Consider the following 41,616-nt stretch of genomic DNA (forward strand, 5'->3'; position numbering starts at 1 on the left):
CCGGGTCCGCCGTCGGCTCCGACGCCGGGGAGCCCGGTGAGCGCACCGCCCCGGCGGGCCGCCCGCTCGTCATGATCATGGGGCGGCTGGAGGACGCACGGCTCAAGGGCCTCGAACTCGCCGCGAAGGCGATCGGGCACGCCTGGGCGCTGGATCCGCGCGCCGCGGACTGGGAACTGCTGGTCCGCGGGGCGCCGGCGGGCGGCGAGCACCGGCTGCGCGAGCACGTCCTCGACCTGATCGGCCACCGGTCCGCGAACGTGACGGTGCGCGCCTACTCCCCGGAGACGTCCGTGATCCGGGACGACCTGCGCCGCGCCAGCCTGCTGCTCATGCCGTCCCTGGTGGAGGGGTACGGGCTGGTCGGGCACGAGGCGATCGCCATGGGGACCCCGGCGCTGGTCAGCGCCCGCAGCGGGCTCGGCGAGCTGATCACGGAGGTCGCCCCGGAGATGGCGCCGGACCTCGTCGTCCCCGTCCGGCACGACGACGCGCTCGACGTCCCGGTCTGGGGCCACCGCATCGCGGCGATCATGACGGACCGGACGGGGGCGTACGCCAGGGCGGAGGCGGCGCGCAGCGTCCTCGCCCGGCGGCGGACCTGGGCGATGGCGGCGGCGGAACTGCTCGGCCTCGTGCGCGCGGGCGGCCGCTCCGGCGGGTGAAGGCACGGCCGACAGGCCACCACGGCGGCCCGTCCGGGCACCGGCGCGGCTGGAGAACGCTGGACGGGGCTGGACGCGGCCGGGACGCTACCCGGCGTCCGCCGCCAGCTTCGCCCGGACCGCCCGCGCCGCGGGATGGCGCATCGCCTCGAACAGCGCGAGCGATTCGGCCCGCCGCGCCCGTGCCCGCGCCGGATCGCCGGCCTCCCGATGCGCGTCGGCGAGGTCGTCCAGGACGTGCGCGGCCCAGAACCGGTCGCCGAGGCGCCGGTCCAGCTCCAGCGACTGCTCGAACCGGACGATCGCCCGCTCCGGCGTGCCGAGCCGCCGTTCGATGCGCCCGATGGTGCGCAGCGCGTCGGCCTCCCCCTCCGCGTAGCCGGCGCGGCGGTAGAGGCCGAGCGCCCGGCGGCCGAGGGGGAGCGCGTCACCGTACCGGCCGAGGCGTTCCCGCTGCCGGGTCACCGAGGTCAGCGCGTCCGCGCGGGCCAGCAGGCTCCCGACCTCGGCCGATCCGCTCAGCGCCTCCTCGGCGTGCGCGAGGGCCTCGGCGTGCGTGCCCGCCGCGTCGTGCAGCCGGGTGAGGGACAGGTGCGCCTGGAACGTCCCCCGGGCGTCGCCGATGGCGCGGCACTCGGCGAGCGATGTCTCCAGCAGCTCCCGCGCCTCCGCCCGCTCGCCGATCCTCGCCAGGCCGTCGGCGAGCAGCCGCATCGAGACGGCCTGCACCAGCCGGTCCCCGGTGCGCCGGGCGGCGGCGAGCCCGGCGCGGTGGACCGCGACGCGCTCGGCGCGTCGGCCCGTCCGGCGCAGGAACACCGTCGCCGCCCAGGCGAGCCGCCACACGTGCCCGTCCAGGCCCTCGGCGGCGGCCTGCCGCATCGTCGCCTGCAGCACGGGAAGCTCGGCGGTGAACCAGGCCAGCGCGCCGGCGGGGCCGTCGATCGGCGGGACGGGCGACGCGGACCCGGCGTCCGGCAGCTCGCCGGCCCGGCACGGTTCCAGCCGCGCGGCGGCCCGGACCGCCGCGGCCAGGTAGAAGTCGGCGGCCCGCCGGACCGCGGCGCGCCTGCCCGCCTCGTCCTCGCGGGCGGCCAGCCGCCGGGCGAACGCGCGCAGCAGGTCGTGCGCCGAGTACCGGCCGCCGGCCTGCTCTTCGAGCATGTGCGCGGCGGTCAGCGCGTCCAGCTCGGCGCGCGGCGGGCGGTCCGCGCCGAGCAGCGCCGCGCAGGCGTGCGCGTCGATGTCGGGCCCGGCGTGCGCGCCGAGCAGCCGGAACAGCCGGGCGGCCGGGGCGGGCAGCAGCGCGTAGGACGACTCGAACACCTTGCCGAGGTCCAGGTCGGCGGCGCCGGCGCCGAGCGCGTCGAGCCGGTCCGGGAGGTCGCGGAGCCGGGCCGCCAGCTCCGCCAGGGAGGACTCCGGGCGGCGGGCCGCGCGGGCCGCGACGATGCTCAGCGCGAGCGGCAGCCGCGCGCACAGCGCCGCCAGCTCCCCGGCCGCCGCCCGCTGCCCCGCGACGCGGTCCTCGCCGAGCCACCGCTCCAGCAGGAGCCGCGCCTCGCCCGGCGGCAGGACGTCCAGCGTCACGCGGTGCGCGCCCTCCCGGACGACCAGGCTGTCCAGCCGGTCCCTGCTGGTCACCACCGCGATGCAGGACGGGGTGCCGGGCAGCAGGGGGCGGACGCCCTCGGCCGACGCGGCGTTGTCGAGGACGACCAGCATGCGCCGGTCGGCCAGCATGCTCCGGTACAGCGCGGCCTTGGCGTCCAGCCCGTCCGGGATCGACTCCGGCGCCGCGCCGAGGGCCTGCAGGAACCCGTGCAGGACCTCGCCGGGATCCACCGGCCCGCGCGGGTCGAAGCCCCGCAGGTTCACGTGCAGCTGGCCGTCCGGGCAGCGCCGCCGGATCCGGTGCGCCCAGTGCAGCGCCAGCGTCGTCTTGCCGATCCCGGCGGTGCCGTCGATCGCGACGATGAGCGGTGCGCCGCCGCCCGCCGCGTCCAGCAGCCCGGCGAGCCGCCCGAGCTCGGCGGCCCGCCCGGCGAACCGTCCGGTGGCGGGCGGCAGCTGGCACGGTGCCGGCACGCCGCCCGCGCGCCGAGGCGCCCGCTGCTGCGCCACCTCGATCGCGTCCCGCAGCGTGCTCAGCTCGCGCATCTCCGCCGGGTCGGCGCCCAGCTCGGCCAGCAGCCGGTCGAACACGTCCGCGCGGGGCAGCGTCGTCCCGTTCAGGTAGGCGTACAGGCTGCTCTTGGAGACGCTGATGCGCCTGGCCAGCTCCTCCCGGCCGAGCGCGCGGCCGAGCCGCCGCTCCCGCCGGCAGACCAGCAATGCCAGCCGCTCGGCCAGCCTCGCCTTCGGCGGTCCGGGGGCGTCCCCGGACCACGCGGACGACTCGTGGGCCACCGTCTCCTCCGCGCGTCCCGGTGCCTGCCCGTCAGTCGCGGGCATTCTCCCGCGACTCGTCCTTCGTCCACCACGAATAGACCTGGATCGCCAGGTAGCCGAGCGCGATGACCGGGACGACGAAGATGATGACCGGGAACTCGAAGGTGCCGGACGTCTGGTTGGCGACGAAGAAGCCGTAGGCGACGAACGCGACCCCGGTGCCGCTGATGCTCAGCCGCTCGCGCAATTTCGTGTCGGGCATGACGACCCCTGCGATCGCCATGATGACGCCGGAGATCACGGAGAAGACCTCCCAGACGGACCAGTTCATCGAGCACCTCTCAGTGGTGGGACGGGTCGGCGGGCCGCTCGGCCCTTCCGACAGGCCGTCCAGCGGGCCGAGATGGGGGCGGAAACGGAAACGCCGTCCTTGATCAGTCGGGCGCCCCGGCATGCGGAGATCGGTGCGCCGATCCATTGATTCGCCGACGCGGCTCCCGGACGAGAAATGCCGTCCATATCGAGGGCTCCCCCCTGGCCGTCTGGACGGCCCAACTTTCGAGAAGCCCTCCGCGTCGGTCAACGCGGCGGATTCCGGCGACGGAACCGTGATGATCTGAACCGCCTCGAGGAAACGATCTCCAATTCTTCGTAACCCCAGGTCAGCCGGTACATGAATTGGATTCGCCCCGCTCCCGCGCTGGGCCGGTCATCCGTTGCGCGGCGATTTCAGGCGCGGAAAGTACCGGCGAGTATGGCGCACGTGCGCCATCACTCCCGCAGGAACAGGCTCAGCCCCGCCGGGTCCAGGACGGTGATGGAACCGTGCCGCGTGGAGACGATCCCGCTCGCCCGCAGCTTCGTGAGCGCCCGGACCACCGACGCGCGGGACACCCCGAGCAGCTCCGCGATCTCGTGCTGGAACCTGGGCGGCGCCGCCCCCGCCGGCCGCTCGCCCGGTCCCGGCCCGCCCAGCAGCCGCGCGACCCGGGACAGCACGCTCTGCTCCGCGGCGCTGCGCTCGTCGTCCGCGCTGCGCAGCCGCTCGGCCGTGACGCGCAGCAGGGCCCGCTGCAGCCCGGCGTGCCGCCGCGCCACCGCGTCGAACGCGCTTTGCGGCAGCACCAGGACCCGCCCGCCGCGGACGGCGGCGACGGTCGCCGAATGCGGCCTGTTCAGCACCAGGGACATCTCCCCGATGATGTCGCCGGGCCCCCGGCAGGCGAGCCATCTCGGCCCGCCCGCGGTCCGGCGCGTGACCTTGACGTGGGTGTCAAAAAGGACCATGACCGTTTCCGATCGGCGTCCCTCGGTGCACAACTCGGCGGCATCCGGGAAAACACGGACCCGGCCCGCCCGGCACAACTCCCGCCGCTCCTCGCCGTCAATCAATGACCAGAAGGCGTCCAAAGAATCCCTCCCCCGTCCGGGGGAACTCTTCCCGATGGGACGCCTCCTCCGCTCCCTTTTCCCCGTCCGCATGCGGCCGTTCCCTGACCGTTTCCGGCAGGCCGCCGCACGCACCGGTCCCAGTGCCCGCGGCGGCCGGCGCGCCTAGAACATCGCGCCGTTGGCGCGTACGGTCTGGCCCGATACCCAGCCGGCGTTGTCGCTGATCAGCCAGCCGACGACCGGGGCGATGTCCGCGGGGTCGCCCAGCCGGCCCCGCGGGCTGTGGTGCCTGGCGGCCTCGATGGACTCGGGGGTCTCGGCCGCCCGGTAGAACGAGTCGTCGATAGGACCGGGGGCCACGGCGTTGACCGTGATGCCGCGGTCTCCGAGTTCCTTGGCGGCGGCGAGCACCATCCGCTCCACGGCGGCCTTGGACCCGGAGTACAGCCCGTACGGTCCGGTCATGACCGAGGTGAGCGTGGTGGACAGCACCACGTACCGGCCTCCGTCGGACAGGTGCCGGGCGGCGGCGCGCAGCGTGTTGAAGGCCGACCGGACGTTGAAGTCGATCAGATGGTCGAATTCGTCATCGGTGAACTCGGCCAGCGGCTTCTTGATGACCGCTCCCGGGGTGTGCACGACGATGTCCAACCTGCCATGGCGGGCCATCACTCCCTCGAACAGCTCGTCGACTTCCGCGGATATCCGTGCGTCGGAACGGACCGCCTCCGCCGTCACCTCGTACTTTTGCAGCACCGCCGGCGTCTCCTGGGCCGCCGCCTCCTGATCGGCATAACTGATCACCGTGGTCGCGCCTCGCGAGGCGATGTTCTCGGCGAACGCCGCCCCCTGATTGCGGCTCCCACCGACCACCAACGCCACGGCGCCTTCGAGATCCCGTGCGTTGGGCATTACCTGCCTCCTGTCGTGTTCGTGCTAGTGCCAGTCGAAGGCGAGGCGCCTTCGACCTCTTGCGTGCCGATGGACCCCGTCCGGCCGCCGCTACGAGCTGGGGGAGAAACCGGACGGGGCAACGCACGTCGTCAATGGCGGTTTCGATGCGGTACTGCTAGAGCCCCGCCCGGATCAGCCCGCGCCGGGTGAGGACTCGGCTGTGGGCCACGCCTCAAGAAATGAGGTCGAGACCGGTCAGCTTGGTCGAGACCGCCCACAAAGACGCGGCCTCATCGCTGTCAGGCGGCCCCTCCGTGATGCGGCAGTCGGCGCAGTAGGCGCCGCCATGGTCGTCGAGTTGATGAGACGTGGCCGCCCACACCACCGTCGCGGCCCCCTGCTCGGGGGACTTGAACAGTTCCGGTTTGGGGGTGCCGTCGTCATCGAGCCAGCCCGCGGCGGTCATCTCGGCGACGGTGAGATGCCGCTGCAGGGACGTCATGATCCATCCGGGGTTGACCGAGAAGGCGTGGACGCCGGACCGAGCGCCCAGCCCGTCGAGATGGCGGGCGAAGAGAATGTTCGCGAGCTTGGACTGTCCGTACGCCGCCCACTTGTCGTACCCCTGGGCGAATTGCATGTCGTCCCAGCGAATCTTCCAGTCCGAGTTGTAGCCGGAACTGACCGCCACGACGCGGGCGTTGCCGGCGGCCGTGAGGGTCGGCCACAGCAACTGCGTCAGCGCGAAGTGCCCGAGGTGGTTGGTGGCGAACTGCGCTTCCCAGCCGGGGCCGACGCGCGTTTCCGGGCAGGCCATGATGGCCGCACCGGCGATCAGAACATCGATCGCAGCATGGCGGCGCTGGAACCTTTCAGAAAAGGCTCGGACGGAATCCAGATCGGCCAAGTCGAGTTCCTCGACCTCCACGCCTTCGATCCCGGCGAGTGCCCCGCGCGCGACGTCGGGCCTCCGAGCCGGGACGACGACGCGGGCCCCGGCCGCGGCGAGCGCACGACTCGCCGCGAGACCCAGACCGGAATAGCCACCGGTGACCATCACCGTCCTGCCGGTGAGATCGATACCCGCGAGAACCTCGTCGGCGGTACTGGCCGCCCCGAATGCGTCGCGTCCTGCCTGACCTGTGCTGTCTGTCATGCCGCGGACGCTAGATGCTAGACGAAGGTCTAGGTCAAACGTCTACGATCGGTGGAATGAAGGCCGCGGGTGTGAGCATCGGCGAAGTGGTGAGGCGCACAGGGTTGAGCGTCCATACCCTGCGCATGTACGAACGTGAGGGGCTCCTGATCGGAGAGGTGCGGCGGGACGATCAGGGCCGCCGGGTGTACACCGCCTGGGACATCGAGTGGCTCGGCAACTGCGTGAAGTTCCGTGCCTCCGGCATGCCGCTGGCCACGATCCGCCAACTGGCCCAGCTCGTCCGCGAGGGCACCGGCAACGAAGCGCAGCGACTGGAACTGCTGCGCGAGCACCGTCGCCGCGTCACCGAGCAGATTGCGCAACTGCACGACTGCCTCGCCCTAGTCGACAGCAAAGTGGCCGCGTACGAACAACACCTCGCCGCCGGCGGCGCCGGCGACCCCTGGCAGCCCCCAGCGCAGGCACCCGCCACCACACCCCGCCCCGACGCGGACGACCGACAAACAATCAAGCGATAGATGCCCCGCACCGCAGAGGCCGCCCCCTCCGTGACGAGGCTCCAAGCCATGCCGTGGCACCCCGCCCACCGGTCGCCGTGGTTCCCGGCGTGCTCTGGCGGCAGACCGCCTTCGCGCTCTGGGCGGTCGGCTTCGCCGCCTCGATCCCGCTGGCCCTGCTCTTCTTCCTGCTCGTGCTGGCCCGCGAGGGGTGGCGGAGGTCCCTGCTGGTCAGCGTCGGTGGCTGGCTGTTCTTGTACGGGCTCTTCGTCCAAATACTGGGGGTTCCGCTGTGACTCTGGGACAGAACATGCTCTACGAGTTCGCGGAGGACCTGCCGCCCGGCGAGGTCCGCGCGGTCGAACCGGGCACGGCGCCCGTGCCGGACGGCTGCCTCCTCGACGTCCTCGGCATCGAGCCCACCCACATCGGCCGGGGCGCGTGCCGGGCGCGGATGCGGATCGGGGCCCGGCACCTCAACCAGCGGGGGCTCGTGCAGGGCGGCGCGATCGTCGCGCTCGCCGACGCGGCGGCCGGATGGGCGTCCTACGCGGCGCTGCGCGAAGGCCGCTTCACCACGCTCGAACTGAACTGCGACTTCATGGGCCGGGCCGCGGAGGGCGGCGTCCTCCGCGGCGCTCCGCGGAGGACGCCGCCCCCGTCCATCTCGGGCGGCGGACCCTTGTCCTGGACGTGACCGTCCGGGATCCCGACCGGGCGGCGGACCGCGCCCCGGTGGCCCGTTTCTCCTGCACCCAGCTCGTCCTGAGCGCGGCATGAACACGTCCCCGACCCTGTGGAGGCGGCTTGATGGTTCCCCTTGAGCAACGGACCGTGGCGCACGTGCTGCGCGGAGGCCCACGCGGACCGGATCGCGGTCCGTGACGAAGGCGGCGAGGTCTCCTACGGCGAGCTCCTCGGACGGTCCACCCGCGCCGCGGCGGCGCTGCGCGGCCTGGGGGTCGGGCCCGGCGACACCGTGCTGCTGATGCTCGACAACAGCATCGACCACGTCGTCGCCTGGTTCGGGGCCTCGTCGAACGGTTCGAGCACCTGCACGCCGACCCCCACTTCGAGGAGCCGGTGCGGGACGTCCTCGGCGAGCGGACGTTCGACCTCGTCGTCGCGACCTACGGCCGGCTGCGGCTCCTCGTGGACGTCCTCGCCGGGCGGACCGGCCGGATGGTGACGATCGGGGGGACGGTCTACGAGCGGCAGCGCTGGTCGCGCCCCGCCGACGAGACCGCGTCCGCCGCCGCGATGGGGGCGGAGATCGAGCTGGTGAACTATCCGCGCGCGGCGGGACGGCCGGTGTACTTCTGGGGCGGCGGCCGCAACCTGGAGTCGATGGGCTCGGGCGGCCCGCCGCCGACCCATCACAAGCTGCTCGACGGCTCCCGTATCCGCGCCGAGCTGGGGTACCGCGACATCGTGGGCTTCGAGGACACGATCGCCAGGACCGTGGAGTGGTACATGAAGCACCCGCTCGAACGCGGCGGCCCGGACGAGCGCCGGATAGGCGACCCGTTCGACTATGCCGCGGAAGATCGGTTCGCGGCCGCGCTGGCGGAATTCGTGGCCGGCTGCGGACGGCTGGATTTCGCCGGGGTAACCCTCACCCACTCCTACGATCACCCCAAATCTGCATGACATGTGCAGTCAACGCGGCGTGTGATGGGAGTTGAACGATTGCGCGGAGGGCGGCGGGAAGCTCCGCCCGCCCCTGGTATACTGTTGCGTACTACGTGCTCTGACCTGCGCATGGCCGGTCGTGTGAGACCTCTGTACTGGGACGGATATGGCTGGGAACGACGCATCGGCGGCGAAGGTGAAATATTCGTCCCCGGAGGTCCGGGTGCCTCCCTACGAGATGTTGAAGAACGCGATTCTCAGCGGCGAGCTCAAGGCCGGCCAGCCGCTCGTCGAAGCGTCCCTGGCGGCCTGGTGCCAGGTCAGCCGGACGCCGATCCGGGAGGCGCTGCGCCGGCTCGAACAGGACGGCCTGATCGAGCGGAGCGACCGCGGACTGGTGATCCGCGAGCGCAGCCCCCAGGAGATCCTGGACATCTACGAGACCCGGATCGCGCTGGAGGCCACCGCGGGCCGCATGGCGGCCGAGCGCCGCACCGACCATGACATCCGGCTGCTGCGCGGGCTGTGGGAGCGCGGCAACCGGATCCCGCCCGAGGACATCACGGCGATCGTCGAGGCGAACCGCCAGTTCCACCGGGCGGTCTGGCTGGCGAGCCACAACGACTCGCTGCTCGATCTCCTTGAGCGCCTCAACCTGCACCTGCTCCGCTACCCGGAGACGACCCTCGCGGCCCCCGGCCGGTGGAAGGTGGCGCGGGATCAGCACGGGGAGCTCGTGGACGCGATCGAGAAGCGCGACCCCGAGGGCGCCTACCAGGTGGCGATGCAGCACTTCGCCGACGCCCGAGACATCAGGCTCTCCCTGTTCGCCGAAGAGGTCTCCGAACTCTGACGGGCCGGTCGGCGGCCGTCTCGGGACGCCGCCGGTGGGCCTGCCCCGGCACGTCCGCGGCGCCATCCAGACTCGACCTCACCGCACTCCTGCTTGTGAACATGTGAAAAGCGCTGGTGAGACGGCTCATCCTAGTCAGAAGGGTTGACGTACACCGTTGTATGCAACAGAGTGTCCTCCCATACGATCAGCTTCGCGGGAAGGGCTGGAACCAGCATGCTCGATGTGGAGGCACCGCCGAGCCCGGAGCGGCCGACGACGGCGACCCGGCGGCCGCGGTGGCGGATCAGCAGGAACCTCCTCGTCATGGTCGCGCTCATCGCGGTCATCGGATACTTCACGATCGGCCCGGTCGCCTACCTGATCAACGGCACCTTCAGCGGGGACTCCGGGTTCACGCTCGAATACATCCGTTCGACCTACACGGCGCCGGGAGTCGGCGACACGATCCTGACGACGGTCCTCTACGCGGTCGGATCCGCGGTCTTCGCGGTGGTGCTCGGCGCGAGCCTCGCCTTCGTCGTCGCGCGCACCGACACCCCGGCCAAGAGCCTGGTGATAGCCGCCTCCCTGGTGCCGCTGATCATCCCCGGCGTCCTGCACACGATCGCCTGGCTGCTCCTCGCGAGCCCGCAGATCGGTGCCCTGAACAGCCTGCCCGGCGTGCACGTCAACATCTTCAGCATGTGGGGCATGATGTTCGTGCAGGGCCTGCACACGGCCCCGCTGGTGTTCCTGCTGACGCTGACCGCGTTCCGCGGCATGGACCCGAGCCTGGAGGAGGCGTCCCTCGCCGCCGGGTCCAGCATTCCGCGGATGCTGCGGAAGGTCACCCTGCCGCTCGCCCTGCCCGCCCTGCTCGGTTCCCTGATCATCGCGGTCGTCACCGGGCTGGAGTCGTTCGAGGTGCCGGTGCTGCTCGGCGCGTACGAGGGCAACCGGGTGGTCACGAGCGAGATCTGGGACGCGCTGAACGCCTACCCGATCCGCTACGGCGAGGCCGGGGCCTACGCGCTGGGCCTGCTGGTGCTGACCGTCACCGGTGTGTACCTCTACTCCCGGGTGCTGCGCAACGGCAAGCGCTACGCGACCGTCACCGGCAAGGGATTCCGGCCCCGGACGATCAACCTCGGCCCCTACCGGTGGGTGGCCGCGGCGTTCGTCGCCCTGTACTTCCTCGTCGCGATCATCATGCCGATCTTCATCCTCGTCTACGCCTCGACGCAGAAGATCTACACGGCGCCGTCGGTGGAGACCCTGACGCATCCGGGCGCGGACAACTACCGGTCGATCTTCGCCAATCCCGACACGGTCACCTCGCTGAAGAACTCCGCGGTGCTCGCGGTGGGATCGGCGACGGTCGTCATCGCGATCATGGGCTTCACCGCCTGGTTCATGGCCCGGAGCAAACTCAAGGGCCGCTGGCTCCTCGACGCGGTCTCCACCGCGCCGATCGCCATTCCCAGTGTGGTCATCGGTGTCGCGCTGCTCTTCGTCTACCTCCGGGCGCCGGTCCCCATCTACGGGACGCTGTGGATCCTGTTCATCGCCTACGTCACGCGTTACCTGCCCTACGGGATGCGGTACGCGTCGAGTGCCATGTCGCAGATCAGCGTGGAACTGGACGAGGCCTCTGAGGTGTCGGGGGCATCGGTGCCCCGCACCCTGCGCAAGATCGTGTTTCCGCTGCTGGCGCCGGGTCTGCTGGCCGGCTGGATCTACATCTTCATCGTCTCGATCAGGGAGCTCGCCAGTTCGCTGCTGCTCTATTCGCCGGGGAACCAGGTCCTTTCCATTCTGATCTGGGAGCAATACCAGAACGGCTCCATCGGCGGGCTCGCGGCGGTCGGGACACTGCTGATCGCGGCCCTGGTCATCTTCGTCACCATTCTGCTCACGCTGTCGCGCAAGAGCGGCGCGTCCGACATCGGCGGGCGTATCTGACGGCGCCGGACAGGCCGGTGAGCACACGAATCAAAAAGGGGGTCATATTGACCGGGAAACGCGTGCCTGAATACGGGTCGGATGTCATGGCCGACGCCGTGAACGCCATGGGATACCGATACGTCGCCCTCAATCCGGGTGCGTCGTTCCGCGGGCTGCACGACTCGCTCGTCAATTACAGCGGCAACCGTCCCGAGCTGATCCAGTGCCTGCACGAGAACGTCGCGGTGGGCATCGCGCACGGCTACGCCAAGGCCTCCGGCGAGCCCATGGCGGTGATCCTGCACAACGTCGTGGGGCTGCTGCACGGGGCGATGGCCATCTACTACGCCTACATCGACCGGGTGCCGATGATGATCCTCGGCGGTGCGGGCCCGATGGCGCTGGACAAGCGGCGGGCGAACATCGACTGGATCCACAGCGCGAACGTCCAGGGCAACGCGGTCCGCGACTACACCAAGTGGGACGACCAGCCGGCGTCGATCAAGTCGATCGCGCCGACGGTGGCGCGCGGGCACCGCGTCGCGATGATCGAGCCGCAGGGCCCGGTCTACATCGCGATGGACGGCGCCCTGCAGGAGCAGCGGCTGACGGAGCCCGTCGAGTACCCGAACTTCGAGCGGTTCGCGGTGCCGTCGTCGATCGGCGCGGACGAGAAGGCGCTGGCCGCGCTCGCGCGGATGCTGATGGACGCCCGGCGGCCGGTCATCATCCCCGGCTACGCGGGGCGCAGCCCCGAGGCGTTCGGGCTGCTCGTCGAGCTGGCGGAGCTGGCCGGCGCGGGAGTCGTGGACTCCCACCACCGGCTCAACTTCCCGAACCGGCACCCGCTGAACGCCGAGGGCACCGCCGCGCTCGGCGAGGCCGACCTGGTCCTGTTCCTCGACGTGAAGGACATGGAGCGGCCGACGAAGACGACCGACTACACCACCCGGAAGATCACGTCCCGGCTGGCGCCCGACGTCAAGATCGCCGACCTCGGATACAACGACCTGGCGATCTCGTCGTGGACGCACGACTTCGCCTCGCTCGAAGAGGTCGACCTCCAGGTCACGGCGGACACGACCGTCGCCCTCCCGAGGCTCCTGGAGCTGAGCCGGGAGATCGCGGCGGAGGAGAACCCCGCGCGCCGCGCCGAGCGGGAGGCCCAGGCCGCCCGGATCGGCAAGATGCACGAGGAGACGTGGGCGGGATGGCAGCGGGACGCCGAGCGGGTCTGGGACGCCACCCCGATCTCCACGGCCCGCCTCGCCGCCGAGGTGTGGGACGCGGTCAAGGACCACGACTGGGTGCTCGCGCCCGGCACCGCCAGCGAGTGGGCGTACCGCATCTGGGACTTCGACCGGCCGTACCGGCACGTCGGCAAGACGCTGGGCACCGGGACGCAGATCGCCATCTCCATCGGCACCGCGCTCGCCCACCGGGACGCGGGGCGGCTGGTGGTCGATCTGCAGCCGGACGGCGACCTCCTCTTCGATCCGCAGGCGCTGTGGACGGCGGCCTACCACCAGATCCCGATGCTGGTGGTCATGTTCAACAACCGCGCCTACTACAACGACTGGCTGCACCAGGAGCGGATGGCGAACGTGCGCGGCACGCCGGTCGAGAACGCCTACCTCGGCATGGAGATCGACAAGCCGGCCCCGGACTTCGCGAACCTGGCGCGGTCGTTCGGCTGGCACGGGGAGGGCCCGGTCACGGACCCGGCGGACCTCGGTGCGGCGGTGCGCCGCGCCGTCGACGTAGTGATGAAGGAGCGCCGGCCGGCGCTGGTGGACGTCGTCTGCCAGTACCAGTGAGGCGCGGAGCAGCAGCAGCAGCAGGAGGAGGAGGGGTTCGATGAGTTCTGTGGGGGTCATCGGCGTCGGCCGTATGGGCACGCCGATCATGGGCCATCTGGTCCGGCACGGCCACGAGGTCCGGGCCTTCGACGTGAACGCGGAGCGCCGCGCCGATGTCGAGAAGGCCGGCGCCCTCTGGTGCGAGGACGTCGCCGACCTGGCGCGGGAGTCGGAGTTCATCCTCCTGTGCGTGGGCTACGACCGCGAGGTGGTCGAGGTGACGACGCGGCCGGGCGGCCTGCTCGACTCCGCGGCGCCGGGCTCGGTGATCGCGATCATCAGCACGGTGCTGCCGGACACGGTCGAGGAGCTGGCCGAGCTCGGTGCCAGGAGCGACGTGAGCGTCGTGGACGCGGCCGTCTGCCGGGGCAGCTGGTACGCCGACGAGGGGACGCTGCTGTCGTTCATCGGCGGGCCGGCCGAGGTGTTCGAGCGGCTGAAGGGCGTGGTCAGCGCCTACTCCAGCGACATCGTCCACTCGGGCGCGGTGGGGACGTCGCAGGTGTGCAAGGCGGCGAACAACCTCGTGCTGTGGGCGTGCCTGATCGCCGACCACGAGGCGTTCGCGCTCGCGGACCGCTACGGCATCGACATCGAGGTCCTGCGGCAGGCGCTGCTGATCTCCAGCGCGACCAACGGCGCGCTGACCCTGTGGGGCAAGCAGACCATGGCCTGGGCCGAGGACGACATGGTGATCGTGGGCGCGATGGCGGACAAGAAGGGCATCGGGCTGCCGCAGGCCGGGCTGAACCGGGAGATCTGCAGGTCGCTGCTGCCGCGCCGCTACGACCTGGAGAAGTACGGGATATGAACACGGCTCCCTGGGACGCGTTCCTCACCGACCAGGACAGGGCGGTCTTCGCGGCGGGCGGCTACGGGCGGCGGGCCGAGCTGGGCGAGCGGCCGGCCCTGCTCGTCATCGACGTCACCTACGGGTTCTGCGGCGACCGTCCCGAGCCGATCCTGGAGTCGGTCAAACGCTGGCGCAGCTCCTGCGGCGAGCGGGCCTGGGAGGCGCTGCCGCATGTCGGCCGCCTGATCGAGACCGCCCACCGGCGGGACGTCCCCGTCGTCTACACCCGGGGTGCGCCCCGGCGCGCGGACGGCTTCGACCGGGGACGCTGGGCCGACAAGAACGCCCGGCAGGCCGCCGACACGCCCCGGGTGGACGAGTTCGTCGCCGAGATCGCCCCGCAGGAGCGCGACCTGGTGATCGAGAAGCGCAAGCCGAGCGCGTTCTTCGGCACGACGCTCATCAGCCACCTCGTGTCGCTGCGGGTCGACACCCTGGTCGTGTGCGGGACGACGACGAGCGGCTGCGTGCGGGCCACCGTGACCGATGCGTTCTCCTATGACTACCGGGTCGCGGTCGCGACGGAGGCGACGTTCGACCGCGGCGAGGCATCGCACGCGATGGCGCTTTTCGATCTGGACATGAAGTACGCCAACGTGACTCCGGTGGAGCAGATCATCGGCTATTTCGACGCGCTCCGATAACGGCGGCGACCCGAATCCACCCTTGACGTACACCATTGTATGCAATAAAATTCCGGCGTATTCATTGAAAGGAGCGGCCGATGTCACGTTCCATCCTCGGAATTGACCGGGTACGGTGCCGCGGTCTCAGTGCGATTCTGGTGGCCGCCGGCCTGGTGCTCGCGGCCTGCGGCGGCTCGCCGACGGTAACCGGAGCGGGCGGCCAGGGCGGCTCCGCGAGCGACGACAAGCTGGAGGAGGTCTACTCCCAGCTGGACGGCGTCACCGACCTCCAGAGCCGCCGTGACAAGCTCATCGACCTCGCCAAGAAGGAAGGCGGGTCGGTCACCTGGTACACCGCGTTCAACGCCGATGACGTCGCCCAACTCGTCAAGGACTTCAAGTCCAAGACCGGCATCACGGTGAAGGTCTACCGGGCCGGCTCCGCGACCGTGCGGCAGCGGACGGAACAGGAGGCCTCCGGCGGCGGGATCCGCGCCGACCTGATCTCGGCGACCGGCAGCGATCCGGGGATCATCGCCAAGGAGGGCCACTACGCGAAGCTGAAGTCGCCGATCACCGACCAGCTCATCCCGGAGGCGGTGTTCCCGGAGTGGTTCGGTGACCAGGTGTACCCCTTCGCCGTGGCGTGGAACAAGGACGCGTATTCGCAAGGGCCGAAAGACTATCGGGACCTGCTGACCAACTTCACCGACGGGATGGCGATCGAGCAGACCGACGCCGACTGGCTGTACGGAATGGTCGCCTACCTCCGCAAGGAGGAGGGGATGTCCGAGGACGAGGCGCTGAAGCTCGTCGGCGACGCGATCAAGAAGTCGACCCCGTTCGACGGGCACACCTCGATGACGGAACTGATCGCCGCCGGGCAGTTCAAGATCTCCCCGGACAACTATCACTACCGGGTGCTGAAGACGATCAAGGGGGGCGGCAAGCTCACCTGGAGCCCGGACGTCGGGCCGATCATCTCCGAGTTCGGCGGCACCGGCATCGCCAAAGGCGCCGCGCATCCCGCGGCCGCGCTGCTGCTGGCCGAGTACATCATGGTGGACAATCAGAAGACCCAGTGGGTCAAGTCCCAGCGCACCGCCACCCTGAAGGGCTCCAAGATCGGTGTCAACGCCACCGAGGGCGCCGAGCAGTTCTTCATCGACTACGAAGGCCTGATCGCCGACATCACCCGGTACCAGAAGCTGTTCAGCGACATGATCGCGGCGACCGGGAAGAAGGCGCGCTCCTGACCGCGGGTGCGGCGCACGCGACCGCGGGCGCCGCACCCGCGCGACCCCAACGAACCCCACACGCCACGGCGCGAAACGAGAGTTGCACATGCTGGACATCGAGTCGCTGGTCAAGACGTACGAGCCGACGAGGGCGCAGCAATGGGGCCGTGTCCGGGCTGTCGACAACGTGAGCCTGCATGTCGCGGAGGGCGACTTCTTCACCCTGCTCGGCCCGTCGGGCTGCGGGAAGACGACGCTCCTGCGCAGCGTCAGCGGTCTGGAGGAGCCCGACTCCGGCTCGATCGTCGTCAATGGCAAGACCCTGTTCTCGTCCAAAGAGAAGATCAATCTCGGCGCCAACCGCCGAGGTCTCGGCATGGTGTTCCAGTCGTACGCCATCTGGCCGCACATGAACGTGTTCCAGAACGCCGCGTACCCGCTGGCCTCGCAGACGCCGCGCCGGTCCCGCGCCCAGATCAAGGAGATCGTGATGCGCACGCTCGCCGTCTGCGAGCTGGAGCATCTGGCGTCCAGGATGGCGACGGACCTGTCCGGCGGCCAGCAGCAGCGCCTGGCGCTGGCCCGCGCGCTCGTCCAGGAACCGCCGGTGCTGCTGCTCGACGAGCCGCTGTCCAATCTCGATGCGAAGCTGCGGGTGAGCATGCGCGCCGAGCTGATCCGGCTGCAGCGCGAGATGGGGCTGACCATCCTCTATGTGACGCACGACCAGACCGAGGCGCTCGCCCTGTCCACCACGGTGGCGGTGCTGCGCGATGGCCGGGTCGAGCAGCTGGGCACGCCCAGAGAGATCTACGAGACGCCCAGGACGAAGTTCGTCGCCGACTTCGTGGGCAAGTCCAACTTCCTGCCGGCGACCGTGGTCGAGGCCAAGGGCGACGGCTCCTGCCTGGTGGACACGGCCGTCGGCCGCATCCGGGCCCAGGCGACGGGCGAGCTGACCGCCGACTCCAAGGCGGAGGTCGTCGTCCGGCCGGAGCGCCTCGTCCTGCACGGCGGAGACGACGACGCCGACCGGGTCAACCACGCCTCGGGCACGGTGATCAGCGCGACCTACCTCGGTGAGTCCGTCGACTACCAGATCGAGCTGGCCGATGAGGTCCAGGTGGTCGCAAGCTGTCATCCCTCGGTAGACATGGCGCCGCAGGCGCGGGTGACCGTGGAATTCCCCGAGGGGGGCTGCTCGATCGTGTCCGCCGAATAGGGAGCGTCCACAAGCCCGAAGACTCCGCCTCGGTGGTCCGGCCGGATGGTGGCGTACCGGCCTTGAGCCGGGCACCGGGTTCTCTGCCGGCGGAGAGTCCGGACCACCTTCTTCACTTCCGCCGGGCGAAATGGCGCCGATTTCGCTCTGGTCCGCCCACGCCCGGTCGCGGATCTGGTCTCCGTTTCGTTCGCCGGCCTGAGTCAGAGTATTGACGGTTATTGTACTCGTTCGTGTACTGCTGTACACAGATGGATTATGTTGGATTCCGATGCCGTATCCGGGGTGTGCAGGAGCCGCTTCAGCAGGACGGCTCCGAGTCGTAAAGGCACCGGAATCGGTGAGGAGACGGAAATCTCGGAGCTGAATGGCTACAGTGCGGATCTGGTTCTGATCGGTTCTGCGGTCCATACGTTTGCCGCCAATCCGATGGCAGCCATCGGATTGGCGGTGAAGGACGGAAAGATTTGTGGAATCGGGCATAAATGGGCTGACATAAAGGGTTTCGTAGGACCGGATACCAGAGTCATCGACGGGCCGGATCTCGTAATTGCACCGGTTCTAGCGGATTCGCATAATCACGTCATGACGGCCGTGCGCGACCTGTATGCGATACCGCTCGAACAGTGCACGTCCATCAGGGAGATCCAGGAGCGGCTGCGAGCCGCTGCCGAGGACGTCCCGGCCGGTCGATGGCTGGTCTCGACCCGCCAGTGGACTCCGGACCAGCTGATCGACGGCCGATTGCCCGATGCTGCCGACCTCGATGCCGCGGTCACTGATCGAGCGGTCTGCCTCCGGCCCGGCGCACACAGCATGGTGCTCAACAGCGTCGCGCTGCGGCTGGTCGGAATTGACCGGGACACGCCGGATCCGGCGAACGGGACGATCGTCCGAGACGCGACGGGGAACCCGACCGGCCACCTGATCGAATATCCCGCGTTCGAAAGTGTCCTTCCCTTCATCGACGAACCGTCGGAAGTCGATCTCGTAAGGGGCCTCGGCGAGATTCATCGGCGGTACAACGAGGCGGGGATCGGCGTCGTGCGGAACGCCGGGTTGCGCGTCGACGAGTTGCTGACCTACCAGCGGCTCCGGGGCACCGCCGGACTGAGCGTGCGGACGAGCGCCCTCATCCGCGTCGACCCCGCCTGGAGTCAGGCCGAGCAACACGACTATGTACGGTCCTGGCAGCTTTCCAGCGGATTCGGGGACGACCTTCTTCGCATCGAAGGCGTGAAGCTCTTTATCGACGGAGCCGGGTCCGCCTCGGCCGTCTATGGCGATGGCGACGAAGCCGAGATTACCGGTCACCTCTTCACGAACGTCGATGACCTGGAGCGGTTGCTGCGGCTGTGTTATGGCCGGGGCCTGAGGGTGGCCTGCCATGCGATCGGCGACGCGGCCATCGACGTTGCGCTGGATGCCCACGAACGGTGTGTCCGAGCGCATCCGATGCCGGCTGGCTCCCTGGTCCTCGAACACGCCTGGATGGCGACCGACCGGCAGCGCAGGCGGGTGCGCGATCTCGGCGTCTGGATCAGCACTCAGTACGCCCACCACTTCATGCAGGCGGAGGGAAGCATGACCCGCGTCTGGGGCGCGGAGCGCGTGCGGCGGAGCGTTCCGTTGAAGTCGTGGCTCGATCTCGGTGTCACCGTCGCGCTCGGCAGCGACTGGAACGTCACGCCGGGAACCGGCGCGCAACCGTTCGATCCCATGCTCACGATGCGTGCGGCTGTCACCAGACAGGTCGTCGGCGGACGGGTGGTCAACGCCGATGAAGCGATCAGCGCACGACAGGCGTTCGAGGTGCATTCGGTGAGCTCTGCCAGGCTCTCTCGAGATTTCGCCAAGCGTGGACCGCTGACCGTGGGTAGGTACGCCGACTTCGCGGGCTTCGCGGGTGATCCGCTCGAGGCGCTCGAAAGCGGCAGCGAGGTGCGGCCGGTCCTCACGGTCGTCGGCGGCAGGGTCGTTTTCGAGTCGAAGCGGGTGAGCGGACAGTGAGCGCATCGACCGACACCGTGCGCGAGTCGCGCAGGCAGGTTCTGGGCGACCCTCCGTCGAGCGGCAGGCTCAGATGGCCCGCCAAGGCCGACCTGACCATAGCGGTACTGGCCCTTTTCTGCCTGTGGGAAATCATCGCGAGGATGGGTCTCGTCAACACGGTGTTCCTGCCACGAGCATCGACCGTGTTAGTGGCCGCGCTGAAACTTCTGCGGAGCTCGGAGGTGTGGTCGGCGCTGGAGTCGACGGCGATCGAACTAGTCGTCTCGTTCCTTATTTCGGCGGTCATCGGAATAGCGATCGGTTTCGCGCTCGGCTGGTCTCGATGGCTGCGTGATGCCTTCGCTCCGGTGGTCGCTCTCGTCATGAGTACGCCCAAGTCGCTGTTCCTGCCGCTGCTCCTCGTCCTCATCGGCGTCGGTGAGGAATCCAAGATCGTTTATGGTGTGATTTCCGCGATCTTCTATATCGCGACCGCCGTCATGGGGGGCGTGCAGGGTGTCGACAGGAAGTTGTTCACGGCGGCGCGTTCGTTCGGCGCGAGCCGACTGGACACCGTTCTCTCGGTCGCCATTCCGGGTGCACTTCCCGCAATCGCGACAGGCCTGTGGCTGGGGCTCACGCACGCGTTCACCGGAATTCTGATCGCGGAGCTCTTCGTCTCGCAGGGTGGAGTGGGCGCTCTGATATTGCACTACAGCTCTTTGACTCAGACAGAGAACGTTTTCGCGCTGACATTGCTGCTCACGCTCACCGCGATCGTGGCGGGAACGGTCTGGAACCTTGCCATGAACAAGTGGCTCTCGCACGGAGCGGAGAAGCGATGAGCACCCGCATGGAGGAGAAGCCCATGTCGCAACCCGTCCCTGCGATAAGCGTCGAACAGGTCACAAAAGAATACGTCGACTCGAGCGGGGCCACGGTCAAGGCCATGGGCCCCGCCGACCTCACGATGAGGCCGGGGGAACTCGTCACCGTCATCGGTCCGAGCGGATGCGGCAAGTCGACGCTGCTGCACGTCATCGGCGGGATGATCGAGCCGACCCACGGTGCGGTCCAGGTGGAGGGCAGGCGGCTCAACGGTCGCCCGCAGCCGGACCTCGTGAGCTTCGTCTTCCAGGATCCGAGCCTGTTCGCTTGGCGCACGCTGGTGGAGAACATCGAACTCGTTCTCAAGTTCCGCGGTGTGCCGCGGGACCAGCGTCGCCGCAAGGCGCTCGCCGCATTGGAACGCGTGGGCATGGGGGAGTACGCCGACCGCCTTCCGGAAGAGCTGTCCGGCGGCATGCGGCAGCGTGTCGCCGTTGCGCGAGCGCTCGCGGTCGAGGCGCCGGTGATGCTCATGGACGAGCCGTTCGCGGCGCTCGACGAGCAGAGCCGGCTGGCCATGGGCGAGGACATCACGAGGATTCTCGAGGGGGCCGAGCGCACGGTCGTCATGGTGACCCACAGCCTGAGCGAGGCTATCTATCTGGCGGACCGGGTCATCGTGATGAGTTCGTCGCCGGGGACGATCCTGTCGACCATCGATGTGGACGAGCCGCGGCCCCGCGACCCCGCATTCATGCTGACGCCGCGGTTCGCCGAACTGCGGAACACCCTGTTCCAACTGCTGCACCCGAGGTCATCCCGATGACGGCCACGCCGGGCGCCGGGATTGCGCGGGTCAGGCGGCGAGCCACGCTGCTCAGGAGGTCGTCGATCTGGGCGGCTCGCATAGGGCTCGTCGTCGCGCTGGTCGTGCTCTGGGTCGTCGCCGACCAACTGGAGCTGGTATCACCTCTGGTGCTGCCGACCTTCGACTCGATCGTGCGCGAAGTGTGGCATCTCGTCGGTGAGTCGTCGACGTGGACACAGCTCAGGGTCACCTCGATCGAAACGGCGACGGCGTTCCTGATCTCGAGTGCGGCGGCGCTGCTCGCCGGGGGACTGGCCAGTCGGCGCGCTCGTATCGCAAAGCTGGTCGGCACGCTCACCTCGTGGGCTCAGCTGATCCCACTCGTGACCGTCTATCCGGTGTTCCTGATCTCGATGGGGATCGGGATGCGGTCGAAGATCGCCTTCGCGGCGGTACTCGCGTTCTTCCCCATGACGTTGGCGTGCATCCGAGCGCTGACGTCCGTCGATCCGCATCTGAAATCGGTCGCCCGTTTTTTCGGCGGATCGACGCTGCGGACGTTCTGGCACGTCGAGCTCCCGGCTGCCCGACACGGGCTGCTTGCCGCCGCCCGCATCGGAGCAGCACTGAGTCTCATCGGCGTGATTCTCGGCGAGATGCTGGGCGCGACCGAAGGGGTGGGCGCCGCCATCACCGCCAGTGGGCAGACGTTCGACACCCAGGTCCTCTATGCCTACATCGTCTTCACATTGATCATCACGCTGGTGTTCAACTGGCTAGTCAACCGCGGTGCCCGCGAAAAGTAGTCATGACAAACCTCAAGAACCCGATTCTTTCCTCGCCACCCCGAGCAGAAAGGTTTTCGTATGCTCAGAGCAGTAAAGTCATCCGCGTCCGCGATCGGCTTGAGCTGTCTCCTGCTATTGACCGGGTGCGGTTCATCGGGCGGTGACTCGTCGTCCGGTGCCAACGGCGGCAAGATGTCGGTGACGGTCGCTCTCGGCGACTCTCCAACATCGGATCTGTTCATGGCGGGAACGGTCACCGCGGAAAAATTCGGCGAGTGGAAGAGCCGGGGTCTGACCGTCAAGAACATCGTGTCCGGCGGTGCGGGGAAGGTGAACCAGCTGCTCGCCGCAGGTAGCGCGGACATCGGCCTGACCGGGGCTCCGGGGGAGGCGAGTGCGATCGCCAAGGGCCTGAAGGCGAGAATCGTCGCCGGCGTGCAACTTCCGTACTATCAGAATGTGATCGTTCAGCATTCATCCACGGCGTCGAAGTTCGCCGATCTGAAAGGGAAGACCTTCGGCGTCACAAGCATCGGGTCGGCCGGCTACTACGCGACCGTCAAACTGGCGCAGTCTCAGGGCTGGAAGGTCAACGACGACATCAAGATCGTCGCTCTGGGCAGCCTTGATTCGCTGAGTGCGGCGCTCTCGTCCCGATCTATCGACGCGTTCGTGTTCGGTGCTCAGACGGCATGGCAGCTCGAAGCCAAGGGCGTCGGACGTGATCTCGGCAGTCTGAAGGACATCATAGGTCCGACGGTCTTCGAGGGAATCTACGCCACCCAGAAGCTGATCGAGGAGAACCCGAACGCTTTGCGCGCCTATCTGAACGGCTACTTCGCGGCGGTACGCCGCCTGCAGGCGGACAAGTCCGAGTTCGAGGGTCAGCTGAAGGCCTGGGGGTTCGACGAGTCGATCGCCAAGCGGCTGTCCGCTCTGGACCTCCCGACCCTGGTGTCGGACGGCGTCATACCCGAGGAGAACCTGAAGGGCCTCGCCGCAGCGGTCCCAGTGCTGAACCCCACCATCAAGAAGGCTCCCCCGATCGACTCGATCGTCGACCAGCGGTTCCTGCCGGCGAACAAGTAGAGCCCGGCCGATGCCAGGCAGCTCTTGCGCAGCTGGTCAGCGACTATGTATGCTGCCGTATACAAGGGGGTTGGATGGCTGAGTTCGAATTCGACCGGGCTGTTTCGGTGACTGGCACTCCCGCAGCGGTATGGGAACTGATAACCGACGTGCCGCGGTTGGTGGGCTGGATCGACGTGGTCCACGACGCGCGGGAGATCGAGCCGCTCAGTCACTATTCGGCAGTTATCCAGGACAAGGTCGGTATGTTCAGATTGCGCGCGGATCTGGACATCCACATGACCGAGGTCGACGAGGGAAAGAGGATCGTCGCCCATGCCGAAGGACAGGACCGACAGGTCGGCTCGCGGATCACGATCGATGCCGAGGTGCTGCTCGATCCGGCGCCGTCATCGACGTCGGTGCGAGTCTCCGGGAAATACGGGATCACCGGCAATGTGGCGACTCTCGGGTCCAGTGCCATCAAACGCAAAGGCGACAAGGTGCTCAAAGAGTTCTTCGGGCACTTGAGTTCCGATTCGTCCGGAGCCTAGCCGGACCGCCGCTCGTGCGGCCCATCAGTTCCAACCTGGGTGGGTGATATCGATCGCGTCCCGGGTAACCGTCCCACGTCTCATTTCAAGGGGTTGTGAAGTGGCCTTTCCCGAGTACGATCTCGTCGTAAAGTCATCGGCGATCGTAACGCCGTCGGGCATCATTTCCGGTCAGATCGCTGTACGTGATGAAAAGATCGTCGGTGTCCTCGCCAGAACCGAGGAACTGCCCGCCAAGAAGACCATCGACGCCGGGTCGGACCCGGTCATCCCCGGCCTGGTCGACACTCACTGCCACTTCCGCGACCCCGGGTACACGCACAAGGAGGACTACTACCACGGGACGATCGCGGCGGCGGCGGGCGGTGTCACCACCGTCTTCGACATGCCCAACGTCGACCCGCCGACCACCACGGCGGACCGCCTGAAGGCGCACCTGGAGAACGCGCAGTCCAAGGCGGTCGTCGACTTCGGCCACAACGCCTCCGGTGTCGTCCCGGAGAACATCAAGGAACTGGCCGACGCGGGCGCCACGGCCTTCAAGGTCTGGATGATGAAGGACATCGGCCGCGACTACCCGCACCCTCCGGGTACCTCGCTGACCAACGACGCGGTGCTGTACCGCGTGTTCGAGGAGGTCGCCGAGACCGGCCTGCCCCTGTACGTCCACCCCCACAACCACGACCTGTACGAGCTGTTCGTGCAGCGTTCGCAGGAGCAGTGGGGCATGGACTTCCGCTCCTACGCCCGCGCGCTGCGCGGCGGGGACGGCGTCGTCCTCAACACCGCGATCGCCACCATCCTGGAGTTCCAGCGCTCGGTCGGCACGAAGCTGCACGTCCTGCACCTGTCCACCCGGGCCGGCATCGAGATGGTCGCGCGGGCCAAGGCCGAGGGCCGGCCGGTGACGGCCGAGGCCAACCCCTTCGCGCTGTTCGTGACGAACGACTGGGCGAAGATCGAGCGGCACGGGCCCTTCACCCTCGGCTTCTGGGTCCCCGAGGACGACAACCCGCACATGTGGCGCGCCGTCCAGGACGGCACGATCGACGTCGTCGGCAGCGACCACGGGCCGCACACCAAGGAGGAGAAGGAGGTCGGCTGGAAGGACATGTACACCGCCCCCGGCGGCAGTCCGATGATCGAGCAGTACCTCCGCCTGATGCTCACCGAGGTGAACAAGGGCCGGCTCTCGCTGGAGCGCGTCGTGGAGCTGTGCTCGTCCAAGCCCGCCGAGGTCGCCGGCTTCGCCGGCCGCAAGGGCGCCATCACGCCCGGCGCCGACGCCGACCTGGTCGTCCTCGACATGGACCACGAGGAGACGCTGCACGCCGAGCACTCCCACTACAGGTGCGGCTGGATGTCCAGTGAGGACCTGGAGAGCAAGGGGCGTCCCCGGATGACCATCCTGCGCGGCCGCGTGATCATGGAGGACGGCAACGTCACCGCCGAGAAGGGGTCGGGACGGCTGCTCCGCCCCGGCCACTGAGGCCGCCGCCCGGCCGGGGCTCGCCTGGGGGCCCCGGCCGGACCCCGGCCGGGCCCGCGCGCCCGGCCCGCCCACGCAGTCACCAGGTGTTCACGGATTGGGGACCCATGCCTGACGTACCGTCGACCGTCGATGTGATGGCCGAGTCGCTCGCGAGTTCCGGGGTGCGGACGATCTTCGCCTACCCCGGGGATCCGATCATCGAGCTGATGGAGCGTTCCCGCGTCCGCGGCCTCGACGTCGTCCTCGGCCGCCGCGAAGGCACCGCGGCCTTCATGGCGGAGGGCTGGGCCATGGCCACCGGACTCCCGGCCGCCTGCCTGTCGACGCTCGGCCCCGGGTCGACCGCGCTGGTCAACGGGGTGGCGGCGGCCACCGCCGACCGGGTGCCGATGATCGCGATCTCCGGCCAGATCGAGACCTCGCGCGAGCAGTTCTTCACCCATCAGGTGGTCGACCACAAGCTGCTGTTCTCGCCCGTCACCAAGTGGGCGGGACGCGTGGAGGCGGGCGCCGCGGCGACGACCATGCGCAAGGCGCTGAGCCTCGCCACCGCCGAGCGGCCGGGTGCGGTGCACCTGACCGTCGCCGGGGACACCAGCGCCGAGCCGGCCCGCGACGCGGTGTTCACCCCGCCCCCGCCGGCGCAGGCCGTGACGACCATCGACGTCGCCCGGGTGCCGGGCGGGCCGGACCCGCTCGACCTGCTGGGCCGCGCGCGGCGGCCGGTCGTGCTGGCCGGGATCGGCGCCGTGCGGGCCGGCGCGACCGAGGCGCTCGTCCGGTTCGCGGAGGCCCTGTCCGTACCGGTCGTGGTGGCGCCGATGGCCAAGGGCGTCTTCCCGGAGGACCACCCGCTGTTCGCGGGCGTCCTCGACATGGCCTGCAACAAGATCCTGTGGGACCTGCTCGGGTCGGCGGACCTGATCGTCGCGGCGGGGTTCGACGCGGTCGAGCTGATCAAACCGTGGTCGGTGTCGACGCCGGTACTGCACATCGACGCGCTCCGCAACACCGACCAGATCTACGCCAGCGAGGTCGAGTGCGTCGGCGCCATCGGCCCCATCCTGGACTGGCTCGGCGAGGGCCGGCCGGGCGAGCCGCGCTGGGCCGAGGCCGACGTGCGGGCGCACCGCGACCGGCTTCGCGACGCCTACTACGAGGGCCGGGTCGCGGGCGCGCTCAACCCCACCGACGTCATCGACGCGGTCAGTGCGGCGGCGCCCCCCGGCACCATCGCGACCTGCGACGTCGGCTCGCACAAGCTGCTGGTCGGGCAGGGCTGGCCGACCCTGGAGCCGCGCGGGGTGCTGATGACCAACGGCCTGTCCTCGATGGGCTTCGGCGTGCCCGGCGCGATCGGCGCCAAGATCGCGCGTCCGGACCGGCCGGTGGTGGCGCTGGTCGGCGACGGCGGGTTCGCGATGACCGCGACCGAGCTCCGGCTGGCGTCGGCGATGGGGCTCGGGATGGTGTTCGTGGTCTTCGCGGACGGCAGCCTCAACCGGATCGAGCTCAAGCAGATGGCGCGCGGCTACCCGAGCACCGCCACCCGGATCGAGGACATGGACCTCGTGGCGCTCGCCGGGGCGATGCACTGCGACGGCGTCCGGGTGAGCAGCGCGGCCGAGCTGGAGAAGGCGCTTGGCGGCATGGGGTCGCTCACCCGCCCGCTGGTGATCGAGGCCCGCGTCGACCCGGGCCAGTACGAGTCCCAGTTCTAGGCGCACGGGAGCAGGGGAGAGAAATGATCGTCAAGGACTTCGCGGCGTTCGCGGTGGCGAGCCGCGGCGGGCCGCTGCCCGATGAGGTGTACGACGCCGCCACCCGGGCCCTCGTGGACTGGTACTCGGCCACCCTCGCCGGCTCGGGCATGCCGCCGGCCGAGATCCTGCGGCGGGCGCTCGGCGACTCGCCGGGGTCCGCCCGGCTGATCCCGGACGGCCGGCCGGCGGACCCGCGCGCCGCGGCCCTCATCAACGGAACGGCCTCGCATACGGCGGAGCTGGACGACATCTTCCGCGACGGGATCTATCACCCCGGCTCGCCGACGGTCGCGGCCGCGCTCGCCGCGGCGCAGCGGATCGGCGCGTCCGGCGAGCGGCTGCTGCGGGCGATCGCGGTGGGCTACGAGATCGGCGACCGCATCGCCGCGGCGATGCAGCCCGCCCACTACGCCTACTGGCACACGACGGGCACCGTCGGCACGCTCGGCGCGGCGGCGGCCGTGGCCGAGCTGCTGGAGCTCGACACCGAGCGGTTCGCGCACGCGGTCGCGACCGCCGCCACGAACGCGGCCGGGCTCCAGCAGGCGTTCCGGTCCGACGCGATGAGCAAGCCGCTGCACGCGGGGCACGCCGCCGAGGCCGGGCTGGTCGCGGCGTTCGCGGCGGCGGAGGGCTTCACCGGTGCGCTCGACATCCTGGAGGGGCCGGTCGGTCTGGGTGCGGCGATGTCCGACGCCCCCGACTGGGAGTCGGCGGTCGGCAGGCTCGGCAGGCCGTGGGCGGTGACGCAGGCGACCGTCAAGAACCACTCGTGCTGCGGGCACACGTTCGCCGTCGTCGACGCGGGGCTGGAGCTGCGGGCCGGCGGGCTGGACGTCCAGGCGATCAGCTCGGTCGACGTCGAGACCTACACGACCGCGACGAAGGTGGCCGGCTACACCGACCCGCAGTCGGCCTTCGAAGCCAAGTTCAGCATCGTCTACTGCCTCGCCGCCGCGCTCCGGCTCGGCACGGTGCGGCTGGCCGCCTTCACTCCCGAGAGCCTCGCCGATCCGGAGTTGCGCGCTCTCATGTCGCGGGTCACGGTGCGCGCCTCGGACGAGTTCGAGAAGGACTTCCCCGGCAAGCGGCGCGCCCGGGTGACCGTCCACCTGGCGGACGGCACCTCGGTGACCCGGGCGCGCGACACCCGCAAGGGCGATCCGGACGACCCGCTGACCGACGCCGAGCTCAGGGACAAGTTCGACGACCTCGCCGTCCCGGTGATCGGCGAGGAGGCCGCGCGCTCGCTCGGCGACGCGCTGTGGGCCGCCCGTTCGGCCGCCGACGTGCGGGACGCGTTCGGGCCGCACGAGACGGCGGGTGCGCGATGAGGCAGGCACGGCTGTTCATCGGCGGCGCGTGGCAGGACGGCGGGCACACCACCGACCTCACCGACAAGTTCGACGGCCGGAAACTGGCCGATGTCCACGAGGCGGACCGCGCACAGGTCGACGAGGCGCTCGACGCCGTCGCCCGCGCCCAGCGCGAGACGACGCTCCCGCACTACGACCGGTACCTGGTGCTGTCCCGGGCCGCCGGGCTCATCGCCGACCGCGCCGACCGGTTCGTGGAGACGGTGGTCGACGACACGGGGTTCACGCTGTCGGACGCGCGCCGCGAGGTGGAGCGCGCCGTGCAGACGATGACGATCTCCGCGGAGGAGGCCAAGCGCATCCACGGCGAGGTCGTCCCGCTGCACGGCGCCCCCGGCGTGACCGGCCGGACCGCGTTCACGGTCCGCCACCCGCTCGGGGTCGTCTGCGCGATCACCCCGTTCAACTCGCCGCTCAACACCGTCGTCCACAAGGTCGGCCCGGCGCTCGCGGCCGGCAACGCGGTGATCCTGAAGCCGTCCTCGCTGACGCCGCTCAGCGCCGGCCTGCTGGTGGAGACCCTGCTGGAGGCCGGACTGCCGGAGGGGCTGATCTCCCTGGTGTACGGGGGCGGCTCGACGGTGGGGCAGTGGCTCCTGGAGAGCCCCGTCCCGGCGTTCTACGCCTTCACCGGCAGCACCGGGGTGGGCGAGCACATCATCCGGACGGTCGGGCTGCGCAAGACCCAGCTGGAGCTGGGCAGCCTGTCCAGCACCATCATCTGCGACGACGCCTCGCTGGAGCGGGCCGTCGCCGCGTGCACGGGCGCCGCGTTCCGCAAGGCCGGCCAGGTCTGCACGTCGGTGCAGCGGCTCTACGTGCAGTGCGGGGTGCTGGAGGAGTTCGTCGCCGCCCTGCGGGACGAGGTCGGCTCCCGCGGCTACGGGGACCCGCGCGGCGAGGGCACGCTGACCGGGCCCGTCATCAGCGCGTCCGAGGCGGACCGCGTCCACGGCTGGATCACCTCGGCGGTCGAGGCCGGCGCGCAGCTGGTCACCGGCGGCGAGCGGGCCGGGCAGGTGATCGCCCCGACGGTGCTCAGCGAGGTCGACCCGAAGTCGGACGTCATGTGCCGCGAGGTGTTCGGCCCGGTGGTGAGCGTGGTGCCGTTCGACGACCTGCCGGCCGCGATCGACCAGATCAACGACACCCCGTACGGGCTCGCGGCCGGGATCTTCACCGCCGACCTGGGCAACGCGCTGACCGCCGCGGAGAACCTCCGGATGGGGTCGGTGCACATCAACGAGACGTCCAGCAGCCGCGTGGACCTGATGCCGTACGGCGGGGTCAAGGACAGCGGCATGGGCATCGAGGGCCCGCGCTACGCGATCGAGGAAATGACCGAGCAGCGGCTCATCACGATTGGGAGGCCATGAGATCCGAGACCGTCGAGTACTTCAGCGGATCCGACCGGGTGCGCGCCCTCTGGCGCACACCCGACGGCGAGGGGCCGTACCGGGCGATCATCCAGGGACCGGGCTGGTACGGGTTGAAGGACGCCAAGGCGTACGACCGCTACCACGAGGCCTTCACCGCGGCCGGGTTCGCCGTCCTGTCGATCGACTACCGGGGCTTCGGCGAGTCCGAGGGTGAGCGGGGCATCGTCGACCCGACCCGCCAGCTGGAAGACCTCATCAACGGCGTCACGTACCTGACGACGCGCGACGACGTCGTCCACGGCGCCATCGGCGCCTACGCGACCGGCGGCACGGGCGGCGGCAACGTGGTGCTGCTCGCCGCGGCCGACGAGCGGGTCCGAGCCGTGGTCAGCCAGGTCCCGGTCGCGGACGGCAGGGACTGGCTGCACCGGATGCGCACCGAATGGGAGTGGGTCCAGTACCTGCGGGACCTGGAGGAGGACCGCCGGCGGCGCGTCCTGACCGGGAAGAGCAAGCTCGTCCACCCCCGCGAGGAGGTGATGGTGCAGACGCCCGAGCGGCGCGCGTCGGGCTTCAAGAAGGACGTCGACGGCAAGAACCCGGAGGCGGTCCCCCTCTCCATGGTCGACCCGCTGCTGCGCTACCGCCCGCTCGACGCGGCGCGGGGGCTGCGCACGCCGCTGCTGGTCGTCGCCGTCGACGAGGACGCCACCACCCCGACCGACCACGCCGAGGCCATCTACGAGGCCGCGGCGGGCCCGAAGAAGCTCATCCTGCAACGCAACACCAGCCACTACGCGGCCTACGCGCAGTACGCGGACGTGGTCATCCCGGAGATGACCCGCTGGTTCGACGAACACCTGCGGCCGCTCGGCGACGTCACGATCACCGCCGACGCCGGCCGGCTCGACGCCGTGCACAACCTCGGAGAGCGATAGATGCGCACCGGACTCCTGCTCCCTCACTTCGGCGCGGACGCCGACGCACAGAAGATCGTCAAGGGCTCGCAGCTCGCCGAGCGGCTCGGGTTCGACTCGGTGTGGGTCCGCGACCACCTGCTGTTCGAACCGCACGGCGAGTTCGAGAAGCCCAACGTGGACTTCTACGAGGCGCTGACCGTGCTGACGGCGGTCGGGGCGTCCACGGAGCGGCTGACGCTCGGCACGGGTGCGCTGATCCCGTTCCGGCACCCGCTGATGACAGCCCAGATCGTCGCCACCATGACGCAGTTCTTCGGGCCGCGCGTCATCGTCGGCATGGGCAGCGGCAACTTCGACCACGAGTTCGCCGCGGTGGGGCTCGACGGCGTGCCGCGGCCCGAGCTCGTCCTCGACAACTTCGAGATCATGCGCCGGATCTGGGCGGGCGAGGCCGTGTCGTGGGACAAGCCGCCCTTCGACTTCGCCGACGCCGTGATCAAGCCGGCGCCCACCGGCCGTGTCCCGCTGTGGTACTGCGGCAACACGCCGAAGTCGGCGCGCATGGCGGCGCAGTGGCTGGACGGATGGCTGCCGGGCCGCATCGGCATCGACACGCTGCGCGTCCGGGTGGAGACGCTGGAGACGATCTCCGCCGAGCACGGCCGGCGCCGGCCCACCGTCGGAATGATCCCGCCGACGTCGATCGGGCGCACCCGCGAGGAGGCGCTCGCCAAGGTGAACGTCGAGGGCCTGCTCGCCTGGGCGAACAACGCGCGGTTCTGGGTGAAGCCGAAATCGGGGCGGTTCGAGACCGTCGACGACCTCGGCGGGGTCCTGCTGTACGGCACCGCCGACGACATCGTCGAGCAGTGCCTGGAGCTGCGGGAGATCGGGGTGGACGAGCTCGTCTTCGACTTCCGCCTCTCCTTCCCGGAGTGGGAGGAGCAGATGCAGATCCTCGGTGAGGAGGTTCTGCCGCGGGTGACGGGCGGCGGAGCCGGCGGGCCGGCCTAGCCCGCATTTCGCTGATCTTGAGCTGCCATTCACCCTCCCGACGTGTGTAGACTGTTGTATACAGTCGTATCCGACTGCACATCGTGGTCAGGGTGACTCGGGTGGAGGTTTTATGCGGCAGAGCGAACCCACGGCGCCGTGGGCCCGCGTGGAATGGGACCTGGTGGTCGTCGGCGGCGGCAACGCGGCCGTGGTGGCGGCCATGGCCGCGAACGATCTCGGCGCGCGGGTCCTGATCCTGGAGCGGGCGCCGAAGTACATGCGAGGTGGCAACACCCGGCACACCCGCAACATCAGATGCGCCCACAAGGCCGATGAGTACAACAGCGGCGACTACACCTGCGACGAGCTGTGGAAGGACCTCTGCCAGGTCGGGGAAGGGCCGAACGACGAGGAACTCGCCTGGTTCACCGTCCGCGAGTCGGAGACCGTGCACGCCTGGATGTACGAGCACGGCGCGCGCTGGCAGAGCCCGCTCGCCGGCACGCTGCACCTGGCCCGCACCAACCGGTTCTTCTTCGGCGGCGGGAAGGCGCTGCTGAACAGCTACTACCGCCAGATCGACGGCCGTCCCGGCATCACGGTCGCCTACGAGGCCAAGGTCGAGCAGTTCGAGTTCGACGGCCTCACCTGCAAGGCCGTCGTCGTCGCGTACGGCGGCGCGCTCCACCGGGTCCGGGCCCGCGGGGTGGTGTGCGCCAGCGGCGGCTTCGAGGCGAACATCGAATGGCTCCGGCGCTACTGGGGCGACGCGGTCGACAACTACATCATCCGCGGCACGCCCCACAACGACGGCAACATCCTGGCTCTGCTGTACGAGGCGCACGCGGCGAGCGCCGGACAGGAGAAGGGCTTCCACGCGATCGCGCTCGACGCCCGCGCGCCGAAGTTCGACGGCGGGATCGCCACCCGGCTCGACACCGTCCCGTTCGGCGTCGTCGTCAACGCGACCGGCAACCGGTTCTACGACGAGGGCGAGGAGGTCTGGCCAAAGCGCTACGCGATCTGGGGGCGGCTCATCGCCGAGCAGCCCGAGCAGTACGCGGTGGCCTTCTGGGACGCCAAGGTCAACCACCTGTTCCTGCCGCCCATGTACGGCGTGGACAAATCGGACAGCATTCCCGACCTCGCCGAACGGATGGGGCTGGACAAGAGCGCGGTCAGCCGCACCATCGACGACTACAACGCGGCGGTGGTCCCCGGATCGTTCGACCCCGCCGTGCTCGACGGCTGCCGCACCGTCGGGCTCACGCCCGACAAGACGCACTGGGCGCAGCGGCTCGACACCCCGCCGTACTACGCCATCAAGATGCGCCCCGGGATCACCTTCACCTACATGGGCGTCGCGGTCGCCGCCGACGCCCGGGTGCGACTGCAGGACGGCTCCGTCTTCGACAACGTCTACGCGGCTGGAGAAATGATGTCTGGAAATATCTTGAGCACCGGTTACCTGGCAGGGTTCGGCATGACGATCGGCAGCGTCTGGGGCCGCCAGGCGGGGACCGAGGCGGCGCGCCGTGTCCTCTGACGCCCCCGCGCCCCCGGCGGCGCCGGCGCCCGGGAACCGCACCTCGCTCCCGCTGGTCTTCGCGGAGGCCGGGCGGCAGCTCGACATCTGCAACGCCTGCCGCTACTGCGAGGGGCTCTGCGCGGTGTTCCCGGCGCTGGAGCGCCGCAGCGTCTTCGAGAACGGCGACATCAGCCAGATCGCGAACCTGTGCCACGACTGCCGGGCCTGCTTCGACGCCTGCATGTACAGCGAGCCGCACGAGTTCCAGCTCAACATCCCGAAGGCGCTCACCGCGGTGCGGGCCGAGGACTACCGGCGGTACGTGTGGCCGCGCCGCGTCCCCCGGCTGTTCCGGGGCTGGACCGGCGTCTTCTCCGGCGCCGTCATCGCCTCGCTCGTCGTCGTCGCGATCTCGGTCCTGCAGGTGGGCTGGTCCGGGCTGCTGATCGAGAACAGCGGGCCGCACTCCCCGTACGACCTGATCTCCTCCAACGTGACGCTCCTGATCCTCTTCGCCCCGTTCGGCTACTCGGCGGTCGTCATCGCCGCCGCCTGCCGCGCCTACTGGCGGGAGGTCGGCGGCGCGCCCGGCGGCATGACCGGCCGCGCGATCCGCCACGCCGTCTGGTACGCGCTGACGATGCGCTACCTGCGCGGCGGAGGCGAGGAGTGCTACTACCCCGAGGACGAGAAGCCCTCGGCCGGGCGCCGGCACCTGCACGCGATGGTCATGTACGGGTTCGGCCTCTGCACCGTCTCGACGACCGCGGCCGCCTTCATGCAGCACGGGTTCGCCCTCGAACCGCCCTACGACCCGCTGTCCGTCCCCGTCATCACCGGGACCGTGGGCGGTATCGGGCTCGTGGTCGGGTGCGCCGGCCTCCTGCTCCTGAAGGCCAAGGCGTCCAAGGTCACGAGCTTCGCGCAGATGACGGTCAAGGACTACGGCTTCCTCGTGGGGCTGGAGTTCCTGGCGCTCACCGGGCTGCTCACGCTCTTCGTCCGCCACACCCCCGCGTTCGGCATCGTCTACCTGGTGCACCTGGCCTCGGTGGTGCTGAGCTTCGGCATGGCGCCCTACAGCAAGTTCGTCCACCTCGTCTACCGTTTCCTCGCGGTCGTGCGCGACAACCTCGAACGCGAGCACGAGGCCGCGACGAAGGACGCGGAGAGGACGGCATGAGATGTGGGCCCAGCGAATGCGAGCGCCCGGGGTGTTCGAGACGGTGGACGTCGCCCCTCCCGGTGAGGCCGATCTGCCGGACGGGGCCGTGCTGCTGCGCACCCTCGCCGGCGGCATCTGCGGAAGCGACGTCCCCAAGGTCAAGGGGGCGAAGGGTGCCCGCCTCGGCCCCCGCGGGGAGTTCCTTCCGGGCCGCCCCGGGTTCCCCATGCACGAGGTGGTCGGCGAGGTCGCCGCGTCCCGCCACCCCGAGGCCGAACCCGGGGCGCGGGTCGTCGGGTGGGCCACCGCGTCCGACGCGATCGCCGAGTACGTCGTCACCGACGGGGCGCAGGTGCACCCCTACGACCCGCGGTTCGAGCCGCGCGCGGCCGTCCTGATCCAGTCGCTCGCCTGCGTCATCTACGCGCTGGACCGGGTGCCGGTGGCCGGCCTCGACGTGGTGGTCCTCGGCGTGGGGCCGATCGGCGCGATGTTCGCCCACGTCGCGAAGGACGCGGGGGCGCGACGCGTCACCGGCGTCGATCCGGTGGACCGGTCGGACCTGCCGCCCGTCCTGGGGTTCGACGAGACGCTCGCGGCGACCGCGGCCGGCTGGGCCGCCGGTGTCGGCGAGCGGGACCGCCCGCAGGTCGTGATCGAGGCGGTCGGGCACCAGGTCGGCACCCTGGCCGACGCGGTGTCGGGGGCCGCCCCCGGCGGGACGATCCTGTACTTCGGCATCCCCGACGACGACGTCTACCCGCTGAACATGGAATCCCTGATGCGCAAGAACCTCGCGCTCGTCGGCGGCGTCACGCGGGACCGGCGCCGCAGCCTCGCCAGGGCCGACGCGTACCTGCAGAAGCACCCCGACCTCTACGGCGCCCTCGTCACGCACGAGTTCGACCGCGGCACGGTGCAGCAGGCGTTCGACACCGCCGTCCGGGCGTCCGCCGACCGGCTGAAGGTCGTCCTGGATCTCGGCTGAGCCGCCGTCCCCGCCGCTCTCGGCTGAGCCCCTTGGTGGAGGGGCTCAGCCGATTTCGCGTTACCGGCCGTCCCGCCCCTGGCGGATCATCCGCCAGACGCGCTCCGGCGTCAGCGGCAGCGAGTCCGGCCAGACCCCGGTCGCCTGCTGCACGGCGGCCGCGATCGCGCCGCCCACCGGGATCCGCGCCCCCTCGCCGACGCCCTTCGCGCCGTAGGGGCCGGTGCCGTCCCGCCGCTCGAAGATCACCGAGTCGAAGCGCCGGGGCGCGTCGCCGATGCGCGGGACGCGGTACTCGACGAGGTTGGGGTTGCGGATCTGCTCGCCCTCGTAGATCAGTTCTTCGGAGAGGGCGCCGCCGATGCCCTGGGCGGCGGCACCGAGGTCCTGCCCCTCGACGCCGACGGGGTTGAGCGCGAAGCCCACGTCCGCCACGGTGACGAGCTGGTCCACCGTGGTCACGCCGGTGTCGGGGTCGATGTCCACGGTCACGCCGACCATGCCGATCTCCCAGAACGACGGCTGCTGTTCGAGCTCGCCCGCGCGCCGCACGACACCGTGGCCGGTGACCTCACCGCCACCGCCGCCGTACCACTTCCGGATGAGGGGGCCGTAGCCCTCCCGCCGACCGTCCCGGTGCACGATCTCGCCGCCGGCCCGCCTGACGTCCTCGACCGGGCATTCCCAGAGGTCCGCCGCCATCGACCGCAGCTTCCCGACGAGGTCGGCGCAGGCGCGCTGCACGGCGAGGCCCGTCATCGTCGTGGTCCGGCTGCCGCCGGTGGTCCGCTCGAACGACGTCCCGGCCGTGTCGGACTGGAACACCCGCACCCGGCCCATGTCCAGACCGAGTTCCTCGGCCGCGATCTGCGTCAGCACGGACCTGCTGCCCTGCCCCATCTCCGTGGAACCGCTCAGCACGAGAGCGGACCCGTCGGGGGACATCTTCACCTGCGCGGTCGACGTCGGATACGAGCCGCCCTCGTTCGCGCCGACACCGAACCCCGCGCCCTGGAGGACGCCCTCCCGCGGCTCCACCCGGACCAGCGAGACCAGCTCGGCGAAGTCGGCGCCGAGGTCGGCGTCCATGGGCCGCTTGCCGCGGATGAACGTCTCGCCCCGCCGGACGAGGTTGCGTGCGCGGATCTCGTCCCGGCCGATGCCCAGGGCGTCCGCCGCCTGGTCCATGTTGGTCTCCGCGGCCAGGTTGACCTGGTAGGCGCCCAGGGCCCGGTAGGACGACGCGGGCACCGTGTTGGTGTAGACGATCCGTCCGCGCACCCGCAGGTTCGGGATCGCGTAGGCGCCGAAGCAGCGGTGCACCGCCTTGGACAGGACGGTCGAGCTGTTGTCGACGTAGGCGCCGGTGTCCATGACGATGTCGACGTCGCGGGCGAGGAGCGTCCCGTCCTCGGTGAACGCGCTGCGGATCGTGGTCGTCGCGGAGTCGGACCGGGTCGTGTAGACCGACTCCTCGACGCTCAGGTCCAGCTTGACCGCCCGGCCCGTGTACCAGGCGCCGGCCGCGACCAGCGGCTCGATCTTGGTGTACGACTTGGACCCGTAGCCGCCGCCGATGTAGGGCACGTCCACCCGCACCCGGCTGTGCGGAAGGCCGAACACGCGCGCCAGGTCCTTGATCACCATGAACGGGTGCTGCGCGGTGCTCACCACCTCCAGGCAGCCGTCGCCGGTGAAGCGGGCGCCCGCGTTGTACGGCTCCATCGCGTACGCGTACAGCGCGGGGTGGAAGGTGGTCGTCTCCACGACGGTGTGCGCCTCGGCGAACGCGGCGTCGACGTCCCCCCAGCCGAGCGTGAGGGTGTTGGCGACGTTCGGCTCGTCCGGCGACCGCGTGACCTTGACCTGGCTGACCGAGTCGCCCGAATAGGTGTCCTCGTGCACGACCGGTGCTCCGGGACGCAGCGCGGCCTCCGCGTCCAGCACCGCGGGCAGGTCCTCGTACACGACGTCCACCAGCTTGGCCGCGTCGTGGGCGGCGTGCCGGCTGGTCGCGATCACCAGGGCGACGGGCTCGCCGTAGTAGCGGACCTTGTCCAGGGCCAGGATCTGGTGGTCCGGCACCATGTGCCCGAACCGCGGGTAGAGGCCGTCCAGGTCCTCGCCGCTGACGACCGCGACGCACCCGGGAACGGCGAGCGCGGCCTTCTTGCCGACCTCCAGGACGCGGGCGTGCGCCCGGTCCGCGCGCACCACCACGGCCTCCAGGGAGTCGGGGTGCGCGACATCGATCGAGTAGCGGGCCGCGCCGGTCACCTTGGCGCGGGCGTCGACGCGCTCGGCCGGCCGCCCGACGTGCCGGTACGGTTCGCCGTTCTCGTCGACGTGCGCCGTGGCGGGGACATGCCTCGGCTCGGGCGTGTACGTCCCGGCGCGGCGCTTCGCCGCCTGCTCGACCGCCTCGATGATCGGCAGGTACCCGGTGCACCGGCACAGGTTGCCTTCGAGGGCGTGGACGATCTCCTCGCGGCTCGGGTCGGGGTTGCGGTCCAGCAGCGCCTTGGTCGCCATGATGAAGCCGGGAGTGCAGTAGCCGCACTGCAGCGCCGTGCACTCGACGAACGCCTCCTGGATCGGGTCGAGCTCACCGCCGTCCGCCAGGCCCTCGACCGTGGTCACCTCCGCGCCGTCGGCGTCGGCGGCGAGGACGGTGCAGGAGCTGACCGGGCGGCCGTCGAGCAGGGCGGTGCACGTCCCGCAGACCTGCGACTCGCAGCTCACCTTCGTGCCGCGCAGGCCCTGCTTCTCCCGCAGGAACTCCGCGAGCGTCAGCCGGGTCGGGACGCGCTCCCGCACCTGCCGGCCGTTGACCGTGGTGGCCACCTCGGTCTCATGCATCCGTGCCCTCCTTCAGCGTTGCGACGGCCCGGCCGATGAAGACGCCGGCGAGATGCCGCTTGTACTCCTCGGAACCGTTGAGGTCCTCGATCACGTCGAGCCGGGGCAGGAGGGTCTCCAGTCCGATGTCGTCCACCGAGGGGGCGTCGAAGACCTGCGGACGCTCACCCACCGCCCCGACCACGAGCCTCACCGGGGCGTCCGGGCGCGACCTCGGGACGCTCAGGGCCACGCACACCGTCGGGTACTCGGCCGGCTGGTGCCGCAGGTAGACCTGGTGCCTGTCCTCGATGGGGATGTGGACGGCCTCCAGGAGCTCGCCGTCCGAGCAGTCCGATTCCAGGGCGCCGAGGACGAAGTCCCCGATCGGCACCGTCCGCCGCCCACCGGACGAGTACAGGCTCACCCGCGCGTCCAGCGCGAAGAGCGCTGTCGTCACGTCCGAGCGCGGATCGGCGAAGCAGATGTTCCCGCCGATGCTGCCGGTCGCGCGCACCCGCATGTTGCCGAGCATCGTGCAGGCGGTCGCCAGCATGGGCGCGTGCTCCTGGACGGCGGCGGATCCGGCGACCTCGTCGTGCCGGGTGGCCGCGCCGATCGTCATCCGTCCGCCGGCGGCCGTGATCCCGCGCAGCCCGTCCACCCGTTTGAGGTCGACCAGGTGCGGCGGCTCGATCAGTCCCATGTTCATGGCGGCGACGAGCTCGGTGCCGCCGGCGTAGGGCACGCCGCCGGCGGCGATGTGCCGGGCGGCCTCGTCGAGCGTCGCCGGCCGCGAGAGTTCGAAGGCGGGTAGCACGTATCAACCCCTAGCCCGTAGTGCGATGCCGGCCTGCCGCTCCGATTGACAGACCAGCTGGCATCCGTAAGTATACAGTCGTGTACATACACCGCAACGAACGGGAGGGCCCGGTCGGGTGACCCACGCATCACGCTTGAGCCTGTCGGTAGCACTCGGGGACTCGGATCTCAACCGGGGGCTGCTCGACGGCTCCGTCACCATTCAGGCCGCCGATGCCCGGTGCCTGACGTTCTCCTCGCCCGAACGCCACTGGCGGATGTTCCGGCGCCGCGAGTTCGACATCGCCGAGGTGTCGTTCGGCGCGTTCCTGTCGATCCAGGCCCGGACGCCCGGCGAGTTCGTCGCGATCCCCGCGTTCCCGCACCGCAGGTTCCGGCACTCGTTCATCTTCGTCGGCCACGGATCGGACCTGGACTCGCCCGCCCGGCTCGGCGGCAAGCGGATCGGGCTGCGCACCTGGACGAACTCGGCCGGCGTGTGGACCCGGGGCATCCTCCAGGACCAGTACGGCCTCGACCTGAAGAGCGTCGAATGGGTCATCCAGGACGCCGACACGGCCGGCATGGAGAACCTGCCGGACGGCTACCGCATCACCCGCCTGGAACCGGGGCGGTCCATCGTCGACCTGACCTCGCGCGGCGAGGTCGACGCCCTCATCTACCCGGAGACCCCCGACGTCCTCGGTGAGCCCGGCGGCCTGCGGCGGCTGCTGCCGGACCCGCGCGCCGCCGAGATCGACTACTTCACGAGCACCGGCATCTTCCCGATCATGCACACCGTGGTGCTGCGCCGCGAGATCGTGGACGACAACCCCTGGCTGCCCTACGAGACGCTGCGCGCGTTCCGCGCCGCCAAGGACCTGGCGCTCGACGCCGTCCGCGATCCGCGCAAGATCTGCCTCGCCTGGGCCCGGGACGCCTACGAGCACCAGGTCGAGCTGATGGGGCCCGACCCGTTCGGCTACGACGCCGAGAGCTCCCGCGCCGCCATCGAGACCCTGGTCCGCTACGCGGTCGAGCAGGGCATCATCGCCGAGCCCCTCACCATCGGCGACCTGTTCCACCCGACCACCATGGACGAGCCGCCCGGGTACGTCCGCCGGTGAAGGACGCCTCCGGCGTCCGGTCCCGGTGGTCGTTCGTCTCGCTCGTCACGCTGATCTACTGGACGGGCCCGCAGTCGGTGCGCCTGTTCTACCCGCTCCACCTCCAGGCCCTCGGCGCGACGGACATGGTGATCGGCCTCGGCGCCGGTGCCTCCTCCATAGCCGGCCTGGTCCTCGCCGTGCCGAGCGGCTACCTGCTGGACAGGTTCGACTCGCGGCGCGTCCTGGTGCTGTCGACCCTCGCCCTCGCGGTCACCACGGGCGCGTTCACGTTCGCGTCCTCGGTCCCCCTGACGATCCTGCTGATGTTCCTGCAGGGGCTCTTCCAGATGTGGGTCTGGCTCGTCCTGCAGGAGATGATGACGCGGGTCGGCAGCGGCCCGTCCGCGGCGCGGCAGCTGTCCCTGTTCTCCCTGGCGTGGGGCGTCGGGCTGGCCGCCGGCCCGTCCCTCGGCGCCGCGGTCTACGACGCCTGGGGCTTCCACAACCTCAACATCGGCTGCTTCCTGTTCACTCTCGTCGGGACGGGCGGCGCCCTCCTGGTGCCGGGCGTCCTGCGGGAGAAGACCCGCGGCGAGCAGCCCCCGGGAATGTTCAAGGCCCTGCACAGGTCGCTCGGCAACTCGCTGGTCGTCGGCGTGATGGCGTCCAGCTTCGTCAACATCTTCGTGCAGTCGCTCAGGACGTCCTTCTACTCGCTCTTCCTCGAACGGCAGGGCGTCTCCCTGAGCGTGATCGGCCTGCTGCTCTCCACGATCGGGGCGTCGTCCCTCGCCGTCCGCCTCGTGCTGCCCTTCCTGCTCCACCGGTTCGGGCACGTCAGACCGCTGGTCTGGAGCACCTGGATCGCCGTCGTCGGGGTCGCGATGACGCCCCTGTCGTCCGACATCGTGTTCCTCGCCTGCGGCGCGGTCATGATGGGCTCCGGCCTCGGTGCCAACCCGCCGATCACGGTCAACCTGCTGGCCGGCGCCGAGGGCGAGGACCGGGGCGTCGCGGTCGGCCTCCGCATGCTCGCGAACCGCTCGGCCCAGGTCATCCAGCCCATCGTGTACGGCGGCATCGCGGCCGGGGTCGGCCTCGCCCTCGCCTTCCCGATCTCGGGCGTCCTGCTGAGCGCCACCACGCTCTGGATGGCCCGGCGCCTGCACGCCGCCGCACCCTCGTGACCCACCGCCCCGAGATTTGACCGGACATTGGAGGTCGCCGGGCCGATGTGGTCTGAGGTGCCGAGGCACTTTTCACGTTCAAGTGGACTGCGTCACGAGTTAAGGACTGCCTCCCCGTCGGCTGATCAGCTCGTCCTTGGTAATGCCGTGCCGGTCGAGGAAGCTCTCCGCCCGGTCGTACTCGACCGGGTCGGGCAGCACCCCCTCGGCCTCGTCGGCCACGCCCGGCAACCCCGCTTGCCGGAGTAGTTGAACCACATGTCGCCTCGGGACATCCATCACGTTCACCGGCCCTTTCATAGGCGAGTACTTCCGATGTGGTCAGTGATCGAAGGCGGGTCGGCCGCCGATGACCATGATCTTCATGACAGAGCCCTTTCATCGGTCGGGCATCTGTCGCCAGGTACGACAAGTGAGCCGTCCGCCCTGTGACAACTCCGGCGAACCTGCCCTGTCACAGATGTGCGGGCTGTCTTGTCGTAAGTGCCGAACACCAATCCCAGACCGGATCGCCCATAAGCATCGCAGGGTGCGGCGCAATGAAGATCGTGCTCGTCGGGCATCGGCCGGTCGTCCGCCGTGGCAACGGCGTAGCGCTGGTCACCCAGGCACTCCACCGGGTTCGCCGGTCTGGTCAATCGTCATCGGCCCGGGCCTCTTCGCCCGTATCGGCCCGTCGGGGAACTACCTCAGGCCGTGACGGTCGTTGGCACATGGTTGCATACGCAACAAACCCCGGTGCCTAGCGAAGTGTCCGGCCGACCGGGGTTTTTGCTGATCGTCTGAGGCGCCCCCTGCAGGATTCGAACCTGCGCACACGGCTCCGGAG

38 protein-coding genes and 1 pseudogene are annotated in these 41,616 nt (G+C 70.0%); 31 read left to right on the forward strand and 8 right to left on the reverse strand.

Annotated elements, in window-relative coordinates; translation table 11 throughout:
• A partial coding sequence (locus ACIWVC_RS09060; protein ID WP_396453979.1) for a glycosyltransferase occupies positions 1-665 on the forward strand: 665 nt, incomplete at its 5' end.
• Positions 666-752: 87 nt separating this feature from the next.
• Here the strand turns inward: ACIWVC_RS09060 and ACIWVC_RS09065 are convergent.
• The 5 genes from ACIWVC_RS09065 to ACIWVC_RS09085 form a co-directional block, all read right to left on the reverse strand.
• Positions 753-3,119: an ATP-binding protein gene (locus ACIWVC_RS09065; RefSeq protein ID WP_396453980.1), complete on the reverse strand. Its 2,367-nt coding sequence runs from the start codon at positions 3,117-3,119 to the stop codon at positions 753-755.
• Positions 3,106-3,387 (reverse strand): hypothetical protein, encoded by a 282-nt coding sequence (locus ACIWVC_RS09070; RefSeq protein ID WP_396453981.1) that lies wholly within the window; start codon positions 3,385-3,387, stop codon positions 3,106-3,108. Before ACIWVC_RS09070 ends, ACIWVC_RS09065 begins: the two co-directional genes overlap by 14 nt.
• Before the next feature lie 440 nt (positions 3,388-3,827).
• A complete protein-coding gene (locus tag ACIWVC_RS09075) occupies positions 3,828-4,538 on the reverse strand; it encodes a Crp/Fnr family transcriptional regulator (RefSeq protein ID WP_396447597.1) in 711 nt (236 codons plus the stop codon).
• A 72-nt stretch (positions 4,539-4,610) separates the two neighbouring features.
• Entirely contained in the window at positions 4,611-5,360 is a 750-nt protein-coding gene (locus ACIWVC_RS09080; RefSeq protein ID WP_396453982.1) for an SDR family oxidoreductase, read from the reverse strand.
• 214 nt (positions 5,361-5,574) lie between these two features.
• Positions 5,575-6,498, reverse strand: a complete 924-nt coding sequence (locus ACIWVC_RS09085; RefSeq protein ID WP_396453983.1) for an SDR family NAD(P)-dependent oxidoreductase — start codon at positions 6,496-6,498, stop codon at positions 5,575-5,577.
• Between the two features lie 56 nt (positions 6,499-6,554).
• Between ACIWVC_RS09085 and ACIWVC_RS09090 the strand changes: the two genes are divergently transcribed.
• The 28 genes and pseudogenes from ACIWVC_RS09090 (at position 6,555) to ACIWVC_RS09225 (ending at position 34,852) form a co-directional block, all read left to right on the forward strand.
• Positions 6,555-7,019: a MerR family transcriptional regulator gene (locus tag ACIWVC_RS09090; RefSeq protein WP_396447594.1), complete on the forward strand. Its 465-nt coding sequence runs from the start codon at positions 6,555-6,557 to the stop codon at positions 7,017-7,019.
• A gap of 89 nt (positions 7,020-7,108) precedes the next feature.
• Positions 7,109-7,294, forward strand: a complete 186-nt coding sequence (locus ACIWVC_RS09095; protein ID WP_396449560.1) for a tripartite tricarboxylate transporter TctB family protein — start codon at positions 7,109-7,111, stop codon at positions 7,292-7,294.
• Positions 7,291-7,695, forward strand: coding sequence for a PaaI family thioesterase (locus ACIWVC_RS09100; RefSeq protein ID WP_396453984.1), 405 nt, complete (start codon positions 7,291-7,293; stop codon positions 7,693-7,695). Before ACIWVC_RS09095 ends, ACIWVC_RS09100 begins: the two co-directional genes overlap by 4 nt.
• A 123-nt stretch (positions 7,696-7,818) precedes the next feature.
• Complete coding sequence (locus ACIWVC_RS09105; protein ID WP_396449562.1) at positions 7,819-8,187, forward strand: AMP-binding protein; 369 nt, start codon at positions 7,819-7,821, stop codon at positions 8,185-8,187.
• Entirely contained in the window at positions 8,082-8,648 is a 567-nt protein-coding gene (locus ACIWVC_RS09110) for a hypothetical protein (protein ID WP_396449563.1), read from the forward strand. Before ACIWVC_RS09105 ends, ACIWVC_RS09110 begins: the two co-directional genes overlap by 106 nt.
• Before the next feature lie 148 nt (positions 8,649-8,796).
• Positions 8,797-9,483: a GntR family transcriptional regulator gene (locus ACIWVC_RS09115; protein ID WP_396449564.1), complete on the forward strand. Its 687-nt coding sequence runs from the start codon at positions 8,797-8,799 to the stop codon at positions 9,481-9,483.
• A gap of 216 nt (positions 9,484-9,699) precedes the next feature.
• On the forward strand, positions 9,700-11,427 hold the full coding sequence (locus ACIWVC_RS09120; RefSeq protein ID WP_396449565.1) for an ABC transporter permease: 1,728 nt from the start codon (positions 9,700-9,702) through the stop codon (positions 11,425-11,427).
• Between the two features lie 86 nt (positions 11,428-11,513).
• A complete protein-coding gene (locus tag ACIWVC_RS09125; RefSeq protein ID WP_396449566.1) occupies positions 11,514-13,226 on the forward strand; it encodes a thiamine pyrophosphate-binding protein in 1,713 nt (570 codons plus the stop codon).
• 22 nt (positions 13,227-13,248) lie between these two features.
• Positions 13,249-13,737: pseudogene (locus ACIWVC_RS09130) on the forward strand (NAD(P)-dependent oxidoreductase); the annotation flags it as partial.
• Positions 13,738-13,770: 33 nt separating this feature from the next.
• Positions 13,771-14,079 carry an NAD-binding protein gene (locus tag ACIWVC_RS09135; RefSeq protein ID WP_396449589.1) on the forward strand — a complete coding sequence of 103 codons (309 nt, stop codon included), beginning with the start codon at positions 13,771-13,773 and terminating at the stop codon, positions 14,077-14,079.
• Positions 14,076-14,765, forward strand: a complete 690-nt coding sequence (locus ACIWVC_RS09140) for an isochorismatase family protein (RefSeq protein WP_396449567.1) — start codon at positions 14,076-14,078, stop codon at positions 14,763-14,765. The genes ACIWVC_RS09135 and ACIWVC_RS09140 overlap by 4 nt, the downstream gene beginning before the upstream one ends.
• An 80-nt stretch (positions 14,766-14,845) precedes the next feature.
• Entirely contained in the window at positions 14,846-16,003 is a 1,158-nt protein-coding gene (locus tag ACIWVC_RS09145; protein WP_396449568.1) for an ABC transporter substrate-binding protein, read from the forward strand.
• 88 nt (positions 16,004-16,091) lie between these two features.
• The gene (locus tag ACIWVC_RS09150; RefSeq protein ID WP_396449569.1) at positions 16,092-17,207 is read left to right on the forward strand and encodes an ABC transporter ATP-binding protein; all 1,116 of its coding nucleotides are present in this window, start codon (positions 16,092-16,094) and stop codon (positions 17,205-17,207) included.
• Between the two features lie 429 nt (positions 17,208-17,636).
• A complete protein-coding gene (locus ACIWVC_RS09155) occupies positions 17,637-19,217 on the forward strand; it encodes an amidohydrolase (RefSeq protein WP_396449590.1) in 1,581 nt (526 codons plus the stop codon).
• Positions 19,214-20,044 (forward strand): ABC transporter permease, encoded by an 831-nt coding sequence (locus tag ACIWVC_RS09160; protein ID WP_396449570.1) that lies wholly within the window; start codon positions 19,214-19,216, stop codon positions 20,042-20,044. Before ACIWVC_RS09155 ends, ACIWVC_RS09160 begins: the two co-directional genes overlap by 4 nt.
• Positions 20,041-20,853 (forward strand): ABC transporter ATP-binding protein, encoded by an 813-nt coding sequence (locus tag ACIWVC_RS09165; protein ID WP_396449571.1) that lies wholly within the window; start codon positions 20,041-20,043, stop codon positions 20,851-20,853. Before ACIWVC_RS09160 ends, ACIWVC_RS09165 begins: the two co-directional genes overlap by 4 nt.
• The gene (locus ACIWVC_RS09170; RefSeq protein WP_396449572.1) at positions 20,850-21,641 is read left to right on the forward strand and encodes an ABC transporter permease; all 792 of its coding nucleotides are present in this window, start codon (positions 20,850-20,852) and stop codon (positions 21,639-21,641) included. Before ACIWVC_RS09165 ends, ACIWVC_RS09170 begins: the two co-directional genes overlap by 4 nt.
• A 60-nt stretch (positions 21,642-21,701) precedes the next feature.
• Entirely contained in the window at positions 21,702-22,712 is a 1,011-nt protein-coding gene (locus ACIWVC_RS09175) for an ABC transporter substrate-binding protein (protein WP_396449573.1), read from the forward strand.
• Positions 22,713-22,786: 74 nt separating this feature from the next.
• Positions 22,787-23,245: a CoxG family protein gene (locus tag ACIWVC_RS09180; RefSeq protein WP_396449574.1), complete on the forward strand. Its 459-nt coding sequence runs from the start codon at positions 22,787-22,789 to the stop codon at positions 23,243-23,245.
• A 100-nt stretch (positions 23,246-23,345) separates the two neighbouring features.
• Complete coding sequence (locus tag ACIWVC_RS09185; protein WP_396449575.1) at positions 23,346-24,734, forward strand: dihydroorotase family protein; 1,389 nt, start codon at positions 23,346-23,348, stop codon at positions 24,732-24,734.
• 107 nt (positions 24,735-24,841) lie between these two features.
• Entirely contained in the window at positions 24,842-26,458 is a 1,617-nt protein-coding gene (locus ACIWVC_RS09190) for a thiamine pyrophosphate-binding protein (protein ID WP_396449576.1), read from the forward strand.
• Between the two features lie 23 nt (positions 26,459-26,481).
• The gene (locus ACIWVC_RS09195; RefSeq protein WP_396449577.1) at positions 26,482-27,834 is read left to right on the forward strand and encodes an MmgE/PrpD family protein; all 1,353 of its coding nucleotides are present in this window, start codon (positions 26,482-26,484) and stop codon (positions 27,832-27,834) included.
• Positions 27,831-29,252: an aldehyde dehydrogenase family protein gene (locus tag ACIWVC_RS09200; protein ID WP_396449578.1), complete on the forward strand. Its 1,422-nt coding sequence runs from the start codon at positions 27,831-27,833 to the stop codon at positions 29,250-29,252. The genes ACIWVC_RS09195 and ACIWVC_RS09200 overlap by 4 nt, the downstream gene beginning before the upstream one ends.
• Complete coding sequence (locus ACIWVC_RS09205; protein WP_396449579.1) at positions 29,249-30,193, forward strand: alpha/beta hydrolase; 945 nt, start codon at positions 29,249-29,251, stop codon at positions 30,191-30,193. Before ACIWVC_RS09200 ends, ACIWVC_RS09205 begins: the two co-directional genes overlap by 4 nt.
• Positions 30,194-31,189: an LLM class flavin-dependent oxidoreductase gene (locus ACIWVC_RS09210; protein ID WP_396449580.1), complete on the forward strand. Its 996-nt coding sequence runs from the start codon at positions 30,194-30,196 to the stop codon at positions 31,187-31,189.
• Positions 31,190-31,301: 112 nt separating this feature from the next.
• On the forward strand, positions 31,302-32,717 hold the full coding sequence (tcuA, locus tag ACIWVC_RS09215; RefSeq protein WP_396449581.1) for an FAD-dependent tricarballylate dehydrogenase TcuA: 1,416 nt from the start codon (positions 31,302-31,304) through the stop codon (positions 32,715-32,717).
• Positions 32,707-33,882 carry a tricarballylate utilization 4Fe-4S protein TcuB gene (tcuB, locus tag ACIWVC_RS09220; protein ID WP_396449582.1) on the forward strand — a complete coding sequence of 392 codons (1,176 nt, stop codon included), beginning with the start codon at positions 32,707-32,709 and terminating at the stop codon, positions 33,880-33,882. Before tcuA ends, tcuB begins: the two co-directional genes overlap by 11 nt.
• 16 nt (positions 33,883-33,898) lie before the next feature.
• A complete protein-coding gene (locus ACIWVC_RS09225) occupies positions 33,899-34,852 on the forward strand; it encodes a zinc-binding dehydrogenase (RefSeq protein WP_396449583.1) in 954 nt (317 codons plus the stop codon).
• Between the two features lie 60 nt (positions 34,853-34,912).
• Here ACIWVC_RS09225 and ACIWVC_RS09230 read toward each other — a convergent pair whose 3' ends face one another.
• Together ACIWVC_RS09230 and ACIWVC_RS09235 are read right to left on the reverse strand one after the other, a co-directional pair.
• The gene (locus ACIWVC_RS09230; RefSeq protein ID WP_396449584.1) at positions 34,913-37,711 is read right to left on the reverse strand and encodes a molybdopterin-dependent oxidoreductase; all 2,799 of its coding nucleotides are present in this window, start codon (positions 37,709-37,711) and stop codon (positions 34,913-34,915) included.
• Positions 37,704-38,510, reverse strand: a complete 807-nt coding sequence (locus ACIWVC_RS09235; RefSeq protein WP_396449585.1) for an FAD binding domain-containing protein — start codon at positions 38,508-38,510, stop codon at positions 37,704-37,706. The genes ACIWVC_RS09230 and ACIWVC_RS09235 overlap by 8 nt, the downstream gene beginning before the upstream one ends.
• A gap of 136 nt (positions 38,511-38,646) precedes the next feature.
• On the opposite strand from ACIWVC_RS09235, the gene ACIWVC_RS09240 reads away from it, so the two are divergent.
• Together ACIWVC_RS09240 and ACIWVC_RS09245 are read left to right on the forward strand one after the other, a co-directional pair.
• Positions 38,647-39,618 carry a hypothetical protein gene (locus ACIWVC_RS09240; protein ID WP_396449586.1) on the forward strand — a complete coding sequence of 324 codons (972 nt, stop codon included), beginning with the start codon at positions 38,647-38,649 and terminating at the stop codon, positions 39,616-39,618.
• Positions 39,615-40,787, forward strand: a complete 1,173-nt coding sequence (locus tag ACIWVC_RS09245; RefSeq protein ID WP_396449587.1) for an MFS transporter — start codon at positions 39,615-39,617, stop codon at positions 40,785-40,787. The genes ACIWVC_RS09240 and ACIWVC_RS09245 overlap by 4 nt, the downstream gene beginning before the upstream one ends.
• Positions 40,788-40,886: 99 nt before the next feature.
• Here the strand turns inward: ACIWVC_RS09245 and ACIWVC_RS09250 are convergent, their stop codons facing one another.
• Positions 40,887-41,009, reverse strand: a complete 123-nt coding sequence (locus ACIWVC_RS09250) for a hypothetical protein (protein ID WP_396449588.1) — start codon at positions 41,007-41,009, stop codon at positions 40,887-40,889.
• Positions 41,010-41,616 lie beyond the last annotated feature (607 nt).

The organism is Actinomadura sp. (assembly GCF_044508335.1).
Lineage (GTDB): Bacteria > Actinomycetota > Actinomycetes > Streptosporangiales > Streptosporangiaceae > Spirillospora.

Bases quoted from the DNA above. Each gene is read 5' to 3' on its own strand.
- ACIWVC_RS09065 (WP_396453980.1), bottom strand. From the start codon at position 3,119: ATGCCCGCGACTGACGGGCAGGCACCGGGACGCGCGGAGGAGACGGTG.
- ACIWVC_RS09070 (WP_396453981.1), bottom strand. From the start codon at position 3,387: ATGAACTGGTCCGTCTGGGAGGTCTTCTCCGTGATCTCCGGCGTCATC.
- ACIWVC_RS09075 (WP_396447597.1), bottom strand. From the start codon at position 4,538: ATGCGGACGGGGAAAAGGGAGCGGAGGAGGCGTCCCATCGGGAAGAGT.
- ACIWVC_RS09080 (WP_396453982.1), bottom strand. From the start codon at position 5,360: ATGCCCAACGCACGGGATCTCGAAGGCGCCGTGGCGTTGGTGGTCGGT.
- ACIWVC_RS09085 (WP_396453983.1), bottom strand. From the start codon at position 6,498: ATGACAGACAGCACAGGTCAGGCAGGACGCGACGCATTCGGGGCGGCC.
- ACIWVC_RS09090 (WP_396447594.1), top strand. From the start codon at position 6,555: ATGAAGGCCGCGGGTGTGAGCATCGGCGAAGTGGTGAGGCGCACAGGG.
- ACIWVC_RS09115 (WP_396449564.1), top strand. From the start codon at position 8,797: ATGGCTGGGAACGACGCATCGGCGGCGAAGGTGAAATATTCGTCCCCG.
- ACIWVC_RS09120 (WP_396449565.1), top strand. From the start codon at position 9,700: ATGCTCGATGTGGAGGCACCGCCGAGCCCGGAGCGGCCGACGACGGCG.
- ACIWVC_RS09125 (WP_396449566.1), top strand. From the start codon at position 11,514: ATGGCCGACGCCGTGAACGCCATGGGATACCGATACGTCGCCCTCAAT.
- ACIWVC_RS09140 (WP_396449567.1), top strand. From the start codon at position 14,076: ATGAACACGGCTCCCTGGGACGCGTTCCTCACCGACCAGGACAGGGCG.
- ACIWVC_RS09145 (WP_396449568.1), top strand. From the start codon at position 14,846: ATGTCACGTTCCATCCTCGGAATTGACCGGGTACGGTGCCGCGGTCTC.
- ACIWVC_RS09150 (WP_396449569.1), top strand. From the start codon at position 16,092: ATGCTGGACATCGAGTCGCTGGTCAAGACGTACGAGCCGACGAGGGCG.
- ACIWVC_RS09155 (WP_396449590.1), top strand. From the start codon at position 17,637: ATGGCAGCCATCGGATTGGCGGTGAAGGACGGAAAGATTTGTGGAATC.
- ACIWVC_RS09165 (WP_396449571.1), top strand. From the start codon at position 20,041: ATGAGCACCCGCATGGAGGAGAAGCCCATGTCGCAACCCGTCCCTGCG.
- ACIWVC_RS09170 (WP_396449572.1), top strand. From the start codon at position 20,850: ATGACGGCCACGCCGGGCGCCGGGATTGCGCGGGTCAGGCGGCGAGCC.
- ACIWVC_RS09175 (WP_396449573.1), top strand. From the start codon at position 21,702: ATGCTCAGAGCAGTAAAGTCATCCGCGTCCGCGATCGGCTTGAGCTGT.
- ACIWVC_RS09180 (WP_396449574.1), top strand. From the start codon at position 22,787: ATGGCTGAGTTCGAATTCGACCGGGCTGTTTCGGTGACTGGCACTCCC.
- ACIWVC_RS09190 (WP_396449576.1), top strand. From the start codon at position 24,842: ATGCCTGACGTACCGTCGACCGTCGATGTGATGGCCGAGTCGCTCGCG.
- ACIWVC_RS09195 (WP_396449577.1), top strand. From the start codon at position 26,482: ATGATCGTCAAGGACTTCGCGGCGTTCGCGGTGGCGAGCCGCGGCGGG.
- ACIWVC_RS09200 (WP_396449578.1), top strand. From the start codon at position 27,831: ATGAGGCAGGCACGGCTGTTCATCGGCGGCGCGTGGCAGGACGGCGGG.
- ACIWVC_RS09205 (WP_396449579.1), top strand. From the start codon at position 29,249: ATGAGATCCGAGACCGTCGAGTACTTCAGCGGATCCGACCGGGTGCGC.
- ACIWVC_RS09210 (WP_396449580.1), top strand. From the start codon at position 30,194: ATGCGCACCGGACTCCTGCTCCCTCACTTCGGCGCGGACGCCGACGCA.
- tcuA (WP_396449581.1), top strand. From the start codon at position 31,302: ATGCGGCAGAGCGAACCCACGGCGCCGTGGGCCCGCGTGGAATGGGAC.
- ACIWVC_RS09225 (WP_396449583.1), top strand. From the start codon at position 33,899: ATGCGAGCGCCCGGGGTGTTCGAGACGGTGGACGTCGCCCCTCCCGGT.
- ACIWVC_RS09230 (WP_396449584.1), bottom strand. From the start codon at position 37,711: ATGCATGAGACCGAGGTGGCCACCACGGTCAACGGCCGGCAGGTGCGG.